The sequence below is a fragment of the Streptosporangium sp. NPDC000095 genome (genome assembly GCF_042899335.1).
Classification (GTDB): Bacteria; Actinomycetota; Actinomycetes; order Streptosporangiales; family Streptosporangiaceae; genus Streptosporangium.
The window spans coordinates 1-57,671 of sequence record NZ_JBIAZS010000001.1 but is presented as its reverse complement, the minus strand read 5'-3'; the positions used below and the strand labels follow the sequence as shown (position 1 = coordinate 57,671).

The 57,671-nt window shown below is 72.0% G+C and carries 19 protein-coding genes (1 of these 19 running past the window's edge); 15 read left to right on the top strand and 4 right to left on the bottom strand.

Translation table 11 applies throughout. The annotated features are described in order from the left end of the window. From ACFY3V_RS00095 to ACFY3V_RS00035, 13 genes are all read left to right on the top strand, one after another. Positions 1–2,388, top strand: the 3' portion of a protein-coding gene (locus ACFY3V_RS00095) for a BREX system ATP-binding domain-containing protein (RefSeq protein ID WP_362907093.1). 471 nt of this gene lie to the left of the window's left edge; only the last 2,388 of its 2,859 coding nucleotides appear in the window; its start codon lies off the left edge, out of view; its stop codon occupies positions 2,386–2,388. Positions 2,389–2,476: 88 nt separating this feature from the next. Further along, positions 2,477–3,331, top strand: coding sequence for a DUF742 domain-containing protein (locus ACFY3V_RS00090; protein WP_389768463.1), 855 nt, complete (start codon positions 2,477–2,479; stop codon positions 3,329–3,331). A 102-nt stretch (positions 3,332–3,433) separates the two neighbouring features. Then, the gene (locus ACFY3V_RS00085) at positions 3,434–4,879 is read left to right on the top strand and encodes a carboxyl transferase domain-containing protein (RefSeq protein ID WP_350947110.1); all 1,446 of its coding nucleotides are present in this window, start codon (positions 3,434–3,436) and stop codon (positions 4,877–4,879) included. A 582-nt stretch (positions 4,880–5,461) separates the two neighbouring features. Further along, positions 5,462–8,251: an AAA family ATPase gene (locus ACFY3V_RS00080; RefSeq protein WP_389768460.1), complete on the top strand. Its 2,790-nt coding sequence runs from the start codon at positions 5,462–5,464 to the stop codon at positions 8,249–8,251. Further along, on the top strand, positions 8,244–11,093 hold the full coding sequence (locus ACFY3V_RS00075; protein ID WP_389768457.1) for an ATP-binding protein: 2,850 nt from the start codon (positions 8,244–8,246) through the stop codon (positions 11,091–11,093). Before ACFY3V_RS00080 ends, ACFY3V_RS00075 begins: the two co-directional genes overlap by 8 nt. A gap of 645 nt (positions 11,094–11,738) precedes the next feature. Next, on the top strand, positions 11,739–12,428 hold the full coding sequence (locus tag ACFY3V_RS00070; RefSeq protein WP_362907084.1) for a LuxR C-terminal-related transcriptional regulator: 690 nt from the start codon (positions 11,739–11,741) through the stop codon (positions 12,426–12,428). Between the two features lie 74 nt (positions 12,429–12,502). After that, positions 12,503–12,712 (top strand): DUF5988 family protein, encoded by a 210-nt coding sequence (locus tag ACFY3V_RS00065; RefSeq protein WP_362521194.1) that lies wholly within the window; start codon positions 12,503–12,505, stop codon positions 12,710–12,712. 137 nt (positions 12,713–12,849) lie between these two features. Further along, a complete protein-coding gene (locus tag ACFY3V_RS00060) occupies positions 12,850–13,401 on the top strand; it encodes a cold shock domain-containing protein (RefSeq protein WP_362907082.1) in 552 nt (183 codons plus the stop codon). A 351-nt stretch (positions 13,402–13,752) separates the two neighbouring features. Then, a complete protein-coding gene (locus ACFY3V_RS00055; protein ID WP_362907080.1) occupies positions 13,753–14,784 on the top strand; it encodes a GDP-mannose 4,6-dehydratase in 1,032 nt (343 codons plus the stop codon). 93 nt (positions 14,785–14,877) lie between these two features. Beyond that, on the top strand, positions 14,878–15,741 hold the full coding sequence (locus ACFY3V_RS00050) for a 3-hydroxyacyl-CoA dehydrogenase family protein (RefSeq protein ID WP_362907078.1): 864 nt from the start codon (positions 14,878–14,880) through the stop codon (positions 15,739–15,741). Continuing rightward, on the top strand, positions 15,738–16,028 hold the full coding sequence (locus ACFY3V_RS00045; protein ID WP_350947117.1) for an acyl carrier protein: 291 nt from the start codon (positions 15,738–15,740) through the stop codon (positions 16,026–16,028). Before ACFY3V_RS00050 ends, ACFY3V_RS00045 begins: the two co-directional genes overlap by 4 nt. Further along, a complete protein-coding gene (locus ACFY3V_RS00040) occupies positions 16,021–17,130 on the top strand; it encodes an acyl-CoA dehydrogenase family protein (RefSeq protein ID WP_362907075.1) in 1,110 nt (369 codons plus the stop codon). The genes ACFY3V_RS00045 and ACFY3V_RS00040 overlap by 8 nt, the downstream gene beginning before the upstream one ends. 18 nt (positions 17,131–17,148) lie before the next feature. Then, positions 17,149–18,279: an HAD-IIIC family phosphatase gene (locus ACFY3V_RS00035; RefSeq protein ID WP_389768450.1), complete on the top strand. Its 1,131-nt coding sequence runs from the start codon at positions 17,149–17,151 to the stop codon at positions 18,277–18,279. Here ACFY3V_RS00035 and ACFY3V_RS00030 read toward each other — a convergent pair. Beyond that, positions 18,276–18,959, bottom strand: a complete 684-nt coding sequence (locus ACFY3V_RS00030) for a class I SAM-dependent methyltransferase (RefSeq protein ID WP_350947120.1) — start codon at positions 18,957–18,959, stop codon at positions 18,276–18,278. The two genes, ACFY3V_RS00035 and ACFY3V_RS00030, sit on opposite strands and share 4 nt — an antisense overlap. Positions 18,960–19,192: 233 nt before the next feature. On the opposite strand from ACFY3V_RS00030, the gene ACFY3V_RS00025 reads away from it, so the two are divergent. Further along, positions 19,193–48,973: a type I polyketide synthase gene (locus ACFY3V_RS00025; protein ID WP_389768447.1), complete on the top strand. Its 29,781-nt coding sequence runs from the start codon at positions 19,193–19,195 to the stop codon at positions 48,971–48,973. A gap of 329 nt (positions 48,974–49,302) precedes the next feature. On the opposite strand, the gene ACFY3V_RS00020 is transcribed toward ACFY3V_RS00025, so the two are convergent. From ACFY3V_RS00020 to ACFY3V_RS00010, 3 genes are all read right to left on the bottom strand, one after another. Next, positions 49,303–49,497: a ferredoxin gene (locus ACFY3V_RS00020; RefSeq protein ID WP_362907235.1), complete on the bottom strand. Its 195-nt coding sequence runs from the start codon at positions 49,495–49,497 to the stop codon at positions 49,303–49,305. Positions 49,498–49,558: 61 nt separating this feature from the next. Continuing rightward, positions 49,559–50,740, bottom strand: coding sequence for a cytochrome P450 (locus ACFY3V_RS00015; protein ID WP_362907237.1), 1,182 nt, complete (start codon positions 50,738–50,740; stop codon positions 49,559–49,561). Continuing rightward, complete coding sequence (locus tag ACFY3V_RS00010; RefSeq protein ID WP_362907239.1) at positions 50,737–52,137, bottom strand: glycosyltransferase; 1,401 nt, start codon at positions 52,135–52,137, stop codon at positions 50,737–50,739. The genes ACFY3V_RS00015 and ACFY3V_RS00010 overlap by 4 nt, the downstream gene beginning before the upstream one ends. A gap of 573 nt (positions 52,138–52,710) precedes the next feature. Here ACFY3V_RS00010 and ACFY3V_RS00005 point away from each other — a divergent pair. Next, the coding region (locus ACFY3V_RS00005) for a type I polyketide synthase (RefSeq protein WP_389768442.1) at positions 52,711–57,671 on the top strand (4,961 nt) is incomplete at its 3' end.

Sequence of the window (57,671 nt, the reverse complement as noted above, 5' to 3'; positions counted from 1 at the left end):
CGCTCCGGCCCGTCGAACGGGCGGGCGGTTCCCGGTGTCGCCGCGCGCGGGCACCGCGTCGTCGACCTCGGGCCGCTCTCCGAGGAGGACGCGGGGAAGCTGGCCCGGCGGTGCTGGGAGACCGTGCCAAAAGAGTTGTTCGTCCGCCTGTGCACCAGTGTTTGCCGGGGCAACCTGGCACTGCTCGCGCGGCTGTTCAAGCGCCTGAGCGAGGAGGGCGTGCCACCTGACGCCCGAGGCGAGTCCAGGGCCGCCGAACTCGGCGCCGAACTCCACGCCGGACATCTGCTCGCGACGCTCGACCGCCGGCCGGCATACGTGCGTGGGGTCGTGGAGGCCTTCGCGGTGCTGGGGCACTCCGACGCGGAACTGGTGGGCATGCTGGCCGGGGTCCCCGAGCCGCTGGTGACCGCCGCGATCGAGATCCTGCGCGACGAGGAGATCATCGACGTCGGCCTGGCCGAGTTGAACGAGCGTCATGTGCGGACCGCGGTGCTGAACGACATGCCGACCGCCGCGCTCGACCGACGGCGGGAACTGGCCGCCAGGCTGCTCAACGACGGAGGCCGTCCGGCCGAGGAGGTCAGCGCGCAACTGGCGCTGCTGCCCGCACTTCCCGAGACCTGGATGCGGGGCGTGCTCGGGGAGGGAGCACGCCGTGCCGAGTCGAACGGGGACGCGGAGGTGGCGGCGCACTACCTGGGCCGGATGGTGATGGCCGATCCCGCCGACGTCGGCGCGCGGGCCGACCTCGCGCGGCTGATCGGACACGACGATCCGGCGAGAGCGTACGCGATGCTCTGCGACGGGCTGCGGGAGACGGGCGACGTGCGGGGAAGAGCACGTCTGGCGATCCAGATGTCGCGGGTCGCACCGCCGCTGGGCAGGGAACCGGAGGTGGTCTCGACGCTGAACGCCGTCCTGGCGGAACTCGACGGAGCGGCCACCGGGGATCACGAGTCGCGGATGCTGGTGGAGTCCGCGCTGTTGCTGATCGGGTGGAACCGCAGGTCCACCGCGAAGACCGTCTCGGAATGGGCGGTGATGTCGCGGACCCCCGGGGTGTCCGCCGGCGGGGGACGCGAACTGCTCGCCGGGCGGTCCCTGGTCTTCGCCATGTCGGGTTTCTCGTCCCGGACCTGCCTGCCGCTGGCCCGTAAGGCGCTCAGCGGCCCGGACGAGGTCTCCTGGAGCCAGGCGGTCGGTGCCGCCGCGTACGTGCTCTCACTCGCCGACGAGGTCGAGGAGGCGGTGCGAGCCATGGGCCGGGTGATCTCGCACGGCGCGGAGCAGGGGGACACCTGGGGGCAGGTGATGGCCCTGTCCAGGCGGTCGTGGATCCTGGGGGAGGCGGGCAACCTCGACGGGGCGCTGGTGGACGCGATCAGGGCCATGAAACTGGCGGACGAGCAGCCGTGGTCGAGAAGTGTGACGGCACCGCGGACGGCCCTGGGCGCGGTGCTCGCCTGGCGGGGGGACCTCGGCCAGGCCGCTGCCGTACTCGGCCAGCTGGGCACGCCGGACGTGGAGGACTACCTTCTCGACTATCCACGGGTGCTGATGACGAAGTCGTATCTGGCGGCGTCGCGAGGTGATCACGCGAGCGCGCTGTCGTCCCTGACCGAGTGCGGTGCGCTGCTCGCCGAGGCCGTCGTCAGGCATCCGATGTTCGTGCCGTGGTGGCTGGAGGCGGCCTGTCTCCTCGCCGAACTGGGGCGTGGGAACGAGGCGGGAGAGTTCGTCGAGCACGGCGAGGAACTCGCCGAGGCCTGGGGGAACGCGCCTGCCCGAGGACTCGCCCTGCTGGCGAGGGGGGCGGTCGCGGAGGGAGTCGACGGGGTGGAGACGCTCACCGAGGCGGTGGAGACACTGACCGGGACCCAGGCGCGCTGGTATCTGGTCAGGGCCGAGAGTCTGCTGGGCGAGGCGCTGCTGCGGATGGACGACCGCGAGGGCGCCCGCGGACATTTCCGTCGCGCCGTGCACCTGTCGGTGCGGTGCGGATTTCGCAGGCTGGCCGAGCAGGCCCGTGGCCGGCTCGTCGCCGCGGGCGGCCGGATGTACCAGGGAGCCGGTGGGGTCAAGAACGTGCTGACCACGGGAGAGGGGCGCGTGGCGGAACTCGCGGCGACCGGTGCGACCAATCAGGAGATCGCCCAGGCCCTGCGCATCACGTTGCGCACCGTTGAAAGCCATCTCACCAGCGTTTTTCGCAAGCTGGACGTGAGTGGCCGTGCGGATCTGGGATGGGCGCTGGAAACGCTTCCCACCCCCTCGCCGAATTCGCCAGCGGATTCGCGGAATACTATGCAAACACCTAGGTATCGCCGAGGACAATCAGCAGACCTCCGCGGGGAGCAGCGAACACGCGGCGAAATCGCGGGGTGACGGATCGCGATGATCTCGATGGGATGATCATATCCCATCATCGCGATCTTGAGGAAAATGATCTTTCGAGAGCAGGGGAGATCCGGCGATGTCCAACGGCAGGAGGCGACGACGGCGATTCGCTGACAAACCCAGTTACCATGCTTCCGCCTTCGGCGGCTGGGGCGACTACAGGACCTGGGCCGAGCACCAGTTCCTGCCCAAACCCGTGGAAGAGGCGGCGGAGGACGCGCGGGACGTCGAGGTGGAGGACGGCGCGCGGGAGATCGAGGCGCACGACGGCGCGCGGGACGTCGAAGCGGACGACGGTGTGTGGGATGCCGAGGTGGCCGTCGCCGGTGAGGAAGGGACGCACGACGCTCCGGAGGGGTACAGCGGTCCGGAGAGGTACGACGTCCCGGAAGGGTACGACGCTCCGGAGAGGTACGACGCTCCGGAGAGGTACGACGTCCCGGAGAGGTCGTGGGCGGACGCCGACGAGCACCACTACGTCGAAAGCTTCCCGGACGCGGTGCCTCGGGCCGCCCCCGCCCCCGCGCCGGCAACGGACCCGGACTGGGCGCCTTCGTCCTCGACGAGGTACGAGCACGAGAACTCGCGGCCGGTCGGACCGCGACCATACGTGATCTCCGGAGGGCGTACGCACGGCGACGCCCCGCTGCGGATGGACTCGCTGATCTCGGTGACGCCGCAGGGCACGATGAGCGCCGACGATCCCGCGCTGTCCCCGGAATATCGCTGGATCTGCGACATGTGCCGGGAGCCCATGGCGGTGGTCGAGATCGCGGGGCGCCTCAGGATGCCGATCGGGGTGGCCATCGTCCTGATCGGTGACGCGATCGGTTGGAACCTCCTCAGAGTGCATCCGCTCGCCGAGGTCGACAACCAGCCGTCGCTCAACATCATCACGCGCGTGCGCGAGGGGCTGCTCCGGCTGCCCTGACGCGGGACGTCTGTGGACCGGGCAGGCAAGACTAGGGGTTTTCCCGGCGCCGCCGCTGGTTCACTTACGGCTCGGACGACGGGCGATTCGCAGAGGTGAGCGATGACATTTCCCTCAGTGGCTGTGGTGGACCGAGACGAGCCGTCCCTTGACCACCGCGACCCGGCGGTTCGGATGTCACGGCTGTCGGATCCGGGCTCGCTGGAGATCATCCACCGGCGCGAAGGCGTGGGAGTGGTGGTCGCCTACGGCCGGGTCGACGGCGTGCGAGTAGTGATCTACTGCACCGACGCCACCGTGAAGGGCGGTGCGATCGGGATCGACGAGTGCCCGCTGATCGCCGACGCCATCGACCTCGCGGTGCGCGAACGCTGCCCGGTGATCGGCGTGTGGCACTCCGGCGGCGCGAAGCTCAACGAAGGCGTGTCGGCGATGCACGAGATCGGGGAGATGTTCGCCGCGATGGTCCGGGCCTCGGGCGAGGTCCCGCAACTGTCCGTCGTGCTCGGTCCCGCGGCGGGCGGCGCGGCCTACGGTCCTGCGCTGACCGACATCGTGATCATGTCTGACGCCGCCCGCGTCTTCGTCACAGGCCCGGACGTCGTCAGGTCGGTCACCGGTGAGCAGATCGACATGGAGAGCCTCGGCGGGCCGGACGCGCACAGCAGGAAGTCAGGGGTGGCCCACATCGCCACGGGGTCGGAGGAGGAGGCCTTCGCCCAGGCCCGCCGGCTCGTCGCGCTGCTGGCGAAGCCGGGTTTCGTCGACGTGGACTCGGTGCGCGAGGCGAGGCCGCTGCGCGACCTGCTCCCCGACTCACCCCGGCGCGCGTACGACGTGCGCCCGCTGGTCAGGGCGGTCCTGGACGGCGGGGACGCAGAGAACGGGGAGCCGGGTTTCGTCGAGCTGCAGCCCAGGTGGGCGCCGAACATGGTGATCGGGTTCGGCCGGCTCGCCGGGCGGACGGTAGGGGTGATCGCGAACAATCCGCTGCGCAAGGGCGGTTGCCTCGACTCGCTGTCCTCGGACAAGACATCAAGGTTCGTCCGGATGTGTGACTCGTTCGGCGTGCCCCTGCTCGTGCTGGTCGACGTCCCCGGCTACCTGCCCGGCGTCGGGCAGGAGTGGGAGGGGGTGGTCCGCCGGGGAGCGAAGCTGCTGCACGCGTTCGCCGAGGCGAGCGTTCCGCGGGTCACGTTGGTCACGCGCAAGTCCTACGGCGGCGCCTACATCGCGATGAACTCCCGGTCGCTCGGTGCCACCGCCGTGTTCGCGTGGCCGGAGGCCGAGGTGGCGATCATGGGTGCGAAGGCGGCGGTGGAGATCCTGCACCGCAAGAAGCTCGCCGCGGTGGCACAGGACGAGCGTGAGGAGCTGCTGGCCGGCCTGGCCGCGGAGCACGAGAGGATCGCGGGAGGCGTGGCCAGGGCGGTGAGCATCGGCGTCGTCGACGAGGTGATCGACCCGGCGTACACCCGGCTGCGGCTCGGCGAGGCCCTGGCCGCCGCCCCGGCGCGCCGGGGTCGCCACACCAACATCCCCCTGTAGACGTCAGGTGGCGGGCGCGCTGCGGTGCCGGTGAGATGCCGGTGAGGTGTGCGGTCGTCCGTCGCCGTCGTGCCCCGGCCCACCCGCTCCTCCTGCGGAGGGGATCCGCTTCTCCGAGACGCCGGCCCGGTGTCTCCGGCCATTCGAAGGAGAGGTGGTCAGGCCGTCGAACACAGATAAATAAAGGCAATCACAGGTAAATCCAAGGCAAATGCTTGTAAACCAACATTGCTGTGATTAAGGTCTCCTCAGTAGGCGATCGGAGTGCTTGAGATCAGGCGCATGCGTCGTCGATTCGAGGTGCGAAATGTGCAGCGATACTCGACACAGAGTCGAAGCCAAGGTCACGGACGGATCGCTCGGGCTGAACGGCGAGGTTCCCGCGCCCGTCCGTGGCACTGATGCGACCGTGGTCGGGGCTCCGAGCCTGCTCCGGAGGGTTTCGGCCCCCTCTCGTGCCACGGCAGGCCCCGGCGGGGAGTCCGAGAGGCTCTCGCCGGCCGTCAGCGACGAGCCGGTGTCGTACGCATGGCGCTAGCGGAGGGGAAAGCCGCGACGCACGGGCCGGCACGCACGTGGCCGGTGGGTGTCACCGAGCGGGGCGCTCGGTGGAGGGACGCCGCACCGGAGTTCCTGGCCGAGAGGGAAGGGCAGACACGCCTGCTGGGCGAGCAGGTGGCGATGCTCCTGCGCGGCCGTCCAGGAGTGGTGACCGTGCTCGGGGCGCCCGGCACGGGAAGGAGCGCGCTGCTCAGGGCGGTCGTCGCCCAGGCCAGGAAGGCCGGACTGCTCGCCGTTCTCGCCGGCTGCTCGCCCATCGAGGCCGATCTCCGCTACAGCGTGGTCTCGCAGATCGCCGCCGGACTGGCCGGCGCCGGATATCCGGCCTTCGCGCGGCGCCTGTGGGCGGAGGAGCAGCCGGCCACGACCTTGATTCCCGCGCTGTGCGGGGAGTTCGTGGCCCTCGCGGGCAACCGTCCATTGCTGATCGCCCTGGACGACGCCCGGTGGGCGGACGAGGAATCGAAGGCATGGCTGGCGGCCATGACCCACCGGCTGCGGTATGCGCCGATTCTCCTGGTGCAGGCCGGAGCTCCCGGCGAAGACTGTGCCGTCGAACCGGTCACCGAGTCCGGACCGGTCGCCGGCAGCGTGATCCACGTGCCGCCGCTGCGCGAGCACGGGGTCCGGGAGGTGATCGTCTCCCGGTACGCGGGGCCCGTCGACGGGGCGTTCGTGACCGCGGCCACCGAGGCCACGGGCGGCAGCCCGGCGGCCCTGCTCGCCGTGCTCGACCATTTCGTGCGCGCCTCCCTGCCGCCCGTCGCGCGGTATGTTCCGGCTCTGCTGGAGCGGGCCGCCGAGGTGAGCGGCGACCGGGTGACGAGGGGCATCTCCCGCCTGCCCGCGGACGCGCTCGCGCTGCTGCTCGCGATAGCCGTCTGCGAGGGCGGCCTCGACGCCGACCTGCTCGCCTCGCTGGCGCCACCGAGGACGATGTCCTCCGAGCAGGCACTGTCCGTCCTGGTGCGCCTGGGGCTGGTGACCGAGGGGAGGACCCCGTCGCCGGCGAGCCCTCTCATCGCCGACAGGGCGCTGGCCCGGATGGAGATCGGGGAGCGGCAGGCACTCGCGATGCGCGCCGTCGAGCTCGGGTACCGGGCGGCGATCCCGGAGGAACGGCTCGCCCGGTTGCTGCTCAACACGCGGCCGGTCGGTGCTGAATGGGTGGTGAGCCTGCTGAGCCGGGTGGCCACGCAGCGTCGTCTCGACGGGGACCACGAGGGCGCCGCGGCACTGCTCGGCCGGGCACTCAGGGAACCGGTGGGGGACGAACAGCGGCAACGGCTGCTCATCGAGCTCGCGATGATGGAGGCGGACCGCAACTCGGAGACGAGCGACAGGCGGCTGCAGCAGGTGCTGCTGAACAGCGGTACCGAGGTGTCGGTCGGCACACTCGTCCGGGCGGCCGATCTGCTCGGCTCGCGGGGCGACGCGTCCGCCACGTACCGTGCCGTCGCGACGGCCTACACGCGCAGAGAGGTGGGTGGAGCCGGCCTCGAATCGCTGGCGGCCATCGGCTGGCTCGCGGAGAACGACTGCGCGATCGGTGATTCCGCGCTGCCCGTGCACTCGTTCCCCGAACCGTCCGACGAGCCCGGAGACCCCGTGCGGGCGGGTGTCGCGGCCTGGATGCTCGCCGCCAGGGGGGAACGTCTGCCGCAGGCGCGGGAACTGGCCAGGACGGCCTTCCAGGTGAGGGGTGAGGAGCAGCCGTTCGGCCCCAGGATCCACGCGGCGAGGGCGCTGCTCCTGGCCGACGAGGTCGCCGAGGCGGTGATCGGGCTGGACGAGGTCCTGGCCGACGCCCGGCGCTGCGGTGCACGGGCACCGGCCGCACTGGCGCTGATCCACCGCGGCCGATGCGAGATGCGGCGGGGAAATCTCGGGCAGGCGGTGTACGACTTCGAGGCGGCACTGGCGGAGTTGCCGCTCACCTCGTGGCATCCGCGGATGGTCCCCTTCCTCGTCGCGACGGAGGCCTACCTGCATCTCGCCGGCCGGTCCGTGGAGAAGGCCGAGCAGTCGCTGGCCTTCGAGTTCCCTCCGGGGGCGGACCAGGGCGTGGCCTGGGCGGCACTGCTGTACGCCCGTGCCAGGGTGCACATGGAGCTGGCGGACCCCGAGGCCGCGCTGCGCGACATCAACGAGTGCGGGCGCGTGCTTCTGTCCAGGGGCTGGACGAATCCCGCGGTGCTGTCATGGCGATCGGTGGCCGCCGTGGCGAACAGCGCGTGCGGCAACGTCGAGACCGCCAGGCGGCTGGCGCTGGAGGGGTTGGAGCGGGCGAGGGAGTGGGGTGCCCCCAGCGCGCTGGATGTCGCGCGACGGTGCGCGTCACAGGTGCTGGACGGTGTCGAGGCGGCGAGCGACCTCGGGCACGACGCGCGAATCCCGCGGAAGCCGGCGCCGTACGACCGCCCCGCGACGGTGCCGGCCCAGCCCGCCGCGGCGTCGTCGGCGGCGAGGGGATACGCCGCGACTCAGAGTCGGCAGAAGGCGACGGTGAGAATCGACACACCTGACGCTAGACTCACCGGACGGTCCGAGCGCCCCGCCGTGGAGGTTGTCGCGGAAGGACCGTCGGCACCGAACGAAACGAGGTACCCACTGACCGCCAACGAGGAACGGGTCGCGGGGCTGGTCGCCGCGGGTCACTCGAACGCCTACATCGCGAGCGTCCTGTCGGTGAGCCTCCGGACGGTGGAGCTGCGGCTGACCACGATCTATCGCAAGCTCGCGGTCACCAACCGCAACGAGCTCGCCTCGCTTCTCGCCTCGATCCCGGCACCGCGGAACATGGGTGAGTGAATCCATGCTGCTGGAGCGGGAGAAGGAGCTGGCGCGGGCGGAGCAGGCGGTTCAGGCGGCCGTGGCGGGCAACGGGTCCATGATGGCGGTCATCGGCCCGCCCGGCGTCGGCAAGTCGGCGCTGTTGCGCACTTTGGCCGACGCGGCCGCCCCGCACGCGCGGGTCCTGCGCGCCGGCGGCACGCTCCTCGAACAGGACTTCGCGTTCGGCGTCGTCCAGCAGTTGTTCGAGCCGATCCTGGCCGGGGCGGAGAAGGACCGCTGGGATACCTGGTTCCAGGGCACGGCGAGCCTGGTGCAGGGGATGTTCTTCGGTGAGTCGCACGCGATCGGACCGAACCGGTCGCTCAGGCAGGAGTCGGTCCTGCAGGGGCTGAACTCGCTGATCGCCAACCTCAGCGAGGACGGCGAGGGCGGCGAGGGCGGCGAGGGCAGGGCCCTGGTGGTGGTGGTCGACGACCTGCAGTGGGCGGACGCGCCGTCCCTTCGCTGGCTGGCGTACCTCGCCAGGCGGCTGGACGGCACGCGGGTTCTGGTCGCCGCGGCCTTCTCCGAGGAGTGCGCGGCCTCCGACCCGATGCTGCTCAGGGAGATCGCCGCCTCGGGCGCCCGTACGCTGCACCCGAGGCCGCTCTCCGTCGGAGGGGTGCGCCGGTTGATCGGCGAGGAGTTCGGGGAGTCCTGCGACCTCGAATTCGCCCGAGCCTGTCACGAGGTGTCCGGTGGGATCCCCGCTTCGCTGGCCGCGATGCTGCACAGGTTGCGCACGGCCGGCTTCCAGCCGGTCGCGGCACGGGCCGGTGAGGTTCACGCCGCGAGCCAGCCGTTCCTCCGCGACCGCCGGATGTTCTGCCTCGGCATCCAGCCCGTGGTCGTCCGGGATCTCGCGCAGGCGATGGTCGTGCTCGGAGACCTGGCGGAGCCGGAGCTGATCAGCGAGCTCGCCGGTCTGGACAGCATCGACTACAAGTCCGCGATGCAGACCCTCGACCGCCTGGGCCTGCTCGCCGGCGGCGAGTCGCCGCGATTCGTCCACCAGAGCGTGCGGTACGGCATCGAATCGGGGATGAGCACCGACACGCGCGCCTCGATGCACCGCCGGGCGGCGTCGCTGCTGCACACCGTCGGCCACCCGGCCGAGCACGTCGCCGACCAGCTCCTGCAGGTCACCGCAGGGTACGAGGCATGGGAGATCGGCGTCCTGCGCGCGGCCGCCGGCGCCGCGCTCGAACGCGGCGCCGGAAGGAAGGCGGCCCGTTACATCCGGCACGCGCTGCTGGACAGGCCGCCGGACAGCGAGGCCCGGGGCCGGCTCCTGGTCGACCTGGCCGCCGCCGAGCGGGGATTCGACCTCGCGTCCTCGGTCACCCACATCTCGCAGGCCGTGCCGATGCTCACCTCGGTGACGGAGCGGGCGGAGGCGGTGCTGTGGATCCCGCCCGCGATCGGCACGGTCAACCCGTCATCGGGCGCGCTCGTCCAGGATGTGGCGCGGCAGCTCCATGAGCGGGGTCCTTCGTACGCGCAGGGAGACCTCGGCCTGCGGCTGGAGGCCCGCACCCGCTGTCTCGGGATGCAGGACGCCGCGCATCTCGGCGCGGCGGCCGACCGGCTGCGGGGGTTCGGCGCGGAGGTGCCGGTCTCCACGGGTTCCGGGCGGGAACTGCTGGCCGTGCTCGCCTACGCGGCGACGATGACCGGCGAGGTCACGGCCGCCGAGATCTCCGCCCTCGCCGGCCGGATCCTGGAGCGGGAGCCGCCGCGCGCGGGGCACGCCTACACCGCTCTCCCGCTGCTGGTCCAGGCGCTGGTCCTCGCCGACACGGCGGCCTCGGTGACCCCGTGGCTGGAGGCGATGCGAGAACAGGCTCAGCGCCAGGAGCTCGAAGGGGTCATCGCGCTGGTCAACGCGGAGCGGAGCATGGTCCTTCGCGCGTCGGGGCATGTGGTCCAGGCCAGGAGCACCGCGCTGAGCGTGGCCGACAACGCCGGTTCGTCCTGGCCGGAGGCGAGGACGCTGTCCATCTGGACGCTCGCCATGATCGCGCTTGAGACGCAGGACGTCGAACTGGGCGAGCGGGTGATCCGTACCAGTCCGGAGAGCGGTGACCTGCGGGTGGTCGTCGCGCATCGCATGGTGCGGGGGATGCTGGACGCGGTGCGGGGCGATCTGCCGGCCGCGCTGCACAGGTTCCTCGACAGCGGCAGGCAGCTGTCGCGCTGCGGGTGGACGAACGCGGCACTGTACCCCTGGCGGGTATGGGCCGCGGCGGTGAACCACCGGCTCGGAAGAGTGCAGGCGGCGACCGAGCTGGCCGACGAGGAGTACGCCTTCGCGTGGGCGTGGGGCGCTCCCGCGACGTACGGCCGCGCGCTGCGGCTGCGTGGAATGATCACTCCGGGTGAGGAGGGCGTCGATCTCCTCAAGCGGGCCGTCGAGACGCTTCGCCGTTCCGAGGATCGGATCGAGCTGTCCAGGACGCTCACGCTTCTCGGCAGAAGGCTCGCGGAGCTGGGCGCCGACGACGCGGAGGAGTTCGTTTCCGAGGGCACGCGGGTCGCGAGGGAACGTGGCGTCTCCTGGGCCGAGGGCGACAGGGACTCGGAGCTGAACGGCCCGGCGCTGCGACTGTCCGCACCCGAGCGCGGCGAGCTGACCAAGACCGAGGAGACGGTCGTCGCCTTCGTACTGCGAGGATGGACGAACCAGCGGATCGCCGACTCGCTCGGGGTGACCCGGCGTGCCGTCGAAAAAAGCCTGACGAGCACCTATCGCAAGCTCGGGGTGAGCGGCAGGGCGGCGCTCGTCGAGGAACTGGGCGCGCGGAACGCGGACGAATAGGCGGTGTGACAGACGGTGTGACGGCCGCTCCGCCGGATCCCGTCAGGCGAATCGCCGCCTGTCACCTTCTCGCAGGTCTCCGGGGTGTGGCCCCCGATTCCCGCCGCCGCCCGGCGCGGTCTCCGCGGCCGGACGGCCGGGTGACCCGCCGACCGGATGCCTGAGCGATCACCTGGCTGAGGGCTGAAGAGCGGGAAGCCCGCGAAGTCGCCGCTTCGGGCCGGTCGGCGGAAATCCGCACCGAGGACCCCGGCCGGCGACGGGCATCACGGTTCGCCGGTCCGGCATGATCCGCATCACGGTTCGCGTGCCCGGCATGATCCGCGTCGTGACGGGTAATTTCCGGCGGGCGGTGTGCCGCCGTCGCCGGTTCGAGGGCCCCGGCCGCACGCGCGATATTTAGTGCGGGACGTGAACTATTTCCCCGGGTGGGCGCAGGGAAGTTCGGTACCGAACGAGACCGCCCCACCGCACCGCAAGGTCCGAACCGGACGCCTCACGCACCACAGTCTTTTACTGTTTGTCGTGGGCTTATGTTGACCTGCTTTCGCACCGATTAATATCATGTTAATAAGTGGATTTGGTCGTTACCCCATAGTTATCGGGTCATCGTCTCGTCTGCTGGAGGAGAGGAATGGTAATCAGATGAGTATTGATATCGGCATCGCTCCGGTTGATGAGGAACGGCGGCTCCGGTTAGTCGGCCCACCCGCCGACGGGGTAGACCAGTATCGTTCCTTTTTCGACCAGTCGGGAATCTGCGTGGCGAATCTCGACCACGCGACCAGGGTTATCGAGGCGAATCTCGAATTCACCCGGCAATTCGGGCGTTCCCTGGCGGACATTCGAGGACTTGCGTTCTGCGAGTTGCTCCATCTGAGCGTCCGCGACAAGCTGGGACAGCAGTTCACCCATCTGACGGACAATCGGCGCGCCCGCTTCGAGGAGCGGGTGATCGCCGTGCGGCCGGACCAGACCGTGCTCGGCGGTGAGCTCACCGGGATCGCGCTGCACGGCGAGGCCGGCCACGTCGAGAGCGTCATGGTGGTGGTGCGACCCGACCGAGAGCAGCGTGACGACCTGCTGACCGGGAAGAAGAGGCTGCTCAGCAGCATGGAGGCGCGGGTACTCGAAGGGGTCGCCGCCGGGGTGTCGACCGTGCAGCTCGCGTCGATGCTGTACCTCAGCCGCGGCGGCGTGGAATATCACGTGACGACGCTGCTGCGGAAGCTGAAGGCCACCAACCGCCCGGCTCTGGTCTCCAAGGCGTACTCCATGGGCATTTTCCGGCTCGGCTCCTGGCCGCCCCGGATCCTGCCCGAATTCGTGAAGTAAGTCCATGTAATCGGCCTGCGGTCGCGTGGTCGTCGTGACGATCGCGCCGCCGGAACGGCAAGGGAGGTTTCATCGTGACCAGTGCGAAAATTGTGCTATCCGGTGGGCCGGAGCGACTTTCCGGTCAAAGCCCCGTTCGAACCATGGTCGCCCCGGAGGAGAAGGTGAAGATTCTCTCCGGTGCGGGATACGAGCACTTCGTGCACAACGGTGAATTTCTTACGGTCGACGGGGAGAACCTTCCGGTCTTCCAGTGGTCCGAGCGCACCAAGATAGCCGAGTAAACATACTCAGCAAATTCGGAAGTGAGCGGTAAATCGTGTGCGGGACAGCCGTGGTCACGCTCCCACTCGAATGGGAATGGGTTTCCTTGGTTGCCGCAAATGATTCTCCGAGCAAGAGGTACCCATTTCGGGAAAACGTGGCTCTGGTGAGGTGCGGTGTGGTGGTAACGGGTAAGCTCGTCAGCTTCGATGAATTTCGCGGATTCGGTTTCATCGCCCCCGACTCGGGTGGCGAAGATGTTTTCATGCACGTCAACGACCTGAACAGCGACAAACGTCTCCTCTCGATCGACACGAGGGTCGAATTCAGGGTCGAGAACGGCGGAAAGGGACTGAAGGCGTCCCAGGTCCGCGTACTCGACAGGCCTGCCGCACCGAAGGCCGCCCTGTCCTCGCCGCCCTCGCCGTCCCTGTCGTCCTCACCGTCTCCGTCGGCTCCGCCCGCCGTGCCGAGACCCGCGCCGACGCCCGCGTCGATCGGGTCGGCGGCACCGGCACCGGCCGTCTCCGCCGCCGACCGTCAGGGCAACGACGCCGGTTTCTGTGACGTGCTCTCCGTCGGGGAAATGACGCAGGAGATCACGGAAGCCCTGCTCGTGGCCGTGCCGACGATGACGGCGGAACAGCTGCTGGGCGTCCGCCGATGCCTCGTCGGCCTCGCCCAGACACATGGCTGGGTCGAGGAGTAGCGCCTCCGGCACCGGGCCGCCGATCTCGCCGACCGGATGGCCCTGGTGCCCGATCACGCTCTCGCCGACGGTTCCGTGGGAGTTCGCGGTGAGCCCTCCAGTCTCTAAAGTCCCAGAAGTCCCAGAAATCCCTGGAGTCCGGTAATTCCGCGGCGTTTCCCGGACTTCTCGACTCTGGTGGCAGGCCACTGTCACCGCCGATCACCTGACACCCTGAAGAACTCCCTCGGTCACGGGCCGGCGGTCCATCGGCCCGACGGACTCGATTCCCGCTGTGGGCACGCCGTCGGCGTCTTCGCGGTCGCGATGGTGTCCGGTCGGAATCTGTTCGCGGTGCTGAAAGGAAAGTGCATGTCCAGGCGCGCGCTGATCACCGGTATCACCGGTCAAGACGGTTCTTATCTGGCTGAGCATCTACTGTCCCAGGGCTACCAGGTCTGGGGGTTGATCAGAGGCCAGGCGAATCCCAGGAAATCCCGTGTCAGCCGTCTTGTCAGCGATCTGTCGTTCGTCAACGGCGATCTGCTGGACGAGGGGAGCCTGGTGAGCGCGGTGGACAAGGTGCAGCCCGACGAGGTGTACAATCTCGCGGCAATCTCCTTCGTCCCGATGTCCTGGGACCAGGCCGAGCTGACCACCGAGGTCAACGGCATGGGCGTGCTCCGGATGCTGGAGGCGATCCGCCTGGTATGCGGGCTGGACAAGTCACGTGACGGCAGCAGCGGTCAGATCCGCTTCTACCAGGCGTCGTCCTCGGAGATGTTCGGCAAGGTCGCGGAGAGCCCGCAGCACGAGACGACGATCTTTCATCCGCGCAGCCCCTACGGGGTCGCGAAGACATACGGCCATTTCATCACCCGGAACTATCGCGAGTCGTTCGACATGTACGGCGTCTCCGGGATCCTCTTCAACCACGAGTCGCCGCGCCGGGGCACGGAGTTCGTGACCAGGAAGATCTCCCTGGCGGTCGCCCACATCAAACTCGGCCTGCAGGACAAGCTGTATCTCGGAAACCTCGACGCGGTCCGCGACTGGGGATTCGCCGGCGACTACGTCAGGGCGATGCACCTCATGCTGCAGCAGGACGAGCCCACCGACTACGTCGTGGGCACCGGGCACATGCACTCGGTGCGCGACGCCGTGCAGATGGCCTTCGAGTACGTGGGACTGGACTGGCGCGACCACGTCGTCGTCGACCCGGCGCTGGTGCGTCCCGCGGAGGTGGAGACCCTCTGCGCCGACCCGAGCCGCGCCCGGATCGAGCTCGGCTGGGAGCCCAGCGTGAGCTTCGAGCAGCTGATGCACATGATGGTGGAGTCCGACCTCCAGCACGCCTCGCGCGAGCGGGACTTCGGAGACCTCATCCTCGCGTCGAGCTGGTGAGTTCACGGCCGCCTCTCAAGCCCGGCGTATCGGAGAGAGGCGGTCCGTGAGGCACGGGAAAGGCAAACTCGAACCGCTATGTGAGGCTCAGGGATGAACGAAGTGGAAGATGCCCGGCTGGGGGTCCTGGGGGCCGGGGTGATGGGCACGGGGATCGCGGTCGTGGCGATCGGCCACGGTATCCCGGTCGTGCTCGTCGACGTGTCGGAGGACAAGCTCGCCGACGCCCGGCACCGCGTCGACCTTCAGCTCCGGCACGCGCGGCTGATGGGCTCGGTACCGGCGAAGGGTCAGGTGGCCGACCTGACGACGACCACGGACCCCGCGGCCGTCGCCGGCGCCACCGCGGTCGTCGAGGCCGTCGTCGAGGACGCCGAGATCAAGGCGAAGGTGCTGGGCGAGACGTCACAGCTGCTCGGGGCCGGCACCCCGCTGATCTCCAACACCTCCGGCATCCCGATCGGGGAGCTGGGCAGGTTCACCGCCCGCCCGGACGAACTGGTCGGCGTCCACTTCATGAACCCCGCCTACCTGATCACGATGGTGGAGGTGATCAGAGGCGACCTGACGAGCGACGAGACGATGACCGCGGTCACCGGACTGCTGGCCCGGATGGGGCGCCGCGGGATCGTCGTGCGGGACGCTCCGGGATTCGTCACGAGCAGGCTGCTCCACCCGATGATCAACGAGGCGGCACGGATCGTCGCGGCCGGTGTGACCAGCGCCGAGTCGGTGGACGACCTGATGCGAGGCTGCCTCGGACACCCCACGGGGCCCCTGCGCACGGCCGACCTGATCGGGCTGGACAACCTGGTCGACGCGCTGCGAGCCCTGTGGGAGCGCACCGGCGACGCGAACTTCCAGCCCTGTGAACTCCTGCTGGAGAAGGTGGCGATGGGCCACCTTGGGCGTAAATCCGGTAAGGGCTTCTACGACTACGAGAAGGTGCTTTCGTGAACACGCACCCAGAAGAGACGCTTCAGCCGACCCCCGACACCATCCGGAGGCAGATCCTCGACTTCCTCCAGGAGCGGATCAAAACGGAGGTCGCCGTCGACAGAGACCTGTTCGCCTCCGGGCTCGTCAACTCGATGTTCGCCATGGAGTTGGTCGTCCACCTGGAGCAGAGGTACGGCATCGCCATCCTCGGCGAGGACCTGAAGCTGGACAACTTCCGCACCGTCGAGCGGATGGCCTCCCTCGTCCTGCGGCTGCTGGACACACCGGTGGCGGACCATGCCTGAATGGCTCGCCCAGGCGCGCCAAGGAGTCACCGACCTGGTCGGCGACCAGGCGGCGGAATGGGACCTCGCAGGTCTCCTTCCCACCGAGACGCTGCGGACCCTCGGCAAGCTGGGCCTGCTCTGCGCCGAGGTGCCGCCCGCGTACGGCGGCGTCGGCGCGAACAGCTCGGAGAACGGGGCCCTCACCGCGCACGTGGGCAGCCTGTGCAGTTCCCTGCGCAGCGTGATGACGTCGCAGGGCATGGCGGCGTGGACGATCCAGCGGCTCGGTGACGCCCGCCAGCGCCAGGAGTACCTCCCGAGGCTGACCGGCGGCGAGCTGGCCGCCGTCGCCTTCAGCGAGCGTGAGGCCGGCAGCGATGTGACGGCGCTGACCACCCGGATACGTGCCGACGGTGACACGGTGGTGGTCGACGGGCGAAAGACGTGGACCACCGTCGCACGCTACGCCGACCTGATCGTCGTCTTCGGACGGTACGGGGACGAGGGCGCCGCCGTCGTCGTCCCCGCCCAGACCCCGGGGGTCACCGTACGCCCGGTGCCCAACCCCAGCGGCTGCCGGGCCGCCGGGCACGCCGACGTCGACCTCGACGCCGTACGCCTTCCGGCGAGCGCGGTGCTCGGGGGCGGCGGCCAGCAGCTCCAGCTGCTGGTCACCACGGCCCTGTCCTACGGCCGGATATCGGTGGCCTGGGGCTGTGTCGGGATCCTGCGGGCCTGTCTCCTGGCGGCGGGCTCGCACGCGGGAACCCGCAGGCAGTTCGGTCGGCCCCTCGCCGAACACCAGCTCGTCGCCCGCCACCTCGCCGAGCTCATGGCGGCGGAGCAGGCGGCGACCCGGGTCTGCGAGCACGCGAGCCGCTGCTGGGACGAGAGATCGCCGGAGATGGTGATCGCCACGGTCCTGGCCAAGTACATCGGCTCGACCGAGGCCGCACGCGGTGCGGCGGCGGCCGTGCAGGTGCTGGCGTCGGCGGGGGCGCAGGACGGCCATGTGGTGGCGCGGGCCTACCGGGACGCGAAGCTCATGGAGCTCATCGAGGGCAGCAGCGAGATCTGCCAGCTCATTCTCGCCCAGCACGCCGTCGCACAGTCACACTGACCAAGACGAGGAGGACAGGTGCCCGACAAGACCTCGGTGGTGAAATGCCTGGTATGGGACCTGGACAACACGCTGTGGCAGGGAACCCTGCTGGAGAACGACGAGATCCGCCTGCCCGACTCCATCCGTGAACTCATCCGGGTGCTCGACTCCCGGGGCATCCTGCAGTCCGTCGCGAGCAAGAACGACCACGACCACGCCTGGGCGAAGCTCGAGGCGCTCGGCGTCGCCGAGTACTTCGTGCTGCCCCACATCGGCTGGTCGCCCAAGTCCGACTCGATCCGGCAGATCGCGGAGGAACTGCGGTTCGCCCTCGACACGATCGCGTTCATCGACGACCAGGCCGCCGAACGGGCCGAGGTGACGTTCCACCTTCCCGACGTACGGTGCTACTCCGCCGAACACGTCGCCGAACTGGCCGGGCTGCCGGAGTTCAGCCCGGAGACGGTGACCGAGGACGCCAGAAGCCGACGGCTGATGTACCAGGCGGGGTTCCGCCGGCAGGCCGCGAAGTCCGGCTTCACCGGTCCCGACGAGGAGTTCATCCGCTCGCTCGGCCTGGTGATGCACATCGAGCACGCCACGGCCGAACACCTCGCCCGCGTCGAGGAGCTGACCCTGCGCACCAGCCAGATGAACGCCACCGGCGTGCACTACTCGCGGGAGACGCTGGAGCGGCTGCTCGACGATCCCGGGCACCGCGTCCTGGTCACCTCGTTGAGCGACCGTTTCGGGCCGCACGGGGCGGTCGGGGTCATCCTGCTGGAGCTGGGCCGCAGGACCTGGCATCTGAAGCTGCTCGCCACCTCCTGCCGGGTCGTGTCCTTCGGCGCGGGCACGGTGATCCTGCGCTGGCTGATCGACCAGGCCGCTCGCGCGGACGCGCACCTGGTGGCCGACTTCCGCCGCACCGACCGCAACCGGATGATGGAGATCGCCTACCGGTTCAGCGGATTCACCGAAGGGAAGTGCCCGTGCGTCGGGAGGCTGCCCGCCTCCGGGGTGAGCGGCCTGGAGCGACTCCACCTCGTCCCGGCACCGCAGGGCGCGCCCACCACCATGACCCTCGTCGCGTGCGACCTCGGGACCCTCGGGACCTCGTCAGGCACCCGGCCCTTCGATCTGCGCAGCCCCTCACCCGTCGTCTAGCAGGGCGGTTCGGCCGCTCCCCGCTTGCGCACCAGGGTGATGCCGTCCGCCATCGGCAGCAGTGAGATGTCCACCCGGCGGTCCTCCGCGAGGAGGGCGTTGAACCCGCGGATGGCCTCGGTGTCCGCGTCCCGCGCCTCGGGGTCGACGACCTTGCCGAAGAACAGGGTGTTGTCCACCACGATCAGCCCGTTCTCCCTGAGCAGTGGCAGGGCGGCCTCGTAGTACTTCGGGTAGCCGGGCTTGTCCGCGTCGATGAACACGAGGTCCACCGAGCCCGGCCCCTCGTCGAGCAGGAGCGCGGCGAGGGTGTCCGAGGCGTCGCCGATCCGCAGGTCGATCCGGTCGAGCACACCGGCCCGGCGCCAGTGGGGCATTCCGACACGGGGCCACCGCTCGGTGATGTCGCAGGTGATGACGCGCCCCTCGGGAGCGACCGCGCGGGCCAGGCACAACGTGCTGTAACCGGTGAAGGTGCCGACCTCCAGCACGGTCCGCGCGCCGACGAGCCGGGCGAGCAGCGTCAACAGCTGCCCCTCCTCGGCCATCACCTGCATCGCCCTGCCCGCGGGCAGGGCGGCGGTCTCCTCGCGCAGGGAACGCAGGATCTCGTCCTCCCGCAGCGACATCCGCCGAACGTACTCCGACAACTCTGCTGTGACGTGCAGCTGACCGGCCATTGCGCGAGTGTACGGCCCGGCTCGCTGGTCTTTTTCCCACTCTCGGCGCCGGAGTTACTAATGATTTTCGGGGAGCGCGGAGCCGAGACTGATCCGATGTTGGCGGAGCCTGTGGGCTCGACCGCGGCCGGTGTGGTCCGTCCGGTGGTGCTGTGATCGCCGAACTCGGTTGCGAGGCATCCGGGTCCCGGCGAGTTGACGAGTTCGTGCTGGTCGTTGAAAAGGGTTGAGCTGTGGACAACGAAGCGAAACTCCGGGAATACCTCAAGCGGGCGACCACCGATCTCCGGCGCACCCGTCAACGCGTCCACGATCTTGAGGAACAGAACCAGCAGCCGATCGCGATCATCGGGATGACCTGCCGCTACCCGGGCGGTGTGGCCTCGCCCGAGGACCTGTGGCGGCTGCTCGCCGAGGGCGGCGACCCGATATCCGAGCCGCCCGCCGACCGCGGCTGGGACCTCGACCGGCTCCGCGACGAGTACGGCGGCGCCGTACCGCCGTCGCTGTCCGGTGGTTTCCTGCGCGACGCGGCGGAGTTCGACGCCGGCTTCTTCGGCATCTCCCCCCGGGAGGCGCTGGGCATGGATCCGCAGCAGAGGCTGCTGCTCGAAGCCACCTGGGAGGCCGTCGAGAGAGCGGGCATCGACCCGATCGCGCTGCGGGGCAGCCAGACGGGTGCCTTCATCGGCGCGATGTCCCCCGACTACCGCGACACCCTGCCGCACGACATCGACGCCTTCGGGCTCACCGGTACGGCGAACAGCGTGATGTCCGGCAGGTTGTCGTACACGCTCGGTCTGGTCGGCCCGGCGGTGACGGTGGACACGGCCTGCTCGTCCTCGCTGGTCGCGCTGCACTGGGCCGCGCACTCGCTGCGGACGGGCGAGTGCACCCTCGCGCTCGCGGGCGGTGTGACGGTCATGTCGACGCCCAGCACCTTCATCGAGTTCAACCGCCAGGGCGGCCTGTCGCCCAGCGGGCGGTGCAGGGCGTACGCCGACAGCGCCGACGGCACGGGCTGGTCCGAGGGCGTGGGCGTGCTGGTGCTGGAACTGCTGTCGGACGCCCGGCGCAACGGGCACGAGGTGCTCGCGGTCATCCGTGGTTCCGCGGTGAACCAGGACGGCGCCTCCAACGGCCTGACCGCGCCGAACGGCCCCTCGCAGCAGCGGGTGATCCGTGATGCCCTGGCGAACGCGCGGCTGTCGGCGGCGGACATCGACGTGGTGGAGGGACACGGGACCGGTACGACGCTGGGCGACCCGATCGAGACCGAGGCGTTGATCTCCACGTTCGGCGAGGACAGGGAACGACCCCTGCTGCTGGGGTCGGTGAAGTCGAACATCGGTCACACGCAGGCCGCCGCCGGTGTGGCCGGTGTGATCAAGATGGTGCTCGCGATGCGGCACGGGGTGCTGCCGAAGACACTGCACGTCGACGCCCCCTCGTCGCGGGTGGACTGGTCCGCGGGCACGCTGGAACTGCTGACCGAGCAGCGGTCCTGGCCCGAGACCGGGCAGCCGCACCGGGCGGGGGTGTCCTCCTTCGGGGTGAGCGGCACCAACGCCCACGTGGTGCTGGAGGAGGCGCCGGAGTCTGAAACGGATGCCCCCGCGGCCGACAGGACACCCGCGGGCGTGGTGCCCGTGCTGCTGTCGGGCCGGACCGACGAGGCGCTGCGGGCCCAGGCCGCGCGCCTGCTCGCCCATGTGGACGGTGCGCCCGAGACGTCGCTGGACGACCTGGCGTTCTCGCTGGCCACGACGCGGTCGGCGTTCGAGCATCGAGCGGGGGTCCTCGCCGCCGATCACGCCGAACTGCGAGCGGGATTGACGTCGCTCGCGGACGGCGGCGCCGTCGGTGTGATCAAGGGCCATGGCAGGCAGGCCAAGCTGGCGGTGTTGTTCACCGGTCAGGGTAGCCAGCGGGCCGGGATGGGTCGTGAGCTGTACGACCGTTTCCCGGTGTTCGCGGCGGCGTTGGACGAGGTGGTCGCGGAGCTGGATCCGCTGCTTGAGGGCTCGTTGCGTGAGGTGGTGTTCACCGAGCCGGGGTCGGCGGAAGCGGAGTTGCTGGATCGGACGGGGTGGGCGCAGCCTGCGCTGTTCGCGGTGGAGACGGCACTGTTCCGGCTGGTGTCCTCGTGGGGGATCCGTCCGAACGTGCTGGCCGGGCACTCGGTCGGGGAGATCGCGGCTGCGCATGTGGCGGGGGTGTTGTCGCTGGCGGACGCGTGTGTGTTGGTGGCGGGCCGGGCGCGGTTGATGCAGGCGTTGCCTGCGGGTGGGGCGATGGTGTCGGTGCGGGCCTCCGAGGGGGAGGTCGCCGAGCTGCTGGCCGGGCGTGAGGAGCAGGTGTCGGTCGCGGCGGTGAACGGTCCCGCGTCGGTGGTGGTCTCCGGGGTTGAGGAGGCGGTGCTGGAGGTGGCCGCCGCCTTGGAGGAGCGGGGGGTGCGGACGAGGCGGTTGCGGGTGTCGCACGCGTTCCATTCGCCGTTGATGGATCCGATGCTGGAGGAGTTCCGGGTGGTGGCCGGGTCGCTCACCTTCAGCCCGCCGGAGATCCCGATCGTGTCGACGTTGACCGGGGAGTCGGCGACGGCGGAGCGGTTGTGTTCGCCGGAGTATTGGGTGGAGCAGGTGCGTGGCGCGGTGCGGTTCGCCGACGGCGTGCGGGCCCTGCATGGCCAGGGGGTGCGGGCGTATCTGGAGCTGGGCCCCGACGGGGTGCTCACCGCGATGGCCGCCGACACCCTCGCCGCGAGTCCGGACTCGCGTGACACCGACTCGACGCCGGATTCACCCCTGCGCGCCACGGACCCCGAAGGGGAGGCGGACGCGGTGCTGGTGCCGGTACTGCGCGGGGGACGCGACGAGCGAACGGCGGTCATGTCGGCGCTGACGGCCCTGCACGTGCGTGGGGTGCCGGTGGACTGGCAGGCGGTTTTCCCCGGCGCCCGCCGGGTGGAGGTGCCGACGTACGCCTTCCAGCGCGAGCGGTACTGGCCGAACCCGACCTCGACCGGGGATGCCCGAGGGCTCGGCCTGACGGCTGCCCGGCATCCGCTGCTGGGTGCGGTCATGGGGTTGGCCGACAGTGATGAGGCGTTGTTGACGGGTCGTGTCTCGTTGGGGTCGCATCCGTGGTTGGCGGATCATGTGGTGGGCGGGATGGTGATTTTTCCGGGTACGGGGTTTTTGGAGTTGGTGGTGCGGGCGGGGGATGAGGTTGGGTGTGGGGTGGTGGAGGAGTTGACCTTGACCGCGCCGTTGGTGCTGGGTGAGGACGATGCGGTGGCGGTGCAGGTGCGGGTGGGGGCTGCGGATGGGGTGGGTCGGCGTGAGGTGAGTGTTCATGCTCGGCCTGCGGGGGCCGGTGAACACGACGCCTGGGTACGGCACGCGAGTGGTGTGCTGGCCGGTGGGGGGATCGGCGCGGGAAGTGACGGTGCGGCGGCCGGTGGCCGGGCCGGGGAGGAGTTCGAGGCTTTCGAGGGTGGGGTGTGGCCGCCGAGGGGTGCGTCGGTGGTCGAGGTGGGTGGGTTGTACGAGCGGCTGGCCGGCAGCGGGTTGAGTTACGGGCCGGTGTTCCAGGGGGTGCGGGCGGCGTGGCGGGGGGTGGACGGTGCGCTGTTCGCCGAGGTGGTGTTGCCTGATCGGGTCGTCGATGCGGGTGGTTTCGGGGTGCATCCGGCGTTGCTGGACGCGGCGTTGCACGTGGTGGCTTTCGCGGGGGCGGGAGATCCGGAGGGTGTGCGGTTGCCGTTCTCGTGGGGTGGGGTGTGTCTGCACGCGGGTGGGGCGTCGGTGCTGCGGGTGCGGTTGGCGTGGACGGGTGATGGTGAGCTGTTGTTGAGCGCGGTGGACGTGGTCGGGGAGCCGGTGCTGTCGGTGCGCTCACTGGTGCTGCGCCCGATCCCGTCCGACCGGCTTGGCGCGGCCTTCCAGAGCGGGGGAGTCGAGCGGGAGGCGCTGTTCGGGGTGGAGTGGACGCCGGTGGCGGAGCCCTCTTCGGGTGGGGTGTCACCGGTGGCGGTGCTCGGCCCGGACGTGCTGGGTGTCGCCGAGGCATGGCGGGCGGCAGGGCAGGCGATTCCGGCTCATGAGGATCTGTCCTCGCTGGTGGCGGGGCCGGTGCCGGACGCGGTGGTGACCGAGGCGGTCTCGGATCAGGCGGGCGCGGTGGTGGGGGCGGTGCGTGCTTTGGCGGTTCGTGTTCTGGGGTTGGTGCAGGGGTGGTTGGCTGATGAGCGGTGTGGGGGTTCGCGGTTGGTGGTGGTGTCGCGGGGTGCGGTGGCGGTTGGGGAGGGTGAGGTGGTCGTGGATTTGGGGGCTGCGGCGGTGTGGGGGTTGGTGCGTTCTGCGCAGGTGGAGAATCCTGGCCGGTTCGTGCTGGTGGACATCGATGAGGAGTTGTCGTCGTCGGTGTTGGCGGGGGTGTTGGCCTCGGGTGAGCCGCAGGTGGCGGTGCGTGGGGGTGAGGTGCGGGTGCCGCGCCTGGCGCGGGTGACGTCCGGCTCCGCTTCTGGTTTCGGGGGTGGGGGTGGTCTCGCGGATGGCTCCGGCCTCGGCGAGGGGGGTGGTTCTGTTCTGGTCGGTGGTTCTGATCTGGGTGAGGGCCGGGTCTGGGATCCGGAGGGGACGGTGTTGATCACTGGTGGTACGGGTGGTCTGGGGGGTTTGTTCGCGCGGCATGTGGTGGCCGAGCGTGGGGTGCGGCGTCTGCTGCTGACCAGCCGCCGGGGCCTGGACGCCCCTGGCGCGGTGGAGTTGCAGGCGGAGTTGATCGCGCACGGGGTCGAGGTGGAGGTCGTCGCGTGTGATGTGGCCGATCGGGATCAGGTGGCGGCGCTGCTGGCCGGGATCGATGCCGCGCATCCGTTGACGGCGGTGATTCACACTGCGGGTGTGCTGGATGACGGGACGATTCCGTCGTTGACGGCGGAGCGGTTGGATGTGGTGTTGCGGCCGAAGGTGGATGCGGCGTGGTATCTGCACGAGCTGACCCAAGACCAGGGTTTGGCGGAGTTCGTGGTGTTCTCGTCGGTGGCGGGGACGTTCGGTGGGGCGGGGCAGGGCAACTACGCGGCGGCGAACGCGTTCTTGGACGCGTTGGCGGAGTATCGGCGCGGGCTGGGGCTGGCGGGGTTGTCGTTGGGGTGGGGTCCGTGGGAGCAGGACGCCGGGATGACGGGCGGGTTGGACGAGGTTCAGGCGCGTCGGTTGACGCGTGCGGGGATGTCGGCGATCACGCCGGAGCAGGGTGTGGTGTTGTTCGAGGCGGCGATCGGTTCCGGTGGGCCGGCTGTGGTTCCGGTGCGGTTGGATCTGGCGGCGGTGCGGGCGGGTGGTGAGGTGCCGCACCTGCTGCGCGGGCTGGTGCGGGGGGTCCGCAGATCGGCGGTGTCCGGGATGGCGTCGGCCGTGGCCGGTGACGGCGCGCTGGTGGGACGGCTGATCGGGGTGGAGCCCGCCGAGCGTGTCAGGCTCCTGGTGGACCTGGTGCGTACCGAGGTGGCACTGGTGCTGGGGCACACCTCGCCGAAGGCGGTGGACGTCCGGCGGGAGTTTCGGGAGCTGGGCTTCGACAGCCTGACCGCGGTGGAGCTGCGCAATCGGCTGAACACGGTGACCGGGCTGCGCCTGCCGGCCACGCTCGTCTTCGACCATCCCACGCCCGCCGTGCTGGCCGAGTTCCTGCTGGAGGAGGCACTGGGCGAGCGGGACGTCGCCGTCCCGGCCACGATCACGCCGGTCGCCGACGACCCGGTCGTGATCGTCGGGATGGGCTGCCGCTATCCGGGTGGCGTCACCTCGCCGGAGGACCTGTGGCGGTTGGTGGCGGAGGGCCAAGACGCGATCACGGGATTCCCGGTCAACCGCGGCTGGGACCTGGAGGCGCTCTACCACCCGGACGCCGACCACGCGGGCAGCTCGTACACCAGAAAGGGCGGCTTCCTGCACGACGCGGCAGAGTTCGACGCGGACTTCTTCGGGATGAGCCCGCGGGAGGCGCTCGCGACGGACGCGCAGCAGCGCCTGTTGCTGGAGACCTCCTGGGAGGCCGTCGAACGGGCGGGAATCGACCCGGCCACGCTCCGGGGCAGCCGGACGGGCGTGTTCGCCGGGGTGATGTACACCGACTACAGCGGGATCCTGGGCGCGGGCGAGTTCGAGGGCTATCGGGGTACCGGGACCGCCGCGAGCGTCGTCTCCGGCCGGGTGTCCTACACGCTGGGCCTGGAGGGTCCGGCGGTGACGGTCGACACGGCCTGCTCGTCCTCGCTGGTCGCGGTGCACCTGGCCGCACAGGCACTGCTCTCGGGGGAGTGCGAGCTCGCCCTGGCCGGCGGTGTGACCGTGATGGCCACGCCCGGGGCCTTCGTGGAGTTCTCCCGGCAGCGAGGGCTGTCCGCCGACGGGCGATGCAAGTCTTTCGCGGACGGCGCGGACGGCGTGAGCTGGGCCGAGGGCGTCGGGGTGCTGGTGCTTGAGCGCCTGTCGGACGCCCGGCGCAACGGCCACGACGTGCTGGCTGTGGTACGGGGCTCGGCGGTGAACCAGGACGGCGCGTCCAACGGGCTGACCGCGCCGAACGGCCCCTCGCAGCGGCGGGTGATCCGTCAGGCCCTGGCCGGAGCTCGACTGTCGGCGTCCGAGGTGGACGTGGTGGAGGGGCACGGGACCGGCACCACCCTGGGTGACCCGATCGAGGCGCAGGCGCTGCTCGCCACCTACGGCCAGGACCGGCCGCAGGGCCGGCCGCTGCTGCTGGGGTCGATCAAGTCGAACATCGGCCACACGCAGGCGGCCGCGGGTGTCGCGGGCGTGATCAAGATGATCATGGGGATGCGGCACGGCGTCGCGCCCAGGACCCTGCACGTCGACGCGCCGTCCTCGCACGTGGACTGGGCCGCGGGTGCGGTGGAGCTGCTGGCCGAGGCGCGGGAGTGGCCCGAGACGGGTCACCCGCGCCGGGCCGCCGTGTCGTCGTTCGGCTTCAGCGGCACCAACGCCCACCTCATCATCGAGCAGGGCATCGAACAGGACGGCGCCGAGGTGACCCCGGCGGCCGAGGGGGAGACGCCCTCGGCCGCCGGGTCGCCGACGACGGGCCTGCCGCTGCCGCTGCCGGTCTCCGGCAGGACGGAGGGGGCGGTGCGGGCGCAGGCCGCGCGGCTGCTGTCCCACCTGGAAGGCCGTCCCGAGGTGTCCCTCGCCGATATCGCGTTCTCGCTGGTGACCACTCGTTCCCTCTTCGAGCACCGGGCCGTCGTGCGGGCCGAGGACCACGCCGGAGCGCTGGCCGGGTTGCGTGCGCTGGCCGGCGGCCTGACCGCGCCGGGAGTCGTACGAGGCCAGGCCAAGGACGATCTGAGGCCGGCGTTCCTGTTCACCGGCCAGGGCGCCCAGCGAGTGGGCATGGGCCTGGAGGCCTACGAGCGGTTCCCGGTGTTCGCCGAGGCGCTCGAAGGCGTGCTCGCGGCGCTGGCTCCCCGGATGAGTCCGCACCTGGACCGGCCGCTGCGGGAGGCGCTCTTCTTCGACGCCGAACTGCTCGACCGCACGGCGTACACGCAACCGGCGCTTTTCGCCCTTGAGGTCGCGCTGTACCGGCTGGTGGAGTCGTGGGGCGTACGCCCGGCCGCGCTGGCGGGGCACTCGATCGGGGAACTCGCCGCGGCGCACGTCGCCGGGGTGCTGACACTGGAGGACGCCTGCGCGCTGGTCGCCGCGCGGGGCCGGTTGATGCAGGCGCTCCCCGCCGGTGGCGCGATGGTGGCGATCCAGGCGAGTGAGGAGGAGATCCGTCAGGCGCTGGCCGGGCGCGAGGACGAGGTGTCCGTCGCGGCGGTGAACGGCCCCGCGTCGGTGGTGATCTCCGGGGTCGAGGCCGCGGTGCTGGAGGTCGCCGCCGGGTTGGCCGCCCAGGGGCGCAGGACCAAGCGGCTGCGGGTGTCGCACGCGTTCCACTCCCCGTTGATGGAGCCGATGCTCGCGGAGTTCAGGGCGGTCGCCGAGACGGTGTCGTACGCACCCCCTCGGATTCCGATGATCTCCAACGTGACCGGCGGGTTCGTCACGGACGAGGTGTGCTCCCCCGACTACTGGGTGCGGCACGTGCGGGAGACCGTCCGGTTCCGCGACGGCGTGCGGGAACTGCACGGGACGGGCGTGACCGCGTTCCTGGAGATCGGGCCGGACGGCGTGCTGACCGCGATGGCCCAGGACGCCCTCCCCGAGGAGGCCGAAGCCCTGTTGCTGCCCGTGCTGCGCGGCGACCGCGGCGAGAGCGCCGCGCTCATGACCGCGCTGGCCGAGCTGCACGTGAACGGCGTGCGTGTCGACTGGCGGGCCCTGCTGCGCGGGGCCCGCCGGGTGGACCTGCCGACGTACGCGTTCCAGCACGAGTCGTTCTGGCCGGAGCCGCCGCCCGTCGCGAACGAGGCGGTCGCCGATCCGGCCGACGCGCGGCTCTGGGACGCGGTCGGGCGCGGTGACGCCGGGGACGTGGCCGCGATCCTCGGCCTGCGCGACGAGCACGCCGCCTCGCTGGACGCCCTGCTCCCGGCCCTGTCGTCGTGGCGGCGGAGCCGGAGCGAGGTGGTGACGCTCGACTCCTGGCGCTACCGGGTGGAGTGGAAGCCCCGCCGTACGCCCCCTCTCGCCGTGCTGGCGGGCACCTGGCTGGTCGTGACCGCCGACGGGATTCAGGACGGCGACGTGGTCGCCGCGCTGGAGGGTCACGGGGCACGGGTGGAGCGGCTTGTGCTGGAGGGGACGGACACCGACCCCGCGTCGCTCGCGGCCCGGCTCGGGGAACTGGGCGAGATCTCCGGTGTGGTGTCGATGCTCGCGTCCGCGGAGGCGCCCGTCGCGGACGGCGGGGCGGTGCCGAGCGGTCTCGCGCTCACGGTCGTGCTCCTGAGGGCACTCGGCGACGCGGAGATCGGCGCGCCGCTGTGGTGTGTCACCCGTGGCGCCGTGTCCGCGGCTCCTGGCGATCGGGTGACCCGTCCTGTGCAGGCGCAGGTGTGGGGCATGGGCCGGGTCGCGGCCCTGGAGCATCCGGAGCGCTGGGGCGGTCTGGTCGACCTGCCCGAGGTCGTCGAGGGGCGTTGCGCCCAGGGGCTGGCGAGCGTGCTGGCGGGCCTGGACGGCGAGGACCAGGTGGCGGTGCGGGCGTCGGGCGTGTTCGGGCGGCGGTTGCGGCGTCACCCCGCCGCGTTCGGCCAGGCCGGTTCGACCGGTGCCGCCGTGCGGGGTTCCGGCGGTGCGGCGTCGGGTTCCGGTGCCCTCGTGCCGGGTTCCGGTGATACGGCGTCGGGTTCCGGTGCTGTCGTGTCGGGTTCCGGCGGTGGGGTGTCGGGTTCCGGACCCGCCGGGTTGGGCTCCGGTGGCACGGTGCTGATCACCGGCGGGACCGGCGCCCTCGGCGCGGCCACCGCGCGGTGGCTGGTACGCGGCGGCGTCACGCGTCTCGTGCTGACCGGCCGGCGCGGCATGGACGCCCCCGGGGCGCCGGAGCTGCGCGACGAGCTGCTCGCGCTGGGTGCCGAGGTGAGCGTCGCCGCCTGTGACGTGGCCGACCGCGACGCGCTCGCCGCCGTGCTCGCCACGATCCCGGCCGAGCACCCGCTCACCGGGGTCGTCCACGCGGCCGGGGTGGGGCAGGCCGTCGCACCCCTTGAGCGGGCGGACGCCGCGACCCTCGCCGAGGTGACGACGGCGAAGGTGGCCGGTGCCGCCAACCTGGACGACCTGCTCGGGGATCGCGAACTCGACTTCTTCGTGCTGTTCTCCTCGATCGCCGGGGTGTGGGGCAGCGCGGGGCAGGGCGCCTACGCGGCGGCCAACGCCTACCTCGACGCGCTGGCCGAGCACCGGCACGCCCGAGGTCTCGCCGCGACGTCGGTGGCCTGGGGCGCGTGGGCGGAAGCGGGCATGGCCGTCGCGGGGGACCTCGCGAGGGACACCGCAGGAGACAGCGCGGGGGACAGCGCGGGGGACAGCGCGGGAGACGCTGCCGCGCCGGGAAACACGGTTGCGGCGGGTGACACGGCCGGGCAGGGGAACGCCGGGGGCGCCGGGGGCGCCGGGGGCATGGCCACGGAGGGGGGCATGGCCGGTTACCTGCGCAGGCGCGGCCTGGCCCTGCTGCCCCCCGACATCGCGGTCGGCGAGCTGAACCGGGCGATCGGCGGCAGGGACGCGGTGGTGACGGTCGCCGACGTCGACTGGGACCGGTTCTATCCGATCTTCACCTCGACCCGGCCCAGCAATCTGTTCGGCGAGCTCGCGGAGGTGAGGACGCAGCGCGAGAGCGAGGACGGGCCGGGGGCCTCCGGCGACCCGGAATTCGTCGCGCGGCTACGTGGCCTGACCGACAAGGAGCGTCGGCGTGAGCTGCTGAACCTGGTACGCGCCGAGGTGGCGGCCGTGTTGGGACACGCCTCGGCCGAGACGGTCTCCGAGCGGCGCGCCTTCCGAGAGCTGGGCTTCGACTCGCTCACCGCGGTGGAGCTGAGAAAGCAGCTCGTCGCGGTGACCGGTCTGGCGTTGCCGAGCACGCTGGTGTTCGATCACCCGAATCCGGCCGCGCTGGTGGAGTTCCTGCGGTCGCGGGTCGCGGGCGCGGAGGACGGCGAGGACGGCGAGAACACAGCCGGAGGCTCCGTCGCCGTCCGTGCCGACGAGCCGATCGCGATCATCGGGATGGCCTGCCGCTTCCCCGGCGGCGTCGCCTCTCCGGAACAGCTGTGGGAACTGGTGACCGAGGGGGGCGACGCGATCTCCGGGTTCCCCGCGGGCCGGGGCTGGGACGCGGAAGGGCTCTACGACCCCGACCCCGATCACTCCGGCACGACCTACTCGGTCGAAGGGGGGTTCCTGCACGACGCCGGCGACTTCGACCCCGGGTTCTTCGGTATCTCACCGCGCGAGGCGCTGACCATGGACCCGCAGCAGCGGCTGCTGCTGGAGACCGCGTGGGAGGCCATCGAGCGGGCCGGCATCGATCCCGTCACGCTGCGCGGCCACTCCACCGGCACGTTCATCGGCTCCAGCTACCAGGAGTACGGCTCGGACTCCGCCGACGCCGAGGGGCACCAGGTCACCGGCACCATCCCGAGCGTGCTGTCGGGCCGGCTGTCGTACGTACTGGGCCTGGAAGGTCCCGCGGTCACGGTCGACACGGCGTGCTCGTCGTCGCTGGTGGCGCTGCATCTGGCCTGCCAGTCGCTGCGCGAGGGTGAGAGCTCGCTCGCCCTGGCGGGCGGCGTGACGGTGATGACCACCCCGGCGGCCTTCGTGGCGTTCAGCCGCCAGCGGGCGCTCGCCGCCGACGGCCGGTGCAAGGCGTTCTCCGACTCGGCGGACGGGATGAGCCTGGCCGAGGGGGTCGGCCTGCTCCTGGTGGAGCGGCTGTCGGACGCGCGGCGCAACGGTCACCCGGTCCTCGCGGTGGTGCGCGGTTCCGCGATCAACCAGGACGGCGCGTCCAACGGGCTGACCGCGCCGAACGGTCCCTCACAGCAGCGGGTGATCCGCAGGGCGCTCGCGGGCGCGCGGCTGTCGGCGGCCGAGGTCGACGCGATCGACGCGCACGGCACGGGGACCGGCCTGGGCGACCCCATCGAGGCCCAGGCACTCCTCGCCACGTACGGGCAGGACAGGGAGCGGCCGCTGCTGCTCGGGTCGGTCAAGTCGAACATCGGCCACACCCAGTCCGCGGCGGGCGTGGCCAGCGTGATCAAGATGGTCATGGCGATGCGGCACGGGACGCTGCCCAGGACGTTGCACGTGGGCACGCCGTCGTCCCACGTGGACTGGACGGCGGGCGCGGTCGAGCCGCTGACCGAGGCCACCCCGTGGCCGGAGACCGGAAGGCCGCGCCGGGCCGCCGTGTCCTCCTTCGGGATCAGCGGCACGAACGCCCACACGATCCTCGAACAGGCGCCGGACGCGGAGGAGCCGGTCGGCGAGGTCGCGCTCGCCGGTCCCGACGACCGTGCGGATTCCGCGGCCGCGGAATCCGGCCGCGTTCCCGCTCCCGTTCTCGGCACGGTGCCGTGGGTGGTGTCGGGCAGGACGGCGGAGGCGCTGCGCGCGCAGGCGCGACGGCTCGCCGACCACGTCGCCGACCACGGTGTCGACCAGGGGGCCGGCCGCGGTGAGCTCGATCCGGCCGCGGTGGGCTTCTCACTGGTGACGTCGAGGTCGGCGTTCGAGCACCGCGCGGTCGTGGTGGGCGGTGACCGCGAGTCGCTCTCCGCCGCGATGAGCGCGGTGGCCGCGGGCGAGCCCGCGCCGGGTGTGATCCAGGGTGTGGCGGACGCCGAGGGCAAGACGGTCTTCGTCTTCCCCGGCCAGGGCGCGCAGTGGGCCGGTATGGGCGCCCGGCTGCTTGAGCAGTCCCCGGTGTTCGCCGAACGCGTCGCCGAGTGCGCCCTCGCCCTGAGCCGGTACGTCGACTGGTCGCTGATCGACGTGCTGCGCCAGACGGAGGGGGCGCCGTCGCTGGACCGGGTGGACGTCGTGCAGCCGGTGTCGTTCGCGGTGATGGTCTCGCTCGCGGCGATGTGGCGCGCTCACGGGGTGGAGCCCGACGCGGTGATCGGGCACTCCCAGGGGGAGATCGCCGCCGCCTGCGTGGCGGGCGCGCTCTCCCTGGACGACGCCGCGAGGGTGGTGGCGGTGCGCAGCCAGGCCATCGCGCGGCGGCTGGCCGGCGCCGGAGGGATGATGTCGGTCTCGCTTCCGCTGCCCGACGTCGAGGAGAGGCTGCGTCCCTGGGCCGAGCGGATCTCGGTCGCGGCGGTCAACGGGCCGCGTTCGGTCGTGGTGTGCGGCGATCCCGGCGCGCTCGACGAGCTGTCGGAGCGGTTGACCGAGGAGGGGGTGCGCGCCAGGCGGGTCGCGGTCGACTACGCCTCGCACTCGGCTCATGTCGAGCGGCTTCAGGAGGAGCTGCCGCGAGCCCTGTCGGAGATCCGGCCGGAGCGGGCCGAGGTTCCCTTCCTGTCCACGGTGACCGGGGAGTGGCTGGACGGCACGGAGCTGGACGCCGGCTACTGGTACCGCAACCTGCGCCGAGCCGTCCGGTTCGAACCCGCGGTGCGGTCCCTGCTGGCCGAGGGACACCGGGCGTTCATCGAGGTCAGCCCGCACCCGGTGCTGACGGGCGCGATCCAGGAGACGGCCGAGGAGGCGGGCGGGACCTCGGCGGTGGTCGCCGGGACTTTGCGCCGCGACCAGGGCGGCACGGAACGCTTCCTCACCTCCCTGGCGGAGGTGTTCGTACGCGGCGTGCCGGTCGACTGGAGAACGGTCTTCGACGGCACAGGCGCCCGCCGGGTGGAACTACCGACGTACGCGTTCCAGCGGGAACGGTTCTGGATACAGCGCGCCGAGGCGCCGGCGGCCGGCGCGGCGGACCCGGCGGACGAGCGGTTCTGGGCGGCGGTGGAGCGGGAGGACCTCGACTCGCTCGCTTCCGGACTGGACGTGGGCGCCGGGGCACTCGCCGAGGTGGTACCCGCGCTGTCGTCCTGGCGTCGCCGGCAGCGGGCCCGGTCCACCGTAGACTCCTGGCGCTACCGCGTCGCCTGGCGGCCGGTGACCGACCTCGCCTCCGCCTCCCTGTCGGGCACGTGGCTGCTCGTCACCCCGGAGGGCCTGGAGGGTGACGACGTCGCCGACGCGCTCACCGCGCACGGCGCGCGGGTCCGCAGGGTCGCGCTCGACGAGTCGTGCACCGACCGCGTCCTGCTGGCACGCGTGCTGACCGGCCCCCTGGCCGGGGCGCCTGGCGATGCCGGGGGACCGGGCGTACCGGCCGGGGGGCCGGACGCCTCGCCAGGCGAGGGAGAACACATCGCCGGCGTCGTGTCCCTGCTCGCCCTCGCCGAGCGGCCCGCCGACCGCTACCCGGAGCTGGCCGTCGGCCTGGCACTCACCGTCGCGCTCGTGCAGGCCCTGGGCGACGCGGAGATCGACGCGCCCCTGTGGTGCCTCACCACGGGCGCGGTCTCCACCGGCCGGTCGGACCAGGTGACCAACCCCCTCCAGGCGCAGGTCCACGGCGTGGGCTGGACGGCCGCGCTGGAGCACCCGCGACGCTGGGGCGGGATGGTCGACCTGCCGAGGACGCTCGACCAGCGCGCGGCGCGGCGCCTGGCGAGCGTCCTCGCGGGCGGTGGCGGCGAGGACCAGCTCGCGATCAGGACCTCGGGCGTGTTCGCCAGACGGGTGGTGCCGGCACCGGCGGCCGACCGGAAATCGGCGCGCGGGTGGACGCCACGCGGGACCACCCTGGTGACCGGCGGCACGGGAACGCTCGCCCCCCACCTGGCCCGCAGGCTCGCGGCCGAGGGGGCCGAGCACCTGGTGCTGACCAGCCGTCGCGGCATGGACGCTCCCGGCGCGGCCGAACTGCTGGCGGAGCTGGCCGCACTCGGCACGACCGCGACGATGACGGCGTGCGACGTGTCCGACCGTGACTCCGTCGCCGGCCTGCTCGCGCGGCTGCGCGCGGAGGGCCACGTCGTCCGTACGGTGGTGCACGCCGCCGCCTCCATCGAGCTGCACACACTGAACGACGCCACCGTCGAGGCGTTCGCCGAGGTGGTGCGGGCCAAGGTCCTCGGCGCCCGGCACCTGGACGAGTTGCTGGACGCCGACGAGGTCGAGGCGTTCGTCCTGTTCTCCTCGACGGCGGGGATGTGGGGCAGCGGGCGGCATGCGGCGTACGTGGCGGGCAACGCCTACCTCGGCGCGCTGGCGGAGAACCGGCGCGCCAGAGGGCTGCCGGCCACGTCGATCTCCTGGGGCATCTGGTCGGACGACCGCGAACTCGGCCGGGTCGATCCCGAGCAGATCCTGCGCAGCGGGCTCGTGTTCATGGAGCCGGACCTGGCGCTCGAGGGGTTCAGGCAGGCGCTGGACGGCGAGGAGACCGTGCTCGCGATCGCCGACGTGGACTGGGAGCGGTACTTCCCCGTCTACACCTCCGCACGGCCGAGCCGGCTGTTCGGCGAGGTGCCCGCCGTACGGCGGCTGACCGAGGCCGCGGAGCGTCCGGCGATCGCCGCGGGCGACGGGGAGTTCGTCACCCGGCTGCGCGGGCTGCCCGCGTCCGAGCGGGACCGGCTGCTGCTGGAGCTGGTGCGCGGCCAGGCGGCGACCGTGCTGGGCCACTCCTCGGCCGACGCCGTCGCCGAGCGGCAGGCGTTCCGCGACATGGGCTTCGACTCGGTCACCGCGGTCGACCTGCGCAACCGGCTCGCCGCTGCGACGGGCCTCGCGCTGCCCAGCACGCTGGTGTTCGACCACCCGAACCTGGAGGCGCTCGCGGGATACCTGCGCGCCGAGATCGCCGGGGTGCGGGCCGTTCCCGTCGCCGTGGCAGGTCCCGCGCGGGCCGCCTCGGACGAGCCGATCGCGATCATCGGGATGGCCTGCCGCTACCCGGGCGGGGTTCGCTCCCCCGAGCGGCTGTGGCAGGTCGTCCTCGACGGGGTCGACGCGATCTCCGGGTTCCCCGGCGACCGCGGCTGGGACGCGGACGGGCTCTACGACCCCGATCCGGGCCGGCCGGGAAAGACGTACTCCACCTGGGGCGGATTCCTGCACGACGCGGCGGAGTTCGACGCCGACTTCTTCGGGATCTCGCCGCGCGAGGCGCTCGCGATGGACCCGCAGCAGCGGCTGCTGCTGGAGACGGCCTGGGAGGCCGTCGAACGGGCCGGGATCGCCCCCTCGTCGCTGCGCGGCAGCCTGACCGGCACCTTCGTCGGGGCCAGCTACCAGGACTACGCCCTGGCGATGGCCGGCGGCAGAGAGGGCCTGGAAGGCCATCTGATCACCGGCACCATCTCCAGCGTGCTGTCCGGCCGGGTGTCGTACCTGTTCGGTCTTGAGGGCCCGGCCGTCACGCTGGACACCGCGTGCTCGTCGTCGCTGGTGGCGCTGCACATGGCCTGCCAGTCGCTGCGCGACGGTGAGAGCTCGCTCGCGCTCGCCGGTGGGGTGACCGTGATGTCCACCCCCGACGCCTTCATCGGGTTCAGCAGGCAGCGGGCGATGGCCCCCGACGGCCGCTGCAAGGCCTACTCCGACTCGGCGGACGGGATGAGCCTGGCCGAGGGGGTCGGCCTGCTGCTGGTGGAGCGGCTGTCCGACGCCGAGCGCAACGGGCACCCGATCCTCGCGGTCGTCCGAGGGTCGGCGATCAACCAGGACGGCGCCTCCAACGGGCTGACCGCGCCGAACGGCCCCTCGCAGCAGCGGGTGATCAGGCAGGCGCTGGCCAACGCGGGGATCGCGGCGGCGGACGTCGACGCGGTGGAGGGCCACGGGACCGGTACGGCGCTGGGCGACCCGATCGAGGCGCAGGCGCTGCTCGCGACCTACGGCCAGGACCGGGACCGCCCGCTCCTGCTGGGATCGGTCAAGTCCAACATCGGGCACACCCAGATGGCCTCCGGTGTCGCGGGCGTGATCAAGATGGTCATGGCGATGCGGCACGGCCTGCTGCCCAGAACGCTGCACGTGGACGCCCCGTCCTCGCACGTGGACTGGTCGAGCGGCGCGATCGAGCTGCTCACCGAGCCGAGGGAGTGGGTGCGGGCGGGGCGTCCGCGCCGGGCCGCGGTGTCGTCGTTCGGACTCAGCGGCACCAACGCCCACGCGGTGCTGGAGGAGGCGCCGCCGGTCGCCGCGCGGGCCGGGCAGGCCGCGCCCGTCGTCGTCCCCGTGCTGGTGTCGGGCAAGAACGACCAGGCCCTGCGCCACCAGGCGGGACGGCTGCTGTCGCTGCTCCAGGAGTCGCCGGACCTCCACCCCGCCGACGTCGCCCTCTCCCTGGCGACCTCGCGCTCCCACCTCGACCGGCGCGCGGCGCTCGTCGGACGGGACCGCGAGGAGATCGTCGACGGGTTGCGGGCACTGGCGGAGGAGCCGCAGGACGGCGCCGTCGTCGCGGGGGGCGTCGCGGGGACCGTCATCCACGGCGGCGCGGTCCACGGCTCCCTCGCCTTCATGTTCACCGGCCAGGGCGGCCAGCGCGCGGAGATGGGCCGCGAGCTGTACGGTCGCTTCCCCGCGTTCGCGGACGCGCTCGACGAGGTGCTCTCCCACCTGGACGCGGACCTGGACCGCCCGCTGCGCGAGGTGCTGTTCGCCCCGGCCGGTACGGCACAGGCCGCCCTGCTGCACGAGACCGGCTACACCCAGCCGGCGCTGTTCGCCTTCGAGGTGGCCCTGTTCCGGCTGCTCGAATCGTGGGGGGTGCTGCCCGACCACCTCACCGGCCACTCGGTCGGGGAGATCGCCGCGGCGCACGTCGCCGGCGTGCTCTCGCTGCCGGACGCCTGCACCCTGGTGGCGGCCCGCGCACGCCTGATGCAGGCGCTGCCCACGGGCGGGGCGATGATCGCCCTGGAGGCCCGCGAGGAGGAGGTGCTCCCGCTGCTGGCCGGCCGCGAGCACGAGGTGTCGATCGCGGCGGTCAACGGCCCGACCTCTCTCGTCGTCGCCGGCGAGGAGGACGCCGTCCAGCAGATCGCGGCGCGGCTCGCCGCCGGAGGACGCAGGACCAGGCGGCTCCAGGTCTCCCACGCCTTCCACTCCCCTCGGATGGAGGCGATGCTCGACGACTTCGGCCGGGTCGCTCGCGGCCTGTCGTACGCGCCCCCGCGGATCCCGGTCATGTCGAACGTGACCGGCGAGCCGGCGACCGCGGAGCAGCTCTGCTCGCCCGACTACTGGGTGGAGCACGTCCGCAGGCCGGTCCGCTTCGGCGACGGCGTGCGCCGGCTCGCGGAGCAGGGCGTCGTCACCTTCCTCGAACTCGGCCCCGACGCGGTGCTCACCGCGATCGCCGCCGACTGCCTCGCCGACCGCGCGGACGTCCGGACGATCCCCACGGCGCGCGGGGACCGGGGCGAGGAGCAGCCCCTCACGGCCGCGATGGCCCGCCTGCACACCCTGGGCGTCACCGTGGACTGGCGGGAGTTCTTCGCCGGTACCGGCGCCGAGACGGTCGACCTGCCGACCTACACCTTCCAGCGCCGCCGGTTCTGGCCGGAGGCGCGGGCCGCGGCCGTACCGGCGTCCTCCGGCGCGGCGGACACCGACTTCTGGGACGCGGTGGAACGCGGTGACGTGGCGACGCTGGCGGAAGGGCTCGGCGTCGACGGCGGCACGCTGGAGACGCTGCTGCCCGCGCTGTCCTCGTGGCGCCGCCACCGGTGGGAGCACTCGGCCGTGGACGGCTGGCGGTACCGGTCCGTCTGGAAGCCGCTGCCCTGGTCGCCACCCGCCTCGCCCTCCCCGGACGCGGGAGCCCGGTTGCTCGTGGTGATCCCCGAGGGGTACGCGGACGAGGAGTGGGTGACCTCGCTGGCGGGCGCGCTGGGCGCGGAGGCCGACCGGATCGAGGTCGGGGAAGACGACCGGGCGGCGCTGGCCGTACGGGTACGGGAGCTGTGCTCCGCGGGACCCCGGCCGGTCGGGATCGTGTCCCTGCTCGCCCTGGACGAGCGCGACCTCACCGGCCATCCCGGGGTTCCCGCCGGTCTGGCGCTCACGGTCACGCTGGCGCAGGCCCTCGGCGACGCCAGGGCCGAGGCACCCCTGTGGTGTGTGACCCGGGGCGCGGTGTCGGTGGGGCGCTCGGAACGGGTGTCCCGGCCGCTGCAGGCCGCCGTGTGGGGTCTCGGCAGGTCCGTGGCGCTGGAGCAGCCGCATCTGTGGGGCGGCCTGGTCGACCTGCCGGAGAGTCTTGACCCGGGCACGATCTCCCGCCTGGTCGGCGTGCTGTCCGGCATCCGGGGCTCCGGCCTCGAGGGCGAGGACCAGCTCGCCGTACGCACCCCGGGGGTCTACGGCCGCCGCCTGGTGCACGCCCCGATCGGCGAGAATCCCGTCGCGCGGGAGCTCACCCCGCCGGGTACGGCCCCGATCGGCCCGGGCACCGTACTCGTCACCGGAGGCACCGGCGCGCTCGGGGCACGCGTCGCCCGCTGGGCGGTCCGCGCGGGTGCCGCGCACGTCCTGCTGGTCGGCCGACGCGGGCCGGACGCCCCGGGCGCGGCCGAACTGCGGGACGAGCTGACCGGCCTCGGCGCCGAGGTCGACCTCGTGGCCTGCGACGTCGCCGACCGCGACGCGCTGGCCGCCGTACTGGCCGGCATCCCGGGGGACCGGCCGCTGAGCGCGGTCTTCCACGCGGCGGGCGTGGTCGACGACGGGGTACTCGACGGACTGACGCCCGAACGCCTCTCGTCGGTGCTGAGGTCGAAGACGGCCGCCGCGCTCAACCTGCACGAGTTGACCGAGCACCTGGACCTGCCGGCGTTCGTGCTGTTCTCCTCCACCTCCGCCACCTTCGGCTCGCCGGGGCAGGCCAACTACGCGGCCGCGAACGCCGTGCTCGACGCGCTGGCCGAGCATCGGCGCGGACGGGGTCTCGCGGCGACGTCGATCGCCTGGGGGCCGTGGGCCGGGGCCGGCATGGCGGCGGACGCCGCCGGCGTGGAGAGCCGGATGCGCAGGGCCGGCCTGGAGATGATGTCCCCCGACCTGGCGATCCACGCGCTGCGGCAGGCGATCGAGCAGGACGACACGACGCTGACCGTCGCCGACGTCGACTGGTCCCGATTCGTCGGCGCCTTCGCCGCGATCCGGCACAACCCGCTGGTGAGCGACCTGCCCGAGGTCGCCGCGGCCGCCGCGGTGGCGGACGCGGGGGCGATCGGCGCCGGAGGGGACGGGGCCGCCACGACCGAGCCGGCGTTCCGGCGGCGGCTGGCCGGGCTGCCCGCCGCCGAGCGGGGCCGGGCCGTCCTGGACCTGCTGCGCGGCTGCGTGGCCGCCGTGCTCGGCCACGCCGATGCCGACGGCATCGCACCGGACCGCCCCTTCAGGGAGCTGGGCTTCGACTCGCTCACCACCGTCGAGCTGCGCAACGTGCTGGCGGCGACGACGGGGCTCACCCTGCCGGCGACGCTGGTGTTCGACTATCCCGCCCCGAGCGCGCTGGCGGACTTCCTGCTGGCCGAGCTGCTCGGCTCGATGTCGCAGGAGGGTACGGCCGCCCGCACGCCGGCCGTGGTCGCCCGCGCCGACGAGGGCGATCCCATCGTGATCGTCGGTATGAGCTGCCGGTTCCCCGGCGGGGTGAGCTCCCCCGAGGAGCTGTGGCGGCTGCTGGTGGACGGGAGAGAGGGCCTCTCCCCGTTCCCCGACGACCGGGGATGGGACCTGGAGGCGCTCGCGGCGGGGCTGTCGTCCACGAACGTCGGCGGCTTCCTGCGGGACGCGACCGAGTTCGACGCCGAGTTCTTCGGCATCTCGCCCCGTGAGGCGCTCGCGATGGACCCGCAGCAGCGCCTGGTCCTGGAGGCGTCCTGGGAGGCGCTGGAGCGGGCGGGCATCGACCCCCTCGACCTGCGGGGCCGCGACGGCGGGGTCTTCGTGGGCACCAACGGCCAGGACTACGTCGGCCTGCTCAAGGGCTCCGACGCGGACGTGCAGGGGCACGTGGCCACCGGCACCACGGCGAGCGTCATGTCGGGACGGCTCTCCTACACGCTGGGGCTGGAAGGACCCGCCGTCACCGTCGACACCGCGTGCTCGTCCTCCCTGGTCGCCCTCCACTGGGCCGCGCAGGCCCTGCGCGGCGGGGAGTGCTCACTGGCGCTGGTGGGCGGCGTCTCGGTGATGTCGAGCCCGGACTCGTTCGTCGAGTTCAGCGTCCAGGGCGGCCTCGCCCCGGACGGGCGGTGCAAGGCGTTCTCCGACTCGGCCGACGGCACCGGCTGGTCGGAAGGCGTCGGAGTGCTCGTGCTGGAACGCCTGTCGGACGCGCGGCGCGAGGGGCATCCGGTCCTCGCCGTCGTCCGCGGTTCCGCGGTGAACCAGGACGGCGCCTCCAACGGGCTGACCGCGCCGAACGGCCCCTCGCAGCAGCGGGTGATCCGGCAGGCCCTCGCCGTGGCGGGGCTGTCCCCGGCCGAGGTCGACGCGGCCGAGGCGCACGGTACCGGTACGGCGCTGGGCGACCCGATCGAGGCGCAGGCCCTGCTGGCGACGTACGGTCAGGAGCGGGACCACCCGCTGCTGCTGGGGTCGATCAAGTCCAACCTCGGCCACACGCAGGCGGCGGCGGGCGTCGCCGGTGTGATCAAGATGGTGCTCGCGATGCGGCACGGCCTGCTGCCCAGGACGTTGCACGTCGAGGTGCCGGCGTCGCACGTGGACTGGTCGTCCGGGGCGGTGGAGCTGCTCACCGAGGCCAGACCGTGGACGCGGCAGGACCGGCCGCTGCGGGCCGGTGTCTCCGCCTTCGGGATCAGCGGCACCAACGCCCACGTCATCCTGGAGCAGGCGCCCCCGGACGAGCGGTTCTCCGACGAGCGCTCTTTCGGCGAGCCGTCTCTCGACGGGCGGACCTCCGGCGAGAGGTCCCTCGATGAGCGGTCTGCCGGCGAAGGGCTCCTCGATGAGCGGTCCCTCGGCGGGCGGGGCGAAGGGCGGCTGCCCGAGCCGCTCGGCGGGCCGAGGGTTCCCGCGGTCGTGCCGTGGGTCGTCTCCGGCCGGACCAGGCAGGCGCTGCGAGCCCAGCTCGATCGGCTGCCGGCCGCCGACTCCGGCCTCGACCCGGTGGACGTCGGCTACTCGCTGGCGAGCCGGTCGATGTTCCGGCACCGCGCGGTGCTGCTGGCCACCCCGGACGGTACGTCGGAGATCGCGCGTGGCGAGGCCACCGCGGTCGCGGGCAGGTCGGCGATGCTGTTCGCGGGGCAGGGCTCCCAGCGCCCCGGCATGGGCCGGGAGCTGTACGCCAGGTTCCCCGTGTTCGCGCAGGCACTGGACGTGGTGCTCGCGCAGTTCGACGTCGAGCTCGACCAGCCGCTGCGGACGATCCTGTTCGCCGAGGCGGGCTCCGCCGAGGCCGAACTGCTCGACCGGACCCAGTGGACGCAGCCCGCGCTGTTCGCGGTCGAGGTGGCCCTGTTCCGCCTGGCGGAGTCGTGGGGGCTGCGCCCGGACCTGGTGGCGGGCCACTCGATCGGCGAGATCGCCGCGGCGCACGTCGCCGGTGTGCTGACGCTGGCGGACGCGTGCACCCTGGTCGCCGCGAGAGGGCGTCTGATGCAGGCGCTGCCGGCCGGGGGCGCGATGGTCTCCGTGCAGGCGGGCGAGGACGAGGTCGTGGCGATGCTCGCCGGACGCGAGCACGAGGTGTCGATCGCCGCGGTCAACGGGCCGTCCGCGGTGGTGATCGCCGGGGCGGAGGGTCCGGTCGTCGAGATCGCCGCCCACTTCGCGGCCGAGGGCCGCAAGACCACCCGGCTCGCCGTCGCTCACGCGTTCCACTCGCCGCTGATGGACCCCATGCTGGAGGAGTTCCGCCGGGCCGTACGAGGAATCGGCTTCTCACCGCCGGCCATCCCGCTCGTCTCCGGCCTGACGGGCGAGCCGGTCGCCGTCGAACGGCTCTGCTCACCCGGCTACTGGGTCGACCACGCCCGGCAGGCGGTCCGCTTCGCCGACTGCGTGCGCACCCTGCGCGGTTCCGGCGTGAGCACGTTCGTCGAACTCGGCCCGGACGGCGTGCTGTCCGCGATGACCCAGCACTGCCTCGCGGCCGACGACACCGAGACCGGCACCCTGGTCGTGCCGCTGCTGCGCAAGGACCGCGGCGAGGAGTCGTCGGTCGTGGACGCGCTGGCCAGGCTGCACGTCCACGGGATTGTGGTGGACTGGCGGTCCCTCTTCACCGGATGCGGCGCGCGCCGCGTCGACCTGCCCACCTACCCCTTCCAGCGCCGCAGGTACTGGCCGGAGGCCGCCGTGCGGGGCGGAGGTCCGGTGGGGGACCCGGTGGACGCCGAGTTCTGGGCCGCGATCGAGCGTGCGGACCTGACGTCCGTGGCGGCCACGCTGGATCTGGAGGCGGAGTCGCTGTCGACGGTGCTTCCCGCGCTGTCGACCTGGCGCCGCGCGCGCCGCGAGCGCACCCTCGTGGACTCCTGGAGCTACCGGGTGGCGTGGAAGCCCCTGGACGCCGTGCCGTCCGCCGTCCCTTCGGGGAGGTGGCTGGTGGCCGTGCCGGCGGGCCTGCCCGAGGAGGGGAGCTGGGCGGAGGTCCTCGACGCCGTGGGCGCCGCCCTGGGTGACCCCGGCGCGCTGACACGTGTGGACGTCACGAATGCCGACCCCGTGCGGCTCGCCGAACTGCTCGATGCTCCTGACGGCCAGGCGCCGGTGGGGGTGATCTCCCTGCTCGCACTCGCCGGGAGAGGTGGTGTCGGTCTAACCGAGGCCGGTCTAACCGGGGACGGTCTGTCCGAGGGCGGCCCGACCGGGGACGGTCTGCCTGAGGGCGGCCTGCCCGGGCTGGCGTTCACGGCCGCGCTGGTGCGGGCGCTGGGCATCGCCGGTCTCGACGCGCCGCTGTGGTGCGTCACCCGGGGCGCGGTGTCGGTGGGCCGGTCCGACGCCCCGCCGAGCCCTGAGCAGGCCGCGGTCTGGGGCCTCGGCCGGGTGGCGGCGCTGGAGCACCCCCGGCGCTGGGGCGGCATGATCGACCTGCCGGGACAGCTCGACCGGCGGGCCGTCGCCAGGTTCGCCGGCGTGCTGGCCGGCGGTCCCGACGGCGAGAGCGAGGTCGCCGTGCGCGCCTCGGGAGTGTTCGGCCGCAGGCTCGTGCCGGCTCCCGCCGGGGACGCCGACCGCTCCTGGCGACCTCGCGGCACGGTGCTGGTCGCCGGGGACACGGGAGTCTCCGGCGAGCGCGTCGCCCGCTGGCTGGCCGACGCGGGCGCCGACCGGGTCGTACTGGCCGGGCGTCCGGTCCCGGCTCAGACCGGGGAGACCGGGGAGGCCGGCGAGTTCGCGGGCCGGGGGGAATCCCCGGAACCGCTGGAGACCGCCGACCGGGTGGAGGCGGGAGAGACCGCCGCCCCGGTGGAGCTTGGGGAACCACGGGAGAGCACCGGTCGGGCGGAACCCGCAGACGCCGATCCCCGGGTGACGATCAGGCACTGCGACCTCACGGACCGGGAGGTCGTGGCCGCCCTGCTGGCGGAGTTCCCGCCGGACGCGGTCGTCTACGCCGAGGAACCGGCCGGGGCCGCCACCCTCGAAGGGACCGAGCCCGCACACATCGCCGAGACCGCCGCGGCCCACGTCGCGGGGGCGCTCCACCTGGACTCCCTGCTGGAAGGCCGGGAGCTGGACGCGTTCGTGCTGTTCTGCTCGCTCGCCGGAGTCTGGGGGGTCGCCGGCCGGGGGGCCGCCGCCGCCGCGGAGGCGGTGCGGGACGCGCTGATCGAGGCGCGCCGCGCCCGGGGCGCGGTGGGGACCGCCGTGTCCTGGGCGGCCTGGGCCGACGGCGGCGTGACCGCGGACAGGGGAATGGACCTGCACCTGCGGGCGAACGGGCTGCCCGCCCTCGCGCCCGCCCTCGCGCTCGGCGCACTGGGCCGGGCCGTCGCGAACGGCGAGGGTGCGGTGACGGTCGCCGACGTGGAGTGGGACCGGTTCGCCCCGGCCTTCCTCGCACTGCGGCCGACCTCGCTGCTGGACGAGCTGCCCCAGGCGAGGAAGGCGATCGAGGCGGCGGGCGGCGCCCGCGACGGCGAGCCCACCGTGGCGGCCGAACTCCGTGAGCGTCTTCTCGGGCTGCCCGCGGCCGAGCGTACGCCCCTCGTCCTCGAACTGGTCGTGGCCAGAGCGGCCTCGGTCCTCGGGCACGCGGACAGCGCCGAGATCGAGGCCGACCGGGCCTTCCGCGACTTCGGGTTCGACTCCCTCACCGCGGTCGACCTGCGCAACCAGCTCAACGCCGCGACCGGACTGACCCTGCCGGCCACCCTCGTCTTCGACCACCCGACCCCGGTGGACCTCGCGGGACACCTGGTGGGTCTGATACTCGGCGAGGAGAGCCCCGACGAGGGCGGCCTCGGCGAGGGGAGCCCGGCGTCCGTACCGGCCGCGCTCACGGACGACCCGATCGTCATCGTCGGCATGAGCTGCCGACTTCCCGGCGGCGTCCGCTCGCCGGAGGACCTGTGGCGGCTGGTCACGGAAGAGGTGGACGCGGTCGGCGCGTTCCCCGCCGACCGGGGCTGGGACCTGGCCACGCTGTCCGGCGGGGACGCCGAAGGACGCGGCCGCAGCACGGCGGCCGGAGGCGGCTTCCTGTACGACGTCGCCGACTTCGACCCGGGCTTCTTCGGCATCTCGCCCCGTGAGGCGATGGTGATGGACCCGCAGCAGCGGCTGGTGCTCGAAGCCGCCTGGGAGGCGTTCGAACGGGCGGGCATCGACCCCGCCGGCCTGCGGGGCGGCGATGTGGGCGTCTACGTCGGCGCCACCGGCGGCGACTACCGGCCACCCCGCGACCACCACGGCCACGCGCAGACGGCACAGGCGGCCAGCGTGATCTCCGGCCGGCTCTCCTACACCTTCGGCCTGGTGGGCCCCTCGGTGACCGCGGACACCGCGTGCTCCTCGTCGCTGGTGGCGTTGCACCTCGCCGCGCAGGCACTGCGGTCGGGGGAGTGCTCGCTCGCTCTCGCCGGCGGCGTCACCGTGATGTCCACCCCGGTGGGGTTCGTGGAGTTCGGCGAGATGGGGGCGCTCTCCCCGGACGGCCGGTGCAAGGCGTTCTCCGACGCCGCCGACGGCACGGGCTGGGCGGAGGGCGTCGGCATGCTCGTCGTCGAACGGCTGTCGGACGCCAGGCGCAACGGCCACCGCGTGCTCGCGGTCCTGCGCGGTTCCGCCGTCAACCAGGACGGCGCCTCCAACGGGTTCACCGCGCCGAGCGGTCCTTCGCAGCGCAGGGTGATCCACCGCGCCCTCGCCGGTGCCCGGCTGACCCCGTCCGAGGTGGACGTGGTGGAGGCGCACGGCACGGGCACCAGGCTGGGCGACCCGATCGAGGCGCAGGCCCTGCTGGAGACCTACGGGCAGAACCGCGAGCGGCCGGTACTGCTCGGGTCGATCAAATCCAACATCGGCCACACGCAGGCCGCGGCCGGAGTCGCCGGACTGATCAAGATGGTGATGGCCATCAGGCACGGGGTGGCGCCGAGGACGCTGCACGTGCAGGCGCCGTCGTCGCACGTGGACTGGTCGGCGGGCGCGGTGGAACTGCTCACCGAGGCGCGGCCGTGGCCGGACTCCGGGCGCCCGCGCCGGGCGGGTATCTCGTCCTTCGGAGCCACCGGCACGAACTCCCATGTGATCATCGAGGAGGCGCCTCCGGCCGACGTCGCCGGGGTGTCCGAGGCCGTCGAGCCATCGGGGTTCCACCGGGCACCCTCCGCCGACCTCGGCGAAGCGCCGGGGGCGGCCCCGGCGCTCAACGGGACGTCCGCCGGACATCTCGCGGACCAGGCCGAGGCGGTTCCCCACCTCCTGCCGGTCCCGCTGTCGGCGAAGACCCCGGCCGCGGTGCGGGCACAGGCGCAGCGCCTGCTCGACCACCTCGCCGAACACCCGGACCTCGGCCTGGCCGACCTCGCGTACTCCCTCGCCACCACCCGGTCGAGCTTCAGGCAGCGACTCGTCGTCCTGGCCGGCAGCCGTACGGAGCTGCTGGACGGTCTGCGGGCGGCGGCGGACGAAACCCCGGCCCCGCACGTGCTCGACGGCGCTCTCGGGCGACCGGGCAGGACGGCGTTCCTGTTCACCGGCCAGGGCAGCCAGCGGCCGGAGATGGGCCGCGAGCTGTACGACAGATTCCCGGTCTTCGCCGACGCGCTCGACGCCGTGCTGGCGCAGCTGGACGCCAGGCTGGACCGCCCGCTGAGGGAGATCCTCTTCGCCCCGGCGGGAACCCCCGAGGCCGAGCTGCTCGACGGGACCGGGTGGGCACAGCCGGCGCTGTTCGCGGTCGAGGTGGCCCTGTTCCGCCTGCTGGAGTCGTGGGGTCTCACCCCTGACGTGCTGATCGGACACTCGGTCGGCGAACTGGCCGCGGCGCACGTCGCGGGCGTGCTGTCCCTCGGGGACGCCTGCGCGCTGGTGGCGGCGAGGGGCGCGCTCATGGCGGCGCTTCCGGCCGGCGGCGCGATGGTCGCCGTCCAGGCGGGCGAGGAGGAGGTGCTGCGGGCGCTGTCCGGGTACGAGGGGCAGGTCTCCGTCGCCGCGGTCAACGGCCCGGAATCCGTGGTGATAGCCGGGGCGGAGCGGGCGGTGCTCGACGTGGCCGGCACACTGGCCGACAGCGGTCACAGGACGAGGCGGCTGCGGGTCTCGCACGCGTTCCACTCGCCGCTGATGGAGCCGATGCTGGCGGACTTCCGCACGGTCGCCGAAGGCGTCTCCTACTCCGAGCCGCGCATCCCGGTGATCTCGAACGTCACCGGCGGCGCCGTCACGGCCGAGCTGTGCTCCCCGGACTACTGGGTGACACACGTGCGGAACGCCGTACGGTTCGCCGACGGGATCCGGGCGGCGCACGAGGCGGGGGTGACCCGCTACATCGAGATCGGCCCGGACGGAACCCTCACCGCGATGGCACGGGAGACCGTCACCGCCGAGGCCGAGCTGGTCTCCCTGCTGCGCAGGGACCGAGACGAGCACCGGACCGTCCTCACCGCCCTCGCCCGGCTGCACGTGCACGGGATGAGCCCCGACTGGACCTCGGTCCTCGCCGACACGGGCGCCCGGCAGGTGGACCTGCCGACGTACGCGTTCCAGCACGAGCGGTTCTGGCCCGACGCCGGTCACCCGGGCCCGGCCCGCGCGGCGGACCGGAACGGCACGGCGGATTCGACGGCGGACCCGGTGGACGCCGAGTTCTGGGCGGCCGTCGAGGAGGAGGACTCCAAGGCGCTGGCGTCGCGGCTCGACGTGGACGGCGACGCGCTGACCAAGGTGCTGCCGGCGCTGTCGTCGTGGCGCCGGGAGCGGCGCCGGAAGTACACGATGGACTCCTGGCGGTACCGGATCGCCTGGAAGCCTCTCACCGGCGACGGCGCGGCCGCACCCGGCCGGAGCTCGCGGACCGGTCCGGCCGGCCCGTGGCTGGTGGTGCTGCCCGAGGAACTGCGCGCCGACGCCTGGACGGGCTCGGTGATCGACGCGCTCGGTGCCGACGTGGTCCGCGTTGAGGTGGCCGACCTCGCCGCGGTGCCTTCGGATCGGGCCGCGCTGGCGGAGCGGCTGGGCTCGCACGCCGGCGACAGGCCGCTCGCCGGAGTGGTCTCGTTCCTGGCGTTGCGGGAGCCCGCGGGCGCCGGGCACGTCGGGCACGTCGGGCACGTCGGGCACGTCGGGAACACCGTGCTTCCCGACGGCCTGGCCCTCACGACGTCGCTGATCCAGGCGCTGGGCGACGCCGGTGTCGAAGCGCCGCTGTGGTGCCTCACCCGGGGCGCTGTCGCGGCCGAGCCCGGCGAGGCCCTGCGCGATCCGGCGCAGGCCGCGATCTGGGGTCTCGGCCGGGTCGCCGCGCTGGAGCACCCGCAGCGATGGGGCGGCCTGATCGACCTGCCGGAGGGGTTCGACCGGGAAGCGGCGCGGCGACTCGCGAGCGTGCTGGCCGGTCTGGACGGCGAGGACCAGATCGCCGTCCGGGCCTCCGGCACGTACGCCCGGCGGCTGGTGCAGGACCCGGCGGGCCAGAGCGGCGAGCCCGGCGAGTGGACGCCGTCGGGAACCGTACTCATCACCGGTGGCACCGGCGCGCTCGGCGGACACCTGGCCCGCTGGCTGGCCCGGCACGGCGCGGAGCACCTGGTGCTGGTCAGCCGACGAGGGATGGAGGCCCCCGGGGCCGCCGAACTGCGCGACGAGGTGTCGGAGCTGGGCGCCCGGGTGACCGTCGCGGCCTGCGACGCGGCCGATCCGGACGCGCTCGCCGCCGTGCTGGCCGACATCCCGGCCGAGTTCCCGCTCACCGGTGTGGTGCACGCCGCCGGTGTGGTCGACGACGGCGTGGTGGACGGCCTGACCAGGGAACGGTTCGAGACGGTGTTCCGGGCCAAGGTGGCACCGGCGGTCGTGCTGGACGAGCTGACGCGGGACATGGATCTGCCGGTGTTCGTGCTGTTCTCCTCCGCGGCGGGGACGCTCGGCACCCCCGGCCAGGGCAACTACGCCGCCGCCAACGCGGTGCTGGACGGCCTGGCGGAGCGACGCCGCGAACGCGGGGCCGCGGCCACGGCGGTGGCGTGGGGTGCCTGGGCCGGTGGCGGCATGGCGGAGGTGGCCGCGGCGCAGGAGGCGTCCCGGCGCATGGGCGTACGCCCGATGGACCCCGAACTCGCGGTCGCCGCGTTGAGCGGCCTCGTCGCCGGCGGTGAGCCGATCGCGGTGGTCGCCGACATCGAGCACGAGCGGTTCGTCCGCTCCTACACGGCGGGACGGCCCAGCCGGCTGCTGTGCGAGCTGCCGGGATACCGTGAGCTGGTCGAGTCGGAGGGCTCGGCGCAGGAGACCTCACGGTCGGCGTCCGCCCTGCGGGACAGGCTGGCCGTCCTCGCGGGACCCGAACGGCTCGGCGTGCTGCTCGACGTGCTGCGCGATCAGATCGCGATGGTCCTCGGGCACTCGGGTCGCGAGGTGATCGGCGCCGACCAGGCGTTCAGGGACCTCGGATTCGACTCCCTCAGCGCGATCGAGCTGCGAAACCGGCTCACGGCCTCGACGGGGCTGAAGCTGCCCTCCACGCTGATCTTCGACTATCCGACCCCGCAGGCCCTCGCCGAACACGTGATCGCCCAGCTCCTGCCGGAGACGGGCGCGGCCTCGGGCATGAACGGCGTGAACGGTGGAGGCGAGGAGGAGGCGCGGGTCCGGGCGCTGTTCGCGTCGCTGTCCATGGCGAGGCTGCGGGAGATCGGCGTGCTGGACGCGCTGCTGCACCTGGCCGGTGACCAGCAGAGCTCCGTCGCCGACGATGCCGATGAGGACGCCGGCGACGCGCTCGACGCGATGGGACTCGACGAGCTGGTGCGGGCGGCCCTTGAGGGGGGAGGGCAGTAGCTCGGGGCCGGGACGACGATCAGGACCGGCACCTCGGGGGCGCGGGCGGCCCGCGACGGCGGAGCTCGACGAGCTCCGCCGTCCCCGTCGTCCCGGATTTCCGCGGTCCTGCCGTCTCGGCGTCGTGGTCCCGACCGTGTGGGGGACCCACGTATCCGGAGAGACAGGGGAACGTCGGTCTTCGCAAGGTCCCGCCCGCGTGGGGGCCACCCGGTGTGGCGGGACGAGAGGGAACGGCCGGGAACGCGAATCGACCCGGCCGGGGGTGCGTCGACCCGGCCGGGTCGGGTTCGTGCGAGCGGGGTGCGATCACCCGCCCGGTACGGTCCTCAGCTCTCGGACAGCGAGATGGACCTCGACGGGCAGGCGAGGACCGCCTCCCGGGCGCCGATCTGAGCGGAGTCGTCCAGGGTCTCGACCAGGACCATGACGGTTCCCTCGTCGTTCTGGTCGAAGACCTCCGGCGCGATGAGCACGCACTGGCCGGCGCCGACGCAGTGCTCGGCGTTCACATTGACACGCATGACATTCCTCATCCTTGAAAGACCGGGACCGACGACGACCGGCCGGGAGCCTGTGGCGCCGTCACCAGCGGACCGGGAGCTCGTGCAGCCCGAACAGCACACCGTCGTACTTGAACGGCAGGTCCTCGACCGCGCCGTCGAGCCGAAGGGTCGGAATCCGCTGGAACAGGGACGTGAAGACGGTCTCCATCTCGATCCTGACGAGGTTCTGCCCGAGACACTGGTGCACGCCGTACCCGAACGCGACGTGATGGCGGGCCGAACGGCTCGGATCGAACTCGTCGGCCCGCTCGAACGCGTCATGGTCGTGGTTCGCCGCGGCACCGAGCGGCACGATGCCCTCGCCGGCCTTGATGACGTGCCCGCCGATCTCGACGTCCTCCAGGGCCACGCGGAGCGCGACCCGGTCGGCGACGGACAGGTAACGCAGCACCTCCTCCACCACTCCGGGCGCGCCGATCCACTGCCGGTTCAGCAGCAGCATGACCACGCCGAGCGCGATGTTGTTCGCCGTCGTCTCATGCCCGGCGATCAGCAGCAGCAGGGCGACACCGGAGATCTCCTTGGGGGTGAGCACCCCGGCCGACAGCAGCCGGCTGGTCAGGTCCCTGCCGGGGAACCGCTGCTTCATGGTGATCAGCTTGGAGATGTACAGCAGCAGGTCCTTGGTCGCGGACTCGCGTTCGTCGTCGGTCGACGTGAGGGTCACCAGGACGCGCGTCCTCGACTCGAAGAGCTCACGGTCGGTACGCGGCACGCCGAGCAGCTCACAGATGATCAGTGAAGGCACCGGCAGCGCGAACGCGGACACCAGGTCGGCGGTGGTACCGGCGTTGAGCATGTCGTCGATACAGGTGTCGACGACCCGCTGGACGGCCGGACGGAGCTCGGCGACCCGCCGTACGGTGAACTCGGGGATGAGGGCCTTGCGGAAGCGGGTGTGCTCCGGCGGGTCGTACGCGACGAACCAGCCGGGGATCTGGTCGGGCGGAGGCACCGTCCCGTTGCGCCCGATCGTCGGAAAGCCCTCGTGCAGGGGGCTGGCACTGATCCGGGGATCGGTGAGCACGGCGCGCACGTCGTCGTGCCTGGCGACCAGCCACACAGTGCTGCCTCCCGGCAGCGCCGACCTGACCGGTCCCGGCTGTTCCCTGAGCGAGGCGTACTCGTCCGGCGGAGAGAGCTGCCCGCGCCGCCGCCTCGGGAACTCGATGGATGTCGGGTCGCCGCTGTGCGTTTTCATGATGTCGCCACGTCCTTCGGCAGTACCTGGTCGGATCGTTTCAGCGCCGGGTTGCCCAGGATCAGATCGGCGGCCACCCGGGTGCCTCCCGCCTCCTGCTGCGCCTTGGCGAAGAACTCGGCGCGCTCACGGAAGGAAGGGGTGTCCAGCACCTGGGTGATCTTGCCGACCACGTCGTCGACGTCGATGGTCTGCGGGTCGTCGAGGGTGAGGCTCACCCCGCTGTCCACGCCGCGCACCGCCTGGTCGTAGCAGTCGACCCACAGCGGGCGGATGATCTGTGGCTTGCCGAAGTACAGGCTCTCGTGGAAGGCGTTCGCGCCGCCGTGGTTGAAGAAGAGGGCGACGTTGGGATGGGCCAGCACGTCGAGCTGGGAGGGAATCCAGCTCTCGATCCTGAGGTTCGGCGGCAGCTCCTCCCGGGGAGGGAGGAACTGTTGCTGCCCGGCCGGGAGCTTCCACAGCACGGCGTGCCTGCCGTCCAACCGGCGGGCGACCTCCACCAGCGCGTGCACCTCGGGACGGGTCAGCCGGGTGATGGTGCCGAGTCCGACGTAGACCACGGAGGGGTTGGCGTCGAGCCAGCCGGACAGGTCGCGGTCGTCCTGCGCCTCGGGCAACGGCGGGATGATCGCGCCGACCAGGTGGAACTTGTCGGGAAGGGGAAACGGGTACTCCAGCCCGAAGACCGTGTAGCACAGGACGAGATCGGCGCGGTCGACCTTCGCCGACGGACGGAGCGCCTCCTTCGGCAGCTGGATCTGTTTCGCGTACGAGATGCCCTTGAGCGCGAGCCTCAGCATCCTCGGGTGCAGGAACATCAGCGCGGCCCGGATCTTGAACACGTTGCTGTAGACCCGCTGCGGGAACGACATGTTCAGGGGCAGCCCGGTGTGCAGCATGGGGAATCCGCGCGGTGTCCTGGTGATGAGCAGATTGCTCGGCAGGAAGGGCGAGCTGAGGACGTACGGGATGTTTCTCCTGAGCGCGATCATGAGCGCGACGGGGTTCACGCTGTCGAAGATCATGAGAGCCGGGTTCAGCTCCTCGACCAGGGCGTCGAGTGCCAGATACTTCTGCTCCCCGCTGTCGGGGTCGAACCCGCGCCGTACCACCGCGTGGTGTGCCTTCCAGCGGGACCGCTGGGTGGCCAGCCGGTACATCTCGTCGTCCCAGTCGGCTGGGGATTGCAGGGGATCCGTCTCGCCGAGTGAGACGAACCGTACGCCGCTTCCCTCGTTGATGCTCTCGATGTCGGCCCTGCAGGACTCATCCGTCGCGAACCACAGATCCTCCGTGCCACGCCTGGCCAGCTCGGCGGCGATCACGCGCAGGGGGTTGAAGACACCGGCCCCCGGATTGCTGACGAACAGCACTGGTTTGCGGCCCTCGCCCATCACACACACCTCCATCGCGGGAGCCGGACCGTTCGAACAGCCAGTGACGCGCGGGCGCCTGCTCCGGTGCGGATCCGTCCTCGCCGTGCGCGTCTTCCCTGCTCCGACGCCGGCGTGCCCGCACGGTATCGCGGCGACATTAGGGGGATCACTAGTTTTCCCGGGGCGCGGGATCGTGGGCGCGACCGGTCTCTCCCGGAGCTGGTCCGCGCGGTCGAGGGCGCCCGGAGGCGGTGCTGTGGGCGCGGCCGGCGCGCCGGGCTTCCCAAAGACTAGGCGTTTGCCGAGTCGCCATCGGCCTAACTTCGCCGAATGGATGGCATGCTCGACGACTTCTCTCTCAGCGGGAGTCCCGTCGTGCATACCGCCGGTCCTCCTCTTCGACCATGTGGAGACCCGTGCTACCGCCTCCCCTCTCCGGTGGGGACGCCTCGCCGGGTGAGGACACCGCGTGCCGGTGCGTGCGGAGAGGGCCGTGGTGACTGACGCGATCGACGCGGCGGTGGTGGGTGTCCTGGTACCGGCGACGCCGGACGCAGGTTTCCCGACCCCGCCCGACGTACGGAGGCTGTGATGGATACGCCCAGTGAGCAGGTCGTACAGGCGCTCCGGACCTCCATGAAGGAGGCCGAACGGCTAAGGCGTCAGTACCAGAAGCTGGTCGCGGTCACCACGGAACCGATCGCCATCGTGGCGATGAGCTGCCGGTTCCCCGGCGGGGTGTCCTCGCCCGAGGATCTGTGGCGGCTGATCGCCGAAGGTGGTGACGCCACCTCGGGCTTCCCGTCCGACCGCGACTGGGATCTCGATCTGCTGGCGGCCCGCGATTCGGAGGGCCGGCCTCGGAGCGACACCGACAAGGGCGCCTTCATCAGCGACGTCGCGGACTTCGACCCCGGGTTCTTCGGGATCTCGCCGCGCGAGGCGCTGGCGATGGATCCGCAGCAGCGACTCCTTCTTGAGGTGTCGTGGGAGGCCGTCGAGCGGGCCGGGATCAACGCGGCCAAGCTGCGCGGTAGCCGTACCGGGGTCTTCGTCGGCATGAGCGGCCAGGACTACTCCTACCTGATGGTCGGCTCACTGGCCGACCTCGAGGGCAACATCGGGACCGGCATGGGTGCGGCCGCGGCCTCCGGCCGGCTCTCGTACACGCTGGGCCTGGAGGGGCCGGCGGTGACGGTGGACACGGCCTGCTCGTCGTCGCTGGTGGCGGTGCACCTGGCGACGCAGGCGCTGCGCAGCGGTGAGTGCTCGCTGGCGCTGGCGGGCGGGGTGACCGTGATGGCCACCCCAGGTGCGTTCGTGGAGTTCACCCGGCAGGGCGGGCTGGCGCCCGACGGCCGGTGCAAGGCGTTCGCCGACGCGGCGGACGGCACGGGGTGGGCCGAGGGCGTGGGCGTGCTGGTCCTGGAGCGGCTGTCGGACGCCCAGCGCAACGGCCATCAGGTCCTCGCGGTCCTGCGCGGGTCGGCGGTGAACCAGGACGGCGCGTCGAACGGCTTCACCGCGCCGAACGGTCCTTCGCAGCAGCGGGTGATCCGCCAGGCGCTGGGCAGCGCCGGGCTGAACCCCGCCGACGTGGACGTGGTGGAGGCGCACGGTACGGGGACGACGCTGGGTGACCCGATCGAGGCGCAGGCGTTGCTGGCGACCTATGGTCAGGATCGGCCGGAGGATCGGCCGCTGCTGCTGGGTTCGGTGAAGTCGAACCTGGGTCACACGCAGGCGGCGGCCGGTGTGGCGGGTGTGATGAAGATGGTGCTCGCGATGCGGCACGGTGTGCTGCCTCGGACGCTGCACGTGGACGCGCCGTCCTCGCACGTGGACTGGGCCTCGGGCGCGGTGAGGTTGCTGACCGAGCCGACGCGGTGGCCGCAGGTGGATCGGCCGTGGCGGGCGGGTGTGTCCTCGTTCGGTCTCACCGGCACCAACGCTCACGTGATCATTGAGCAGGCGCCGCATGACAAGCGAATCGAGGTGAACACGGAGGACTGGTACCCGGCGGTGACCCCGGATGTGCCTCCGGTGCTGATCTCCGGTCGTACGGCGGAGGCGCTGCGGGCACAGGCCGAACGGCTGGTGTCACACCTGGACGCCGAACCTGATTTTGATCTGACCGACATCGCCTTCTCCCTCGTCTCGACGCGATCGGTCTTCGAGCACCGGGCCGCCGTACTGGCCGGTGCGCGCGAGGATGTCGTGGCCGGGCTACGAGCCGTGGCCGAGGGCCGACCGGGCGCGGGCGTCCTGCTGGGACAGAGCGGACGGCAGGGCAAGGTCGCGTTCCTGTTCACCGGTCAGGGCAGCCAGCGGGCCGGGATGGGGCGGGAGCTGTATGACCGTTTCCCGGTGTTCGCCGAAGCCTTGGACGAGGTGTTCGCCGAGTTCGAGCCGCTGCTGGACGGGTCGTTGCGTGAGGTGGTGTTCGCCGAGCCGGGGTCGGTGGAGGCGGGGTTGCTGGATCGGACCGGGTGGGCGCAGCCTGCGTTGTTCGCGGTGGAGACGGCGTTGTTCCGGCTGGTGTCCTCGTGGGGGATCCGGCCCGATGTGCTGGCCGGTCATTCGGTCGGAGAGATCACCGCCGCTCATGTGGCGGGGGTGTTGTCGCTGCAGGACGCGTGTGTGTTGGTGGCGGGCCGGGCGCGGTTGATGCAGGCGCTTCCCGCCGGTGGGGCGATGGTGGCGGTGGCGGCCTCCGAGGAGCAGGTCGCCGAGCTGCTGGTGGGGCGGGAGAAGGAGGTGTCGGTCGCGGCGGTGAACGGTCCCGCGTCGGTGGTGGTCTCCGGGGGTGAGGAGGCGGTGCTGGAGGTGGCCGCCACTCTGGAGGAGCGGGGGATCAGGACGAAGCGGTTGCGGGTGTCGCACGCGTTCCATTCGCCGTTGATGGATCCGATGCTGGAGGAGTTCCGGGCGGTGGCGGGGTCGCTGACCTACGGTGCGCCGCGGATTCCGGTCGTGTCGACGTTGACCGGGGAGTTGGCGACGGCGGAGTGGTTGTGTTCGCCGGAGTACTGGGCGGAGCAGGTGCGTGGCGCGGTGCGGTTCTCCGACGCCGTCCGTACGCTGCACGGCCAGGGGGTTCGGGCGTATCTGGAGCTGGGCCCCGACGGGGTGCTCGCCGCGATGGCGTCCGACACCATCGCCGCCGAGGATCGGCCCGTCGCGGACGTGGTGGCCGGGGCGGACGCGGTGGCGGTGCCGGTGCTGCGCGGGGACCGGGACGAGCAGTCGACGATCATGACGGCTCTCGCCGAACTGCACGTGCGTGGCGTGACGGTGGACTGGGAGGCGGTGCTCGCGGGCGGGCGCCGGGTGGCGCTGCCGACGTACGCGTTCCAGCGCCGGCGTTTCTGGCCCGACGGCGCGGGTGCGCGGGTGGGGAACCTGGCGGCCGCCGGGTTGGCGGCCACCGGCCATCCGCTGCTGGGTGCGGCGGTCGGGCTGGCCGGCTCCGACGGGGTGCTGCTGACCGGCCGTCTGTCGCTGGGGTCGCATCCGTGGCTGGCCGACTACGTGGTGATGGGTTCGGTGATGGTGCCGGGCAGCGTGTTCGTGGAACTGGCCGTGCGGGCGGGGGATCAGGCCGGCTGCGATGTGATCGAGGGGCTGACCCTGACCACGCCGCTGGTGCTGGGTGAGCGGGACGCGGTCGCGGTGCAGGTGTGGGTGGGATCGGCCGACGAGTCGGGTCGGCGTGAGGTGAGCGTTCATGCCCGGTCGGCCGAGGCGGCCGATGAGGAGCCGTGGGTCGAGCACGCGACCGGTGTACTGACGGCCGGAGACCGCGCCGCTGTGTCGTTCGAGACGGAGGTGTGGCCGCCGCGGGGTGCGTCGGTGATCGAGTTGGACGGGGTGTACGAAGGGCTCGCCGCGAGCGGGTTGGAGTACGGCCCGGTGTTCCAGGGGCTGCGGGCGGCCTGGCGCGGCGCCGACGGTGAGGTGTTCGCGGAGGTTGTGCTGCCTGAGCAGGTGGTGTCGGGTGCGGGGTCGTTCGGGGTGCATCCGGCGTTGTTGGATGCGGTGTTGCATGCGGTGCCGTTTGTGGGGTTGGACGAGGCCGAGGGTGGGCGGTTGCCGTTCTCGTGGGGTGGGGTGTGTTTGCATGCGGGTGGGGCGTCGGAGTTGCGGGTGCGGTTGGTGAGGACTCGGGGTGATGCGGTTTCTGTGGTGGCGGTGGATGGGGGTGGGGGTTTGGTGGTGTCGGCGCGGTCGTTGGTGTTGCGGCCGGTGGCGTCGGAGGTGTTGGCCGCCTCTGGTGGGGGTGCGGGTAGGGATGCTTTGTTCCAGGTGGAGTGGACGTCGTCGGTGGATCTTCCGGCGGCTGACGCGCTCTCGACGGCGATACTCGGCCAGGACACGTTGGGTGTCGCCGCCACGCTGCGGGCGGGCGGGGATTCGGGTGGGGATCCGGTGCCGGTTCACGCGGATCTGCTGTCGCTGGTTGAGGCGGGGCCGGTGCCGGGTGTGGTGCTGGCGGAAGCGGTCTCCGGCCGGGTCGACGGGGTCGCGGAGTCGGTGCACGAGCTGACCTCGCATGTTCTGGACGTGCTGCAGGGGTGGCTGGCCGATGACCGATGCGCCGATTCGCGCCTGGTGTTCGTCACCCGGGGCGGGGTCGTGGCTGGTGAGGACGGCGAAAAAGCGCCGGACCCGGTCGTGGCGGCGGCACGAGGGCTCGTCCGCAGTGCCCAGTCGGAGAATCCTGGCCGGTTCGTCCTGGTCGACATCGACGACGAGCTGTCCTCGTCCGTACTAGCCGGAGTGCTGGCCTCCGGTGAGCCGCAGGTCGCGGTGCGCGGGGGTGAGGTGTGGGTGCCGAGGCTGGCGCGGGTGACGCCGGATTCGAAGGCCGGTGGCGACGTCCGCTCGTGGGATCCCGAGGGGACGGTGTTGATCACTGGTGGTACCGGTGGTCTGGGGGCGTTGTTCGCGCGGCATGTGGTGGCCGAGCGTGGGATACGGCACCTGCTGCTGGTGAGTCGGCGAGGGCTGGACGCTCCGGGTGCGCTGGAGTTGCGGGCCGAGCTGATCGCGCATGGGGTCGAGGTCACGGTCGCGGCGTGTGATGTGGCCGATCGCGATCAGGTGGCGGCGCTGCTGGCCGGGGTGCCGGAGGAACACCCGTTGACGGCGGTGATTCACACTGCGGGCGTGCTGGCCGATGGGACGATCCCGTCGTTGTCGGCCGAGGATCTGGATGTGGTGTTGCGGCCGAAGGTGGATGCGGCGTGGCATCTGCACGAGCTGACCCGAGGGTTGGGTCTGGCCGAGTTCGTGGTGTTCTCGTCGGTGGCGGGGACGTTCGGTGGGGCGGGGCAGGGTAACTACGCGGCGGCGAACGCGTTCTTGGACGCGTTGGTGGGGGTGCGGCGGGCTGAGGGGTTGGCGGGGTTGTCGTTGGTGTGGGGGGCGTGGGGTCGTGAGGCCGGGATGACGGGTGGGTTGGGTGAGGTGGATCTGCGGCGGTTGGCGCGTTCGGGGATGGTGGCGTTGTCGGCTGAGCAGGGGTTGGGGTTGTTCGAGGCGGCGGTGGG

Coding starts and splice junctions, on each gene's coding strand:
- ACFY3V_RS00030 (WP_350947120.1), bottom strand. CDS start 18,959: ATGGCCGGTCAGCTGCACGTCACAGCAGAGTTGTCGGAGTACGTTCGG.
- ACFY3V_RS00050 (WP_362907078.1), top strand. CDS start 14,878: ATGAACGAAGTGGAAGATGCCCGGCTGGGGGTCCTGGGGGCCGGGGTG.
- ACFY3V_RS00040 (WP_362907075.1), top strand. CDS start 16,021: ATGCCTGAATGGCTCGCCCAGGCGCGCCAAGGAGTCACCGACCTGGTC.
- ACFY3V_RS00055 (WP_362907080.1), top strand. CDS start 13,753: ATGTCCAGGCGCGCGCTGATCACCGGTATCACCGGTCAAGACGGTTCT.
- ACFY3V_RS00090 (WP_389768463.1), top strand. CDS start 2,477: ATGTCCAACGGCAGGAGGCGACGACGGCGATTCGCTGACAAACCCAGT.
- ACFY3V_RS00085 (WP_350947110.1), top strand. CDS start 3,434: ATGACATTTCCCTCAGTGGCTGTGGTGGACCGAGACGAGCCGTCCCTT.
- ACFY3V_RS00070 (WP_362907084.1), top strand. CDS start 11,739: ATGAGTATTGATATCGGCATCGCTCCGGTTGATGAGGAACGGCGGCTC.
- ACFY3V_RS00015 (WP_362907237.1), bottom strand. CDS start 50,740: ATGAAAACGCACAGCGGCGACCCGACATCCATCGAGTTCCCGAGGCGG.
- ACFY3V_RS00010 (WP_362907239.1), bottom strand. CDS start 52,137: ATGGGCGAGGGCCGCAAACCAGTGCTGTTCGTCAGCAATCCGGGGGCC.
- ACFY3V_RS00020 (WP_362907235.1), bottom strand. CDS start 49,497: ATGCGTGTCAATGTGAACGCCGAGCACTGCGTCGGCGCCGGCCAGTGC.